The following is a 56,220-nucleotide window of genomic DNA, read 5'->3' as shown; positions in this document are numbered from 1 at the left end:
TGTTCGGGCGGATGGCGGAGCGCCATCCGGTCGAGGTGGTGCCGGGCGTCTCCTCGCTCACCGCCTGCTCGGCGGTGCTCGGCGCGCCGCTGGCCGCGCGCAATGACGTGCTGTCGGTGATCCCGGCGCCGTTGGCGGCCGAGGAGCTGAAGCGCCAGTTGGCGACCACCGACGCCGCCGCGCTGATCAAGCTCGGCCGGCACTTCGCCAAGGTGCGCCAGGTGCTGGACGAACTGGGCCTGACCCAGCACGCCCGCTACGTCGAGCGCGCGACCATGGACGCCCAGCGGATCCTGCCGCTCGCGGAGGTCGACGACACGGCCGTGCCGTACTTCTCGATGATTCTGCTGCACGCGCGCGGGGAGGCTTGGCGTGTTTGAGGCGACGCAGGCGGGCCGGCCCGCCATCCTGGCGCTGACCCGCCGCGGCCTGGGCACCGCGCGCTGGATCGCCGAGGGCCTGCCGGGGGCCGAAGTCCTGGGCCGCGCCGGCCGGGCCGACGACGCCGATGCCACGTTCTCCGACACGATCGCCACGCTGCGCAGCCTGTTCGCCGCGGGCCGGCCGATCGTCGGCGTGTGCGCCGCCGGCATCCTGGTGCGCGCGTTGGGTCCCGTGCTGGGCGACAAGCGCGCCGAGCCGCCGGTCCTGGCGGTCGGGGAGGACGGCGCCAGCGTCGTCCCGCTGCTCGGCGGGCACCGCGGGGCCAATGCGCTGGCGCGCGAGATCGCGGACACGCTGGAGAGCCTGCCGGCGGTCACGACCGCCAGCGACCTTGCCTTCGGGGTCGCGCTGGACGAGCCGCCGGCGGGCTGGACGCTCGCCAACCCGGCGCGGGCCAAGCAGGTCGCCGCCGGCCTGCTGTCCGGGGAGCGGGTGCGGATCGACCCGGCGCTGCACTGGCTGCAGGGCCTGCCGCAGGCGGCGGAGGCGCCCTGGCACCTCGCGGCCAGCGTCGAGACGCCTGGCGACCGGACGGCGGCGCTGGTGTATCACCCGCGCGCGCTTGCCGTCGGGGTCGGCTGCGAGCGCGGCTGCGATCCTGAGGAGCTGACCCAGCTGGTGCGCGACACGCTGGCCGAGGCCGGCCTGGCGGAGGCCGCGGTCGCGGCGGTCGTGTCGCTCGACGTCAAGATGGACGAGCCGGCGGTGCACGACGCGGCCGTCATGCTGGGCGCGCCCGCGCGCTTTTTCGACGCCGCGCGCCTGCAGGCGGAGACGCCGCGCCTGGCGACGCCGTCGGAGGCGGTCTTCCGCGAGGTCGGCTGCCACGGCGTCGCCGAGGGCGCGGCGCTCGCCGCCGTCGGGGCCGACGGCCGGCTGCGGCTTGCCAAGCGGAAGAGCCGGCGCGCGACCTGCGCGGTCGCCGAGGCGCCGGGCCCGCTGGACGCGGGCGCGATCGGGCGCAAGCGCGGCTCGATGACGCTGGTCGGTCTGGGCCCGGGCGACCCGGTGATGGGCACCGCGGAAGCCGCGCATGCGGTCGACCGGGCGAGCGACCTGGTCGGCTACAGCCTGTACCTCGACCTGCTGGGCGACCGGGCGGGCGGCAAGACGCGCCATGACTTCCAGCTGGGCGAGGAGGAGGCGCGGGCCGGCCACGCCCTCGACCTCGCCGCGCAGGGGCGGGACGTGGCGCTGATCTGCTCCGGCGATCCCGGCATCTACGCCATGGCGAGCCCGCTGTTCGAGCTGCTGGCGCGGGAAAACCGCGCCGACTGGAACCGGGTGGCGGTGCGCGTCGTGCCCGGCATCTCCGCCCTGCAGGCGGCGGCCGCGCGGATCGGCGCGCCGATCGGCCACGACTTCTGCACCATCTCGCTGTCCGACCTGCTGACGCCGTGGGACCAGATCCAGCGGCGGCTGCAGGCCGCGGCCGCGGGCGACTTCGTGGTCGCGCTCTACAACCCGGTCTCCCGCCGGCGCACCTGGCAGCTGGGCGAAGCGCAGGCGATCCTGTCGGCGCATCGCCTGGGCGATACGCCGGTCGTGATCGCCCGCCAGCTGGGCCGGCCGGAGGAGCGGGTCACTGTCACCACGCTGGCCGAGCTGGACCCGGCCCGGATCGACATGCTGACCGTGCTGCTGATCGGCGCGTCGACCAGCCGCGCGATCCAGCGCGGCGACGGGGGCCAGTGGGTTTACACGCCGCGCGGCTACGCCGCGAAGCACACGGAAAGCGGTGGCCATGCCGCGAAGCAGACATCCAACAACCAGTCGGGAGACGCCGCGTGACCGTCTACTTCGTCGGCGCCGGACCGGGCGCGCCGGACCTGATCACCGTGCGCGGCCAGCGCCGTATCGAGCACTGCCCGGTATGTCTCTACGCGGGCTCGCTGGTCCCGGCGGAGGTGATCGCGTGCGCGCCCGAGGGCGCGCGCGTGCTCGACACCGCCTCGATGCACCTGGACGAGATCATGGCGGAGATCGAGCGCGCGCACGCCGAGGGCCAGGACGTCGCGCGCGTGCACTCCGGCGATCCCTCGCTCTACGGCGCGATCGCCGAGCAGATCCGCCGGCTGGAAGCCGCCGGCATCGCGTATGAGATCGTGCCCGGCGTGCCGGCCTATGCCGCGGCCTCCGCCTCGCTCGGCAAGGAGTTGACGCTGCCCGACATCTCGCAAACGGTGATCCTGACCCGCACGGCGATGAAGTCCTCCGGGATGCCCAGCGGGGAGGAGCTGGAGACGCTGGGGCAGAGCGGGGCCACGCTCGCCATCCACCTGTCGGTGCGCAACCTGCGCTACGTCGAGGCGGCGCTGACGCCGTACTACGGCGCCGACTGCCCGGTGGCGGTGATCTACCGCGCCTCCTGGCCGGACGAGCAGGTGATCCGCGGCACCCTGTCGGACATCCGGGAAAAGGTGCGCGCGGCCAAGATCACCCGCACCGCGCTGGTCATGGTCGGGCGCGTCCTGGGCGACAACGACTTCGCCGACAGCCACCTGTACGACCCCGAAAGCGTCCACCTGCTGCGGCCGAAGCGCAAGAGCGAGTAGGGGCGTTTGTGCTCGGTGGGCGCCCGTGAGGGCTCCTTCGACACGGCCGCCTCCGGCGGCCTACTCAGGATGAAGTCGTAACTGTTTCAGATACTTAAAATCCGGTTTCTGCTGAGTAGCCAGCCGCAGGCTGGCGTGTCGAAGCACCCCACACGGGCGTTACACGGGCGTTTCGGGGATCTATGCGCCCGCGGGCGCCAAACCTACCGATCCGCCAGCACCGCGAGCGTGGTCTCCGCGCCCTTGGCGCAGTCTTCCAGGTAGCGCCAGACGTACCCGGTGAACGACCGGCGGCAATACAGGTCCAGGGTCGGCTGATCGTCCTTCAGGTGCAGGCTGACCCCGGTGTGGCGGCCAAACAGCGTGTGCTTGACCTGGCCCGGCTGGAAGCTGCGCGGGTGCATGTCGAGCGGCACCGCCCGCTCCAGCACCTCGCGGGCGTCCGGCCCGGTCACGCCGATCGCGGCCTGCGCGCCGGAGACGTCGACCACCTGGGCGAACACGCCCTCGAGCAGGCCGGTCAGCTTGGTCTGCAGGTCCGCTCCGGCGTCGGGGGCTGGATCGTCGACCACGAACAGCCACTCGTCCGGACCCAGCCAGAGCACGCTCAGCCGGTCCTGGCTGGCGGCGGTGTTGGGCGCCGTCGGCAGGTCCAGGCCGGTCGCGTCCGTGACCGCCTGGCGGGCCGTGGGCTCGCGGTCCAGGTCGACGCGCAGGGTGACCAGGCCCCGGAAGTCGCGCGGGATCAGGCCGATGCCGGCGCCCTGCAGGCCGTCCTGCGTGCGCACGGCGAGGTGGAGCGGATCGAACGGGCTGTGCCGCAGGCTGGCCGCGGTGGTCATCATGCTGTCAGGCACGGAGGCGCTCCCCTTCCGGATCGAAGAACACCGGGTTCGTGATGGTGCAGGCGATCGTCTTGCCGCCCGGCATGGGCGCGAAGACCTTCTGGCCGTGCTTGTGAAGACCGCCCTCGACCAGCGCGAGCGCGAACGACCGGCCGAGGTTCGGGCTCATGTAGCTGGAGGAGACGTGGCCGACCATGTCCATCGGCGGCGCGTCCTTCAGCACTTCGACCAGCTGGGCGCCTTCCTCAAGCACCTCTTCGGGGTCGTCCGGCAGCAGGCCGACGAACTGCTTGCGCTGCGGGTCCAGCATGTCGGGCCGGGCGAGCGAGCGCTTGCCGATGAAGTCCTTCTTCGACGAGCACAGCTTGTCCATGCCGAGATCGATCGGCGTCACCGTGCCGTCGGTCTCCTGGCCGACGATGATGAACCCCTTCTCGGCGCGCAGGACGTGCATGGTCTCGGTGCCGTAGGGGGTGATGTCGTACTTCTCGCCCACGCTCATCAGCGTCTGCCACATGTGCAGGCCGTGGTCCGCGTGGACGTTGATCTCGAAGGAGAGGTCGCCGGAAAAGGAGATCCGGAACACCCGCGCCGGCACGCCCGCGACCGTGCCCTCCCGGAAGGTCATGAACGGGAAGGCTTCCGGCGACAGGTCGATGTCGGTGACCTCCTGCAACAGCTTGCGCGCGTTCGGGCCGGCGAGCGCGGCGGTGGCGTACTGCTCGGTCACGGTCGTCAGGTAGACCCGCAGCTCCGGCCACTCGGTCTGCAGGTACTCCTCCAGGTGCGCCAGCACGTCGCCCGCGCCGCCGGAGGTGGTGTGCATCAGGTAGTGGTTCTCCCGCAGGCAGGCGGTGACGCCGTCGTCCATCACCATGCCGTCCTCGCCCAGCATCAGGCCGTAGCGGGCCATGCCGGGCTTCAGGGTCTTCCAGCCGTTGGTGTAGACCCGGTTCAGGAACTCCACGGCGTCCGGCCCCTGGACGTCGATCCGGCCCAGCGTGGTGGCGTCCAGGATGCCGACGCTGTCGCGGGTCGCCTTGCTCTCCCGCTGCACGGCGTCGTGCATGCTCTCGTTGCCTATCGGGTAGTACCAGGGCCGCTTCCACAGGCCGACGTTCTCGAACGCCGCACCCGCGCGGACGTGCCAGGCGTGCATCGGGCTGTGCCGCTCGGCGTCGAACAGGTCGCCGACGTCGCGGCCGCCCCAGGCCCCGAAGGTGACCGGGGTATAGGGCGGGCGGAAGGTGGTCGTGCCGATCTCCGGGATCGGCAGGCCGCGGGCCTGCGAGACGATGCCGAGCGCGTTGACGTTGGACGTCTTGCCCTGGTCGGTCGCCATGCCGGTGGTGGTGTAGCGCTTGACGTGCTCGATCGAGGTGTAGCCCTCGCGGATCGCCAGCAGCAGGTCGGCGGCGGTGACGTCGTTCTGGTAGTCGACGAAGTGCTTGCCTTTATGGCCGACCGGCTGCTCCCCCGGCACGGTCCACAGCCAGCGCGCCGGCAGGAAGCCGTCGTCGGAGGCCTTGGGCGTGCTGCCCGCCTTCGTATCCGGGAAGCCGGCGGCCTTGGCGGCCTCGGCGCCGGCGGCGAGGCCGTCCTTCAGGCAGCCCATGAGGCCCCAGGTGCCCTGGCAGCAGCCGGCCGAGCGCGCCCGCTGCACCGAGCGGTCGGGGACGAACGCGGCCGTTTCCGCGTCGAAGCGCAACTTGCCGCGGGACTGGCTGAACAGGTGCACCGTCGGGTTCCAGCCGCCGGAGGACGCGACGAAGTCGCAGGCGATCTTCCGGGACGCGCCGGTCAGGCGCTCGCCGTCGGCGGCGAGCGGCTGTGCCTTGATCGCGCGCACGCGCTTTGCGCCGTCAACCGCCGCGACGCCGTGGTTGGGCAGGATCCGGATGCCGGCCTGCTTGGCCCGCTCGGTGAACGGGCCGGTGGCCTCCGCGCGCACGTCGATCGCAGCCGCGATCTCGATGCCCGCGTCCTGCATGTCCAGGGCGGCCTGGTAGGCGCCGTCGTTGTTGGTGACCAGCACGCAGCGGTTGCCGGGCTTGACGCCGTAGCGGTTGACGTAGCTGCGCGCGGCGCTCGCCAGCATGATGCCGGGGCGGTCGTTGTCGACGAACACCAGCGGCCGCTCGATCGCGCCGGTCGCCAGCACGACTTCCTGCGCGCGCACCTTCCACATCCGCTGGCGCGGACGGTCGTCCGGCTTCCGGCTCAGGTGGTCGGTGCGGCTTTCCAGCAGATCGATCCAGTTGTGGTCGTAGTAGCCGAACACGATGGTGCGCGGCAGGATCCGAACCTCCGGATGCCCGCGTAGCTCGTCCAGCGTCGCCTGCACCCAGTCGATCGCCGGCTTGCCGTCGATCGTCTCGCGTGCGGACAGCAGCGAGCCGCCGAATTCCGGGTTCTCGTCGGCCAGGACGACGCGCGCGCCGCTGCGCGCGGCGGTCAGCGCCGCCGCCAGGCCGGCCGGGCCGCCGCCGGCGACCAGTACGTCGCAATGGGCGTAGCGCTTGTCGTAAAAGTCGGGATCGGGGTCTGTCGGCGCCTTGCCCAGACCGGCGGCGTGGCGGATCACCTTCTCGTAATACGGCCAGGCCTTCCCCGGCCACATGAAGGTCTTATAGTAGAAGCCGGCCGGGAACAGCTTGGCGAACAGCTGGTTGACCGCGCCCACGTCGGTGTCCGGCCCCGGCCAGGCGTTGACGCTCGTCACCGCCATGCCGTCGTACAGTTCGGCTTGGGTCGCGCGGACGTTGGGCAGGGTGCGCGGACCGCTTTCGACCTGCAGCAGGGCGTTCGGCTCCTCCGCGCCGGCACCCAGGATGCCGCGCGGGCGGTGGTACTTGAACGACCGGCCGACCAGGTGGATGCCGTTGGCGAGCAGCGCGGAGGCGACCGTGTCGCCGGCGTAGCCGCGGTAGCGCTTGCCGTTGAAGGTGAAGTCGATCGGCCGCTCCAGGTCGACCCGGCCCCGGTCTTGCAAGCGGTAGGTCTGCGCCATCCCCGGCGTATCCTTAAAACAGCGTGTCTGTGCGGTCGTGCGGGTCGCGGTCTAGAACAAGATCAAGGTCGGCTCGACCTTCATCGATTTTGCTCTAGACGTAGGTCGTCTCGTCCACCTTCGGCGGTTCCTCTTCGATCTTGTAGGCGCCGTGGACCTGGTTGGTCAGGGTGTCGCGCACCAGGTTGAACCAGCGCCGGCAGCCGTGGGCGTGGACCCAGCGCTCGTAGTACGTGCCGTTGGTGTTCTTCTGCAGGAACAGGTAGTCCGCCCAGGCCTCGTCGGAGACCTCCTCGGGGTGCTCGGGGCGCACCTTGTGCGCCTCGCCGCCGTAGGCGAACTCGTTCTCGGTGCGCGCGCCGCAGTAGGGGCAGGGGATCAGCAGCATCTTACGTCTCGGCTCCCAAGGGGTCGCGAAGGCGGGGGAAGCAGGGGCGGGCGGCCGTCAGCCGGCTAGAGCAAGATGCTGAAATGTGAACCCACCTTTCAGCTGAATCTTGCTCTCTCTCCAAGCAGTTAGAGTAAAATTCACGATGAAGGTCGAGTCGACCTTCATCGATTTCGCTCTAGTGCGCCACGCCCGCGGCGGCGTGCTCGTCGATCAGGAAGCCGGTCCGGAACCGGTCGAGCGCGAACGGCGCCGCGATCGGATGCGGCCGGTTGTTCGCCACCGTGTCGGCGAAGATGTGGCCCGAGCCGGGCGTCGCCTTGAACCCGCCGGTGCCCCAGCCGCAGTTCAGGTAGATGCCCTTGACCGGGGACAGACCGATGATCGGGCTGGCGTCCGGGCAGGTGTCGACCACGCCGCCCCACTGGCGCAGCATGCGCATCCGCCGGAACAGCGGGTAGAGTTCGCAGATCGCCGCCAGCGTGTCCTCGGTGACCGGGTTGGAGCCCCACTGCGAGTAGCCGTTGTAGGCGTCGGTGCCGGCGCCGATCACCAGTTCGCCCTTGTCGGACTGGCTGATGTAGGCGTGCACCGCGCCCGCCATCACCACGTTGTGGATGATCGGCTTGACCGGCTCGCTGACCAAGGCCTGCAGCGGGCGGGAGTTCACCGGCAGCTTGAAGCCGGCCATGTTGGCCAGCACGCCGCAGTGACCGGCAACCACCAGGCCGACCTTGTTGGTCTTGATCTGGCCCTTGGAGGTACGCACCCCGGTCACCTGGCCGCCCTCGATGTCGAAGCCCTCGACCGCGCACTGCTGGATGATGTCGACGCCCATTTCGGAGCACGCCCGGGCGTAGCCCCAGGCGACCGCGTCGTGCCGGGCGGTGCCGGCGCGGCGCTGGATCGAGCCGCCCAGGACCGGATAGCGGCCGCCGCCGCGCAGGTCGATGATCGGCACCTCGCGCTTGACGTCTTCCGGGTCCAGCCACGTGCTGTCGATGCCGTTCAGGCGGTTGGAATGGATCCGGCGCTTGGTGATCCGGACCTCGTTCTGGGTGTGCGCGAGGTTGAGCACGCTGCGCTGGGAGAACATCACGTTGAAGTTCAGCTCCCGGGTCATGTTTTCCCAGAGCTTCAGCGCGTGTTCGTAGAGCGCGGCGGACTGGTCCCACATGTAGTTGGAGCGGACGATCGTGGTGTTGCGCCCGGTGTTGCCGCCGCCGAGCCAGCCCCGCTCGATCACGGCGATGTTGCGCATGCCGTGTTCCTTGGCGAGATAGTAGGCGGTCACCAGCCCGTGGCCGCCGCCGCCGACGATCACGGCGTCGTAGCTTTTCTTGGGCTCCGGCGAATGCCAGGCCTGCTGCCAGTTCTCGTGATAGGACAGCGCGTTTCTGGCCAGCGAGAAGATCGAATAGCGAGCTTTCATGCCCTTGCCGCGCGCTCCCAGCCAAGCGGTGAACCGGACCCCAGGCCCCGCAACGCTGCCCGCCCGAACGGTGCGGAATAACGGGATCTCTGTAACCTTAAGAACACGCGCGCGACGCTTGAGGGGCTAGCCGATCTCCGGCAGAAAACTTTCAGATCGCGACACCCGGTCTGATGTGCTTGAATCGATTCACATGAGTGAAACAGTCTAAGGGCGCCGTTGGGTCAAAGCATGCTGGGGACCGTACCGCGGGAGCTACCGCAGAAGATCGGCTTCGTGGTTGTACCGCGCTTCTCGATGATCGGGTTGATGAGCGCAATCGAGACGCTCCGGCTGGCCAACCGGTTGTCCGGCAAGACGCTGTACCGGTGGCCGCTGCTGACCATCACGGGTCACCCGCTGCCCGCCTCGAACGGCTTCCACCTGACCCCGGACGGCGATCTGGAAGCGGGCAACGACCTGCAGACGGTGGCGGTGTGCGCGGGCATCGACGCGCACAAGGTGACCGACAAGACGCTGATCAACTGGCTGCGCAAGCTCGACCGCAAGGGCGCGGACCTGGGCGCGATCGGCACCGGCAGCTACATCCTGGCGCGCGCCGGCCTGCTGGAAGGCTACAACTGCACGATCCACTGGGAGGCGCTCGCCGCGTTCGCGGAGGATTTTCCGGAACTCGAGGTCACCACCGAACTGTTCGAGATCGACCGCCACCGCTTCACCTGCGCCGGCGGCACGTCGGGAATCGACATGATGCTGAACATGATCGCCATGCAGCACGGCCACGAGCTGGCCGCACGCGTGGCCGACCAGTTCATGCACGAGCGGATCCGCGACCGGCACGACCATCAGCGGATCTCGCTGCCGGCCCGCCTGGGGGTGCGCCATCCCAAGCTGCTGAGCGTGATCGACCTGATGGAAAAGCACCTGGAGGACCCGCTGTCGCGCGCCGACCTCGCGCGCACCTCCGGGCTGTCGACCCGCCAGCTGGAGCGGCTGTTCCGCAAGTACCTCGGCCGTTCGCCGGCGCGCTACTACCTGGAGCTGCGGCTGAACAAGGCCCGGCTCCTGCTGCTGCAGACCAACATGTCGGTGATCGACGTCGCGCTCGCCTGCGGCTTCGTCTCCGCCAGCCACTTCTCCAAGTGCTACCGGGACTTCTTCGGCCGCACGCCGCGCAAGGAGCGCGGGCTTCCGAGCGAGGACGAGGGCGGCGGCTCCGAACTCGACGAGCTGGACGCCACCCAGGCGCGCGAGCAGGCCGACCAGGACGTCCGCAAGCAGACCGGCAAGCAGAGCCGCCGCGGCACCACGGTGGCCGGTAAGTAGCCGGCGCCGGACGGCCGCGCGCCCGGACCTACGACACAGCCAAAGCCTTTCGAGGAGGGGTGGATGTTCCGGTCGGATCTCCTGCAGGACAAGCGCGTGCTGATCACCGGCGGCGGCAGCGGGCTCGGCAAGTCGCTCGGCCGTCGGGTCCTGGAGCTCGGCGCGCGGCTGGTGATCTGCGGCCGTCGGGCGGACAAGCTGGACGCCACGCGCGCCGAGTTCGACGCCGAGTTCCCGGGCCGCACGGCGACGCATGTCTGCGACATCCGCGATTCCGAGGCGGTGGAGGCCATGCTCGAGGCGATCTGGCAGGACGGTCCGCTGGACGCGCTGGTCAACAACGCCGCCGGCAACTTCCTGGCGAAGTCGGAAGAGCTGAGCCCGCGGGCGTTCGACGCGGTGACCTCGATCGTCCTCAACGGCACCGCCTACGTCACGCTCGGTTGCGGCCGCCGCTGGATCGCCGAGGCGCGGGGCGGCACGGTGCTGTCGATCGTCGCCACCTACGCCTGGACCGGCAGCGCCTACGTCACCCCCAGTGCCTGCGCCAAGGCCGGGGTGCGCGCGCTGACCCAGTCGCTGGCGGTGGAATGGGGCGACCGCGGCATCCGCCTGAACGCGGTCGCGCCGGGGCCGTTCCCGACCGAAGGCGCCTGGGACCGGCTGGTGCCGACCCAGGAGCTGGAGGATACCTGGCGCAACCGGATCCCGCCCAAGCGGTTCGGCGAGCACGGCGAACTGGCCGACCTGGCGGTGTTCCTGCTGGCTGACCAGTCCAGCTACGTCAACGGCGAGGTGGTCGCGATCGACGGCGGCGAATGGCTGAAGGGCGCCGGCCAGTTCAACTTCATGGAAGCGCTCACCGAAGACCAGTGGGACGCCATCAACCCCAAGCGCAAGAAGGGCTAGGGCGGGGTCAGCCTCTGTATCACGCCAACTGATTCCCCTCCTCCAAGTGGGAGGAGGGGCTAGGGGAGGAGGGTGCAGCGCCGCTTATGCCGTGCAATCCTCCTCTCCCTGTCCCTCTCCTCCCACTTGGAGGCGAGGGGACCCGCCGCGACGCTCGAACCCGCCTTCGACCAAATCGTCTAACCACCCACACCTCACACGATGCTGAAAACCCTCGCCCCAGTCCTCGCCCTGCTCGCTTCGGTCGCGCTGTTGCTGATGGGCAACGGGCTGCAGGGGACGCTGCTGCCGCTGCGCGCGCAGCTGGAAGCGTTCGGCGCGCTTGAGATCGGCTGGCTGGGCTCGGCCTACTTCGCCGGCTTCGCGCTGGGCAGCCTGGTGGCGCCGCGGTTCGTCCGCCGGGTCGGGCACATCCGGGCGTTCACCGCGCTGGCGGCGATCGCCTCGGCGACCGTGCTGGGGCATGCGCTGGCGGTCAGTGCCGACGTCTGGCTGCCGCTGCGCGCGTTGACCGGCTTCTGCCTCGCCGGGCTCTACGTCGTGATGGAGAGCTGGCTGAACGCGCAGGCGACCAACGCCACGCGCGGGGCGATCCTGGCGGTCTACACCACGGTTAACCTGACGGTGATCACGCTGGGCCAGCTGCTGGTCGCGGTGCTGGAGCCGCAGACCTTCGTGCCGTTCGCGGTCGCCGCGATGCTGATCGCGCTCGCCGGCGTGCCGCTGGCGCTGACTACCTCGAAGCCGCCCGCGCCGCCGGACAGGATCGGCGTCGACCCGCGCTGGCTCTACCGGATCTCCCCGGTCGGGCTGGTCGGCTGCTTCGCCGTCGGGCTCGCCAACGGGCCGTTCTGGACGCTGGCGCCCGCGTTCGCCGTGGCGAACGGACTGGACAGCGGCGGGGTCGGCCTGTTCATGGCGCTGGTCGTCCTCGGCGGTGCGGTCGGGCAGTGGCCGGCCGGGCGGCTGTCCGACAAGCTGGACCGGCGCGGGGTGATCCTGGGCGTCTGCCTGCTCGCGGCGGCCGCCGGGGCGGCGCTGGTTCTGGCCGCGCTCGGCCGGCCGGAGCTGCTGGCCTATGCGGCGGTGGCGTTCGGTGCCAGCGCCATCCCGCTGTACGCCCTGTGCGTGGCGCACGCCAACGACTTCGTGCAGCCCGGCGAATTCGTGCAGGCGTCCGCCGGGCTCTTGCTGGCGAGCGCGCTCGGTTCCGCGCTCGGGCCGCTCTTGGCCTCGGTGGTGATGGCGCGGGCAGGCAGCGCCAGCCTGTTCGGCTTCACCGCCGCGGTGCATCTGCTGCTGGCCGCGTTCGTGGTCTACCGCACGTGCCGGCGCGCCGCGCCGGAGGCGAAGGCCCCGTTCGTCGCCGTGCCGCGCACCTCGACGGGTTTGGGCACGCTCGACCCGCGGGCGGGCAAGCGGCGCTGACGCCCCTTGTGCCGCGACCTGCCAGAGCCATAGAGCAAAATCGATGAAGGTCTGGTCGACCTTCATCGTGAATTTTGCTCTAACTGCTCCAAGAGAGAGCAAGATTCAGCTGAAAGGTGGCTTCGCCTTTTAGCATCTTGCTCTAGCTTCTCGCCCGTTTGATACCTGACCCGAAGGTTCCCGATGACCCAGTCCGCCGCGGACGCGGGCGCGCCGCCGACGCGCGTGACGCTGCGCGCGATCCTGACCGTGTTCCTGCCGTTCGCCGGCGGGTACTACCTGAGCTACCTGTACCGCCAGGTGAACGCGGTGATCGCCGAGGACCTGACGGCCGACGTCGGGCTGAGCGCGAGCGATCTGGGTCTGCTGACCAGCGCCTACTTCGTCGCCTTCGCCGCGTTCCAGATCCCCCTCGGCCTGCTGCTCGACCGCTACGGCGCGCGCAGGGTGCATGGCCTGCTGCTGATGCTGGCGGCGGCGGGCGCGCTCGGTTTCGCGCTCGGCGACGGTCTGCTGCAGCTGTGGCTGGCGCGCGCGCTGATCGGGCTGGGGGTCGCCGGCGGGCTGATGGCGGCGTTCAAGGCGATCACCCAGTGGTTCCCGGAAAGCCGCTGGCCGGTGGTCAACGGCTGCTTCCTGGCGATGGGCGGGCTGGGCGCGATGAGCGCCACCGCGCCGGTGGAGGCGCTGCTGCAGGTGACCGATTGGCGCGGCATCTTCGCCGGCCTGGCGGCCGCCACGCTGGCGGTCGCGGTGCTGATCCTGCTCGTGGTGCCGGAGCGCCGGGACACCCGCCATCCCCAATCGCTGTCCGAGCAGCTGGCGGGCGTGCGCCAGGTATTCGCCGACCGCTTTTTCTGGCGGCTGGCGCCGATGGCGTTCCTGTGCATGGCGACCAGCCTGTCGATCCAGGGCCTGTGGGCCGGCCCGTGGCTGCGCGACGTCGCCGGGCTGGACCGCTCGGGCGTGGCGCGGACACTGTTCCTGATGGCGGCGGCGGTCACGGTCGGCTTCGTCGTCTGGGGCTGGGCCGCGGACTGGCTGACCCGGCGCGGGGTGCCGCTGACCCGCACGCTCGGTCTCGGGGTGGCGCTGTTCCTGAGCGCGCTCGCCTGCATCACCTTCGAAATCGACCGCACGGCGCTATGGCCGTGGCTGTTCCTGGGGCTGATGGGGAACGTGACCGCGCTCAGCTACACCGTGCTGTCGCGCCACTTCCCGCTCGCGCTGTCCGGCCGGGCCACCACCGCGCTGAACCTGCTGGTCTTCCTGGGCGCGTTCGCGGTGCAGTCGGCGATGGGCGCGCTCGTCGATCTGGTCGCGGCCGGCCAGACCCAGCCGTACCCGTCCGCCGCCTACCAGACCGCCTTCGCCACCTTCCTGGCGCTCTGCTTGCTGGCCTGGGTGTGGTTTCTGGTGGCGGGGCGGCGACAAAACTATTCCTCGCCTCCACCCAAAGACTAATCCCCCTCCTCCAGTGGGAGGAGGGGCGAGGGCCAAAAACCAGGTGGAGGAGAGGGGGAAAGTTGGTGGAGGAGTAGGGGCAGGCGCCTCACGCCTCCTCGGCGAGCAGGTGGTACTGGTAGAGCCAGGTCTCGCTCAGCACCTGGTCGCCGGTGCGCAGGTAGCAGCGCAGGTCGATCGGGTCGGCGCCGTCGATCGTCAGGTCGAACATCGTGCGCCAGTGCCCGGGCACGCCGTTCGGCACGGCCTCGGTGCGCTGGTTGGAGAAGCGGCCGCGCGAGGCCGTGAGCACCGGTTCCGGGAGGGTGCCCTTGGGCAGGCCGGTGAGCGGGCCGCCCTTGAACTCGACGACGAACTTGCGCGTGTCCTCCGGGTTCGCACGGCCGGCCTGGCCGCCGCGGCCCAGGCGCGTGGCGACGCAGCGCGCCAGCCCGCTGGGGTACGGGCAGTCGTTCCGCCAGTGCAGGCGGTAGCTCAGGTGGTACGCGCTGCCCGCCGGGTGATCGCCGTCGGGGACCCAGATGGCGTTGATGTTGTCGTGGATCTCGTCGTCGGTCGGGATCTCGACCAGCTGGACCGCGCCCGGGCCCCAGTCCTCCAGCGGCTCCACCCAGGTCGACGGGCGGCGGTGGTAGCGCACGCCGTCCAGGTAGTTGTGGAACGCGCGGTCGCGCTGCATCAGGCCGAAGCCGCGTGGATTGCGGTCCTGGAAGCTGGAGATCGCGACCCGGTCCGGGTTGTTGAGCGGCCGCCAGATCCGCTCGCCCGCGCCGGTCCACATGTACAGGCCGTCGGAATCGTGCACTTCCGGCCGCCAGTCCGCCATCGGCGCCTTGCGGGTCTCGGAGAACCAGTACATCGAGGTCAGCGGCGCCAGGCCCAGGCGGGTGACCTGCTTGCGCAAGTGGACGTGCGCCTCGATGTCCATCACCACGCCCGCGTTGCGGTGGAGCAGGAACTTGTAGGCGCCCGCGACCGACGGTCCATCGAGCAGGGCGTATACCGTTACCGGTTGATCTTGCGTCGCCGCCGGCTCGAACCAGAACGCGCGGAAGTCCGGGAACTCCTCCGGCCCCGCGCCGCCGGGGTCGAGCGCGATGCCGCGGGCGGACATGCCGACCTGGCCCTCCTCGCCGATGCCGCGGAAATACGACGCGCCCAGGAAGGTCGCCCACGGCTCGACCTTCGACAGCGGGCCCTTGCTGCGCGGCTGGTGCACCCAGAAGCCGGCAAAGGCCGACGGCTCCGCCGGCAGCTCGGACGCCACATGGCCCGGGCCGGCGTCGAAATAGCCGGGGTCGTACAGCACTTCGCGCGCCGTGCCGCCGCCGGTCAGCTTGTGCATCCGAACCGTCTTGGGGAAGTACATCCCGACGTGCTGGAACGAGATCGGATAGGCGCTGTCCGGAAACAGCGCGTAGTCCATCCGGTAGTCGAGCTTGCCGTGCGCATCGTAGTCGATCCGCTGCACGATCTCCGGGTCGGGCCGCGGCGGCGCCTGATAGGCCCGGCCGGCCAGCTCGCGCGCATGGCGCTGCAGCCAGTCCCAGGAGAATCGCTCCGCTTTCCCCAGCTTCAAACCCTCGGGCGCGTCGGCGCGCGCGCGGCCGGCGAACAGCCCCGCCACCCCGGCCGCGGCGGACAACTGCAGCATCGTACGACGGGTCAAACCGGTCATGGGCTCCTCCCTGCTGGGCGGCGTGGAGCGCGGTCGGTCAACGCCGCGACGCGGGGCAGACTATCCGTGCGCGCGGCGGAATGGGGAGTGTTCGTCCTGTGCAACGGCGGTCGGCCGGTGTCACAGACCGCGCTCCAGCCGGCACCGCCGGTCCGCTAACAAGCCGTCCGGCCCAAGGCGGGCCATCGATCGCAGGCCTTGGGACCGGGAACCGGGGCCATGGTCCTCCGGACTCTCTCGTTCGCGCGGCGGACCTGTCGATGACGGCAGCTATCTGATTGCGGTCCGCGATCACGGGGTTGGTATTGCCCCGGATGTCATGGACACGGTCATGCAGCCGTTCGTTCGAGCGGACGACAGTCTAAACCGTCGGCCCGATGGGATCGGGCTCGGCCTGTATCTGGTGAAGGCTTTCGCCGATTTGCACGGCGCACGGGTCCAGCTGGAAAGCGTGCCGGATCGCGGCACCACGGCAAGCGTCGTCCTGCCGGCCTGGCGGGTTCGAAGCGGTCCGTCGTTGAAGCTTGTCGCGTCCGGCGACGCTTAGAGCTACATGCTTGAAGGCCGAAACGGCCTTCGAGCTGAATGTAGCTCTAACTTGTTGAAGAGAGGGCAAGATTCAGCTGAAAGGTGATTCCACCGTTCAGCATCTTGCTAGTGAATGTGCGTCGAACGCGTGTAGGGACTCGAAAACACGCGTCACTGGCTCATCGACGGACGTGCGAACTTCGGGCGCATGAAGTGTTGGCCTCCAAAATACTTTCGACTTTTAACTACGCGCTAACGAATTTGTGGTTGGCTGCCGCAGTCTCGAATCAGCGGTCCGGCGGGAACGCCAAATAAAGGAGTAGCGACAGTGGCTGTGACACGACGCTCTGGCGGGTGGAAACGAGGGCTGTTGCGGGTCGGCCTCCTGGGCACCTTCGCAGCAGTCTCAATCGCCCAAGTCCCTAGTGCTCACGCGCAGGAGATCCCCCAGCGCCTGATTGAAGAGGTTCGAAGCTGGACCGAGCAACCCACCGTTCTGATCACGTTGCGGGACCGGAAGGGACGGGTGTCCGCGATCAGCCAGTCCGACGTCGAAGCGCTCGACGCCGAATGGCGCCAGCAGCGCGAATCGCAAAAGCGCCCGCTGATCGCCCAGGTCGTGGGCGCGCCGCTGTCGACCTTCCTGCTGCGCCAGCAGGTCGACGCCGGCGGCCAGTTCATCGAGGTGTTCGTGATGGACGTGCGCGGCCTCAACGCCGGCATCAGCTCCGTCACCTCCGACTATTGGCAGGGCGACGAAGCGAAGTTCCAGAAGACCTTCGGCGTCGGACCGGAGGCCGTCCATTTCAGCGAGGTCGAGACCAAGGATGCGACCGGCCACCGGGCACAGCAGATCAGTGTAACCGTGACCGACCCCGAGACTGGGGAAAAGCTCGGGGCGATCACCGCCGAGGTCAATCTCGACATCGCGGCCCTCTACGCCCGCTCCGCCCAGCGCTAAAGCCTGGGTTTCATCTCCCTTCGATTGGTGTGAGCAAAAACAATGCTCGGAAAGCTCAAAGACCTTGGCGTCGCCAAGAAGATCCTGCTCGCGTTCGGTCTGACCTCGGTCGTCACGGCGTTGTGCCTTGCCTTCATCGTCATCCAGATCAACCGCGCCGACCGGATGCAGAGCGAGACCGCCGTCACAATGGAGCGTCTCGATAGCCTGAATACCATCGGGGCGGCCGTGACCGACCAGCAGAACGGCGTGCGCGGGTTCGTTGCCAGCGGCGATCCGGCCGAACTCCAGCCCTACCGCGACGGGCGGAAAGTCTACGACACCGAGATGGCGGATCTGCGTGGCATGGTTCCGGCCGACGATCCGATGCGCCCGCGCCTCGACGAGCTTAACCGGGCAATCACCGCCTGGCGGACGAAGGCCGCCGAGCCGCAGATCGCCCAGATGCAGCATCCCGATACCGTGTCCGAGGCCCGTACGCTCGCCGCGACCGGTGCCGGCACGGCCGACATGAACGCCTTCACCGGCCTGCTGGCAGATTTGACCGATGCCGCGGCGCAGGCCGTCGAGGCGCGCAGCGCGGCGCAGCATACCGCGTTCAAATGGACCTATGTCGCGGCGGCGGGCGGCGGCCTGCTGGCGCTTGCGATCGCCGGGATGATGGGCGTGTGGCTGTACCGCGGGCTGGGCGGCCCGGTGGTGCGGATGACCGGCACCATGCGCGAGCTCGCCGACGGCAACAACGCGGCGGTGATCCCGGACACCGACCGCCGCGACGAGATCGGCCTGATGGCCCAGGCCGTCGATGTCTTCAAGCAGGCGATGGAGCGCAACGCCGAGATGGCGCGCGAGGCTGCCGAGGCGCAGGAGAAGCAGGCGGCGCGCGGGCGCAAGGTCGAGGAGCTGACGCGCAAGTTCGACGCGGCGATCGGCGATCTGCTGGCCAGGCTCGACAGCTCGACCGGCGAACTCTCGACCAGCGCCGACAACATGTCGTCGGTCGCCGAGGAAACCACCCGGCAGTCGACCTCCGCCGCCTCCGCCGCGGACCAGGCTTCGGCCAACGTCAACGCGGTGGCGAGCGCGACCGAAGAGCTGTCCTCCTCGATCGCGGAGATCAGCCGTCAGGTCGCGCAGTCGGCCCGGCTGGCCGACGACACCAGCCAGGAGGCGGGCGAGGCCAACGACGTGGTGTCCAAGCTGGATACCAACGCCCGCGAGATCGGCGACGTCGTCCAGCTGATCAACGACATCGCGGAGCAGACCAACCTGCTGGCCCTGAACGCCACGATCGAGGCCGCCCGGGCGGGCGACGCCGGCAAGGGCTTCGCGGTCGTGGCGCAGGAGGTGAAGTCGCTGGCGAACCAAACCTCCAAGGCGACCGAGGAGATCCGCCGCCAGATCGGCGGCATGCAGACCTCGACCTCCTCGACCGTATCGGCGCTGCAGAAGATCATCGAGCGGATCAACGAAATGCACGAGATCACCAGCACCGTCGCCTCGGCCGTGGAAGAGCAGGAGAGCGCCACCGGCGAGATCGCCCGCAACGTCGAGCAGGCCGCCGAGGGCGCGCAAGAAGTCTCCCGCAACGTCGCCGGCGTGAACGAGGCGGCGGCGACCGGCGGCTCGTCGGCCAACCACGTGCTGAAGGCATCGAACGAGATGAAGGCCGAAGCCGAGCGCCTGCGCTCGGAAGTCGACACCTTCCTGACGGAAGTCCGGGCGGCCTGACCGCGACCCCCTCCAGCGACCGGCTCCCCAGGCCTGGCGCCGCCACCCGTGCGGCGCCAGGCTTTTTTACCTCTCAGGTGACGCTTGGGGATGCCGGCGCGGCGGCAGCTAGAGCAAAATCGATGAAGGTCCAGTCGACCTTCATCGTGAATTTTGCTCTAACTGCTTGAAGAGAGAGCAAGATTCAGCTGAAAGGTGGCTTCACCTTTCAGCATCTTGCTCTAGTTTACCGCGCCCGAGCGGGCATAGCGGCCGCCGACGAAAGTGTCGAAGAACTGCCCCAGCTCCGGATGGTTGATCTGCTCGCCGGAGTCGTCGGGTTCCAGGTGGCGTTCGGCGACGTAGGTCCGGTGCGTGGCGTCGTGGACCAGGACGTGGTACCAGGGCTTGTCCTTGGGCGGCTGGCTGCGGGCCATCACCTGATACCACTGCTCGCTGCCGCGGAACTCGGGATCGACGTCGACGATCACCCCGCGGTAGCCGAACTTCTTGTGGTGGATCACTTGGCCCACGCTGAATTTCGCCTGCTGCTCGCTCATGCCGCCTGCCTTGTCGCTTGCCCGTTCGCCGCTCTGGCTGGGCGCGGATCTCAGGGTTTCGGTCTCGGGCCCGGGTCCGGCCCGCGCCGCCGGTCGAACACCTAGGCGCCGTACGGCCGATCGACCAGGGCGCATAGCCGGTTCCGGGCCCGGGCCGCAACCCCTGGACCCGGCTGCCGGGTCGAGCGGCGCATCGAAACCAAAAGGAGCCGTTCAACCGTGCCCGCGCTGTCCGACCACGCCAAGGGATTGGCGATCACCGGCCTGGGCGTCCTGGTGCTGTCGCCGGACGCCCTGCTGCTGCGCCTGCTCACGCTCGACCCGTTCACCACGGTGTTCTGGCGCGCGCTGCTGATGGGGCTGACACTGGCGGGCGTGCTGGCGGTCGTCTACCGCGGCCGGGCGGACCGGGCGCTGCGCGCGGTCGGGCGCTGGGGGCTGGTGTCCGCGCACATCTACGCGCTCAACATGATCAGCTTCGTCTACTCGATCCACCACACAGCCGTCGCGAACACGCTGGTGATCATCGCTGCCGGCGCCGCTGTTCGCCGCGATCCTGAGCTGGGTGTTCCTGGGCGAGCGCGTGCGGGTCGAGACCTGGGCGGCCACGCTGGTCGTGCTGGGCGGGATCGCGATCGTGTTCTGGGACGGCCTAGCGCGGGGCACCTGGGACGGCGACCTCGCGGGGCTGGTGACCGCGCTGTGCCTGGCCGGCAACTTCACCATCCTGCGCCACCGCAAGCACATCGACATGGTGCCCGCCACCGCGCTGGGCGGTTTCATCGCCGCCGGCTTCCTGCTGGTGATCGGCGCGGCGGCCCCGCTGGCGCCCGACGGGCGCGACTGGCTGGTGCTGGCGGTGCTGGGCTTTTTCGTCGTGCCGGTCGCGTTCGGGCTGATCACGATCGGCCCGCGCTACATCACCGCGCCCGAGGTCGGGCTGCTGATGCTGGTGGAGACGGTGCTGGGCCCGCTCTGGGTCTGGCTGGCCCTGGGCGAGCGGGCGAGTGCGCTGTCGCTCACCGGCGGGGCGGTCGTGCTGGTCACGCTGGCGGTCTACTTTACCTGGCGGCTGCGCGGACCGCGCGGCGTTGCAGCCGCGCAATCTTCCGGCTAATCTACGACATCTGGGGGCGCAGCACGGGGAAATCACTAAATGACGGCAATTACGCCACTGCCGCGCACCGGCGGCCCGCACGTCATCGTGCTCGGCAACGAGAAGGGCGGCTCCGGCAAGTCGACCACCGCGATGCACCTGATCGTGGCCTTGTTGAAGGCGGGCCACCAGGTCGGCGCGATCGATCTGGACGCGCGGCAGGGCACGCTCTCCCGGCAGGTGGAGAACCGCCGCACTTTCGCCCAGCGCAACGACCTCCGCCTGGACCTCCCGGAGATGCGCACGATCGACCGCGCGCGCGACGCCGACACCCGCGCCGACGCGGAACGCCAGGAGCGCGACGCGCTGTCGGCGGCGATGGACGATCTCGGGTCCTGCGCCTTCGTGGTGATCGATACGCCGGGCAGCGACAGTCACCTCTCGCGCCTGGGCCACACGCTGGCGGACACGCTGGTCACCCCGCTCAACGACTCCTTCCTCGACCTCGATCTGCTGGCGCGGATCGACCACGACGCCAAGAAGATCCTGTCGCCCAGCGTCTATTCCCAGATGGTCTGGGAGCAGCGCCAGGCACGCGCCCAGGCCGGCGGCCGGCCGATCGACTGGATCGTCATGCGCAACCGCCTGAGCCACCTGGACGCGCGCAACAAGCGCGACGTCGGCCGCCTGCTGGACCAGCTCGCCAAGCGGATCTCGTTCCGCGTCGCCCCCGGCTTCGGCGAGCGGGTGATCTTCCGCGAGCTGTTCCCCAAGGGCCTGACCCTGCTCGACCTGCGCGAGTCGGGAACGGGGGTGAACATGACCATGTCCCACATGGCCGCCCGCCAGGAGGTCCGCGCGCTCCTCTCCGAGATCGGCCACGGCAGCGAGGCGGCGTTGAGCGCGGCGGAGTAGGGGCAGGTCCGCTGGACGGGTCCTGCGGCCGAGCCTACCTTCCCTGGATAGGTGAGATCGGCAGCGAAGGGGCCCACGCCATGGCGCGGGATCAGAACAACCGGCCGGCGACGCGGCCCGGGGCGGAGACGTCCCATAAGACGCCGGCGCAGGGCGGCTCCGGCGCGGGCGAGGTACAGGCGTTCCTGAACCAGGTGCGCAGCACGCCCACGGTGCGCAAGCCGGGCGAGGTCGGCCGGCTGATCTTCGCCATGGACGCGACCGCCTCGCGCGAGCCGACCTGGGACCAGGCGATGCACACCCAGGCGGAGATGTTCCAGGAGACCAAGGCGCTGGGCGGGCTGCGGGTGCAGCTGGCCTACTACCGCGGGTTCGGCGAGTTCGAGGCGAGCGACTGGTATGCCGACGCGGACGCGCTGCTGAAGCGGATGACCGGCGTGCGCTGCCTGGGCGGGCGCACCCAGATCGCCAAGGTGCTGAAGCACGCCCGCAAGGAAGCCAAGGCGCGGCGGATCAACGCGGTCGTGTTCGTGGGCGACTGCATGGAGGAGGACGTCGACGAGCTGTGCCATCTGGCGGGCGAGTTGGGCCTGCTCAAGGTGCCGGTGTTCGCCTTCCACGAGGGCCGCGACCAGGGCGCGCGCCGCGCGTTCGAGCAGATCGCGCGCTTGAGCGGCGGCGCCTGCTGCGCGTTCGACGCCAGCGCCGCGAAGCAACTGCGCGAACTGCTGGCCGCGGTCGCGGTGTTCGCCGCCGGCGGGCGGCGCGCGCTCGCCGCCTACTCGGAAAAGCGCGGCGGCATGACCCAGCTGCTCACCCACCAGATGAAATGACGCGGCCCGGATGACATGACGCGGCTTGGCGCCCGCATCCATCGGCGCCAGCTGTAACCCCCATGGCCGGTCGACGCCCAAGGTTCTCCCCGTGATCGCGTATTTCCTGCTCGGCCTCGGCCTTCTGGTCGGCATCCTGCTGCTGCTCAAGTGGGCGAGCGAGGCCGAGCCGCGGCAGGTCCTGAAGGCGCTCGCCTGGGTCGGCGGGATCGTCGGCGTGATCCTGGGCCTGTTCCTGCTCTGGGCCGGGCGCTATCAGCTGGCCTGGATCGCCCTGCCGGCGCTGTTCGCGCTTGCGAGCCGCTGGCGCCAGATCAAGCGCGCGCTGCGCAATGCCCGCGGCCCCCGTGAAAGCCAGTCCAGCCAGGTCGAAACCCGCTTCGTGCGCATGACCCTGGAGCACGACACGGGCGTGATGTCGGGCGAGGTTCTGGAAGGGGCCTACGCTGGCCGGCGCGTCGAGGAGCTGACGCTCGACCAGCTGGTCGAGCTTTGGCGTGCGGCCCAGGGCGCGGACGCGCAGTCCGCCGCCGTGATCGAGGCGTACCTCGACAAGATGCACGGCGAGGACTGGCGCGACGCCGCCGAGGCCAGCGCCGGGGCCAGCGCCAGGGGCGGCGGCGCCCGGGCGGGCGAGAGCGGCGCCACCGGGCGCGGCGGCGGCGCCATGAGCCGGGCGGAGGCGCTGGAAATCCTGGGGCTGCCGGAGGGCGCCAGCCGGGAGGAGGTTCAGCGCGCCTACCGCAGCCTGATCAAGAAGCTGCACCCCGACACCGGGGGGTCCGACTGGTTCGCGGCCAAGCTGAACGAGGCCAAGCGCGTCCTGATCGGCGATTAGGGCAGCGGCGCCAGCGCGCCCGGCTTGGGTTCCGGCGGAGTACCGCGGCAGTCCCGTGGCCGTTGCGTGGCCAGCCTTGCGAGGGTGGGGGGCGTGTGGCATCAACCGGTCAGGCGCGGGGACCGGCGGGGGCATTCTGGTCCGGCATCGGCCATCCGGGGACCGGACGGGCGGCGCCGAGCCACACCAGGGGGAAGCAGATCAGGCCATGACAGGTGTTCGTAAAGCGGTATTTCCGGTCGCGGGGCTGGGCACCCGGGTACTGCCGGCGGTCAAGGCGGTGCCCAAGGAGATGCTGCCGGTGGTCGACCGGCCGCTGATCGAGTACGCGGTCGAGGAAGCGCGCCAGGCGGGGATCGAGGAATTCATCTTCGTCACCGGCCGCGGCAAGGACGCGCTGGAAGACCATTTCGACCGCGCGATCGAGCTTGAGGACACGCTGCAGCAGCGCGGCAAGACCCGCGAACTCGAATCCGTCCGCCACACCAACCTGCCGGCGGGCTCGGTGCAGTCGCTGCGCCAGCTGGACCCGCTCGGCCTCGGCCATGCGGTCTGGGTGGCGCGCCGGGCGGTCGGCGACGAACCGTTCGCCGTCGTGCTGCCGGACGACCTGATCAAGTCGGACACACCCTGCCTGAAGCAGCTGGTCGACGTGCACGCCCGGGTCGGCGGCAACGTCGCGGCCGTGATCGACGTGCCGCGCGAACAGACCGCGCGCTACGGCATTCTGGACGTGACAAGCGACGATGGCCGCCTCGCGGCCGCCAAGGGCCTGGTCGAAAAGCCCGATCCGACCGAGGCGCCGTCGACCCTGTCGATCATCGGGCGCTACATCCTCGACCCGCGGGTGATGCGCGAACTCGACAAGCAGCAGACCGGCAAGGGCGGCGAGATCCAGCTGACCGACGCCATGGCGGCGACGATCGGCGAGGTGCCGTTCCACGGCCTGCGCTTCGAGGGCACCCGCTACGACTGCGGCAACAAGGCGGGCTACGTCGCGGCCACGCTCGCCTTCGCCCTGGACCATCCGGAGACCAAGGACGCCACCGCGGACCTGATCCGCCAGTTCGCCCGCGACCTCTAGAGCAAAATCGATGAAGGTCGAGTCGACCTTCATCTGCATTTTGCTCTAACTGCTTGAAGAGAGAGCGAGTTTCAGCTGAAAGGTGGCTTTACCTTTCAGCATCTTGCTCTAGACCCGTTCAGTCCGGCGCACCGGTCTTCCGGGCGTCCGGCCCCGTCAGGTAAGGATCCCACCGCGCCATGCGCATCGCCATGATCGGCACCGGCTATGTCGGCCTCGTCTCCGGGGCCTGCTTTTCCGAATTCGGGACAGAGGTCGTCTGCGTCGACCGCGACGCGCAGAAGATCGACCGTCTGAACGACGGCCAGATTCCGATCTTCGAGCCCGGCCTGGAAGACCTGGTCGCCCGCAACGAGACCGCCGAACGCCTGAGCTTCACGACCGATCTCAAGGCGGCGGTGCGGGGCTGCGATGCGGTCTTCATCGCGGTCGGCACGCCCTCGCGCCGCGGCGACGGGCACGCCGACCTGACCTACGTCTACGACGCTGCGCGCGAGATCGCCGAGGCGGCCGACCAGGACACCGTCGTGGTCACCAAGTCCACCGTGCCGGTCGGCACCGGCCGCGAGGTCGAGGCGATCCTGAAGCAGACGGCCCCGAACAAGCGCCTGCATGTCGCCTCCAACCCGGAGTTCCTGCGCGAGGGCTCGGCGATCGGCGACTTCATGCGCCCGGACCGGGTGATCATCGGCGCGGAGAGCGCGCGCGCGCAGAGCGTGCTGCGGGCGCTCTACCGGCCGCTCTACCTGATCGAGACGCCGATCATCTTCACCTCGCTGGAGACCTCCGAACTCACCAAGTACGCCGCCAATGCGTTCCTGGCGACCAAGATCACCTTCATCAACGAGATCGCCGATTTGTGCGAGGCGGTCGGCGCGGACGTCCATGACGTCGCCCGGGGCATGGGGCTGGACGGCCGGATCGGGCGCAAGTTCCTGCACCCCGGGCCGGGCTACGGCGGCTCCTGCTTCCCCAAGGATACGGTGGCGCTGACGCGGACCGCCCAGCAGGCCGGCGCGCCGGCCCGGATCGTCGAGACGGTGGTCGACGTCAACGACCGCCGGAAGGCGGCGATGGCGGACAAGATCGTCGCCCATATGGGCGGCGACGTCGCCGGCAAGACGATCGCGCTGCTGGGCGTGACCTTCAAGCCGAACACCGACGACATGCGCGAATCGCCCAGCCTGGCGATCGTGCCGGCGCTGCAGCAGGCCGGCGCCCGGGTGCGCGCGCACGATCCCGAAGGCATGCAGGCCGCGGCCAAGCTGCTCTCCGAGGTTACCTGGTGCGAGAGCCCGTACGACGCGATGCAGGGCGCGGACGCGCTGGTGATCCTGACCGAGTGGAACCAGTTCCGGAACCTAGACCTGGACCGGATCAAGGAAAGCCTGACCCAGCCGGCGGTGGTCGACCTGCGCAACATCTACGATCCGACCGAAATGCGCGAGCGGGGCTTTCACTACACCTGCGTCGGGCGCGCGTTCGGCCGCGACAAGCCGGGCGCCCTGATCGGTGACGGCACGACGGTGGAGAACCTGTCATGAGCGCAGCCGCAGCGCACCGCTTCGATCCCACGATCCTGCGCGAATACGACGTCCGCGGCATCGTCGGCGAGACCCTGCACGCGGCCGACGCGCGCGCGCTCGGCCAGGCGTTCGCGACCATCGTGCGCCAGGACGGCGGCCAGCGCGTGGCGCTCGGCTACGACGGCCGGCTGTCGTCGCCGGAACTGGCCGAGGCGGTCGAACACGGCCTGCGCGCGGGCGGCTGCGAGGTGGTCCGGATCGGCCGCGGGCCGACGCCGATGCTCTACTACGCCGTCAACGAACTCGACACCGACGGCGGCATCCAGGTCACCGGCTCGCACAACCCGCCGGACCACAACGGCTTCAAGATCATGCTGGGCAAGCGGTCGTTTTTCGGCGCGGACATCCAGAAGCTCGGCCGGATCGCGGCGGACGGCGCGTTCGCGCAAGGCGACGGCGCGGTCGAGGACGTGGATCTGATGGACCGCTACGTCGCCCGCCTGCAGCGCGGGCTGAGCGTCGGTGCGGGCTTCCAGATCGCCTGGGACGCCGGCAACGGCGCGGTCGGCGACGCGCTGGTCAAGCTGACCGATCGCCTGGCCGGCCAGCACCATCTGCTGAACGCGACCGTCGACGGCAATTTCCCGGCGCACCATCCAGACCCGACGGTGCCGGAAAACCTCGAACAGCTGCAGGAGGCCGTGCGCACGCGCGGCTGCGACCTCGGCTTCGCGTTCGACGGCGACGGCGACCGGATCGGCCTGGTCGACGGCCAGGGCCGGATCCTGTGGGGCGATCAGATGCTGGCGCTGATCGCCCGCGACGTCCTGCAGCGCAACCCGGGGGCGCCGATCATCGCCGACGTCAAGGCGAGCCAGGTGCTGTTCGACGAGATCGCGCGGCTGGGCGGCCGGCCGGTGATGTGGAAGACCGGCCATTCCTTGATCAAGGCGAAGATGCTGGAGGAAGCAGCCCCGGTGGCGGGCGAGATGAGCGCCCATATCTTCTTCAAGGAGGACTGGTACGGCTTCGACGACGCGCTCTACGCCGCCCTGCGCATCCTCGACATCCTGACCCGGACCGGCCAGCGCCTGAGCGACTTCATGGACAGCCTGCCGGCGGTGGTGAACACGCCGGAGATCCGCTTCCCCTGCCCGGAAGCGCGCAAGTTCAAGGTCGCCGAGGAGGTCAAGCAGCGCCTGTCCGACAGCAACGCCGAGGTGATCGACATCGACGGCGTTCGGGTCAACACCGAGGACGGCTGGTGGCTGCTGCGCGCCTCCAACACCCAGGACGTGCTGGTCGCCCGCTGCGAGGCGCGCGACGCGGCCGGGCTCCAGCGCCTCAAGGACCTGCTGCGCGACCAGCTGAAGCAGTCTGGCATCGACGTGCCGGACGACCTTTAGGGCGAGCCCGCCAGCCTCGGCCGACCGGCCGCCGGCAACCTGGCGGATCATCCGAGCCTTTTGGATGCGCGTCTCAGGCGTGTTCACCTCGGCTTAACCTTGATCGCGCAGACTGCCCCTCAGCCTAATCGGGCGGACCGGGTGGCGCGCGCGCCGGCTCGGCCGCGGTGTGTTGAAGGGGCGGGTGAATGACTGAGCAGACGGCACGCGACGCGGCGCGCGACCTGGAGATTCTGCAGAAGCTCGCGGAGGAGAGTGGCGGACTTGGCATCGAAGTCGCCGATGTCGCCGGCGGGATCGACGATCTCAGCAAGGCGCTCGCGACCCAGTCCGAAGAGCTGCACGCCCTGCGCGACAGCGTCGACCAGGTGTCCCAGGCGAACGCCAAGATCGCCGAAAGCGCGCGCGCCAGCCGCGGCACCGCCGAACAGGCGGCCGGCGAGGTCGAGAACTCGCGCGGTACCGTGGAAAGTTCGCTCAGCGACATCCACGACCTGGTCGAGGCGGTCACGGTTATCCAGCAGCAGTTGAACGGTCTGCAGGATGCGCTCGCCAAGGTCGGCGAGGTCGCCGAGGGCATCAACGCGATCGCCAAGCAGACCAATCTGCTGGCGCTGAACGCGACGATCGAGGCGGCCCGCGCGGGGGAGGCCGGCAAGGGCTTCGCCGTGGTCGCGCAGGAGGTCAAGCAGCTGGCCGGCCAGACCAGCCGCGCGACCGGGCAGATCGACGAGACGCTGAAGGATCTGACCGACCAGGCCACCCGGCTGATCGGGCAGGGCGAGGAATCCACCAAACGCGCCGAGGCCGTGCGCTCCGGCACGCAGACGATCGGTCAGGTGATCGACACGGTCGCGGGCGCGATGTCGACGATGCAGGGCGGCGTCGGCGAGATCGCGGAGGCGGCGGAGACGATCGAAACCCGCTGCGGCGGCCTGCTGGAGAGCGCCACCACCCTGTCCGACCAGGTCGACGCCACCTCCAAGACGATGCGCCAGTCGCGCGACCGGACCCAGAACCTGACCTTGGCGAGCCAGCGCGTGGTCGCCTTGACCGCGCAGACCGACGTCGAAACGGTCGACACCAAGTTCATCAACCAGGTGAAGGAGCTGGCCGGGCGCGTCGGCGATCTGTTCGAGGCCGCCGTGCGCGACGGCAAGCTCACCCAGGGGCAGTTGTTCGACCGGGACTACAAGCCGATCCCGGGCACCGACCCGCAGCAGGTCATGACCGGCTTTACCGAGTTCTGCGACCGGGTGCTGCCCGAGATCCAGGAGCCGATGTTGCAGTTCGATCCCAAGGTCGTGTTCTGCGCCTGCGTCGACACCAACGGCTACCTGCCGACCCACAACAAGAAGTTCGCCAAGCCGCAGGGCAAGGACCCGGTGTGGAACGCCGCGAACAGCCGCAACCGCCGGATCTTCGACGACCGCGTCGGCCTGTCCGCGGGCCGCAACACCGAGCCGTTCCTGCTGCAGGCCTACCGCCGCGACATGGGCGACAGCTACGTCATGATGAAGGACGTCTCCGCCCCGATCTTCGTCAATGGCCGGCACTGGGGCGGGGTCCGGCTCGCCTACAAGGTCTAGGGCAATACGCGGCGAGGTCGAACCGCCTTTCGGCTGGATCTTGCTCTCTCTTCAAGCAGTTAGAGCGGAATTCAGCGTGTCCGTCCTATCCGATGCGTGACGCCGGCCGGCCGCGGACCCGATGCCCGCCGGGCCGGCGGCAGCGCTTTACGCCGGCCGCCCGGCGCCCTACATCTGGACGCCCGAGCCGGGCCCCGCTTGACCCAGTTCCACGCACGGCTCGATTTTGGGCGCTTCAGCTTTTGGGGGTCTGCGCGGCATGCTGTTCTTCTTCTACGGCACCCTGATGGATCGCGAGTTGCGCCGGAAGCTGCTGGGCGCGCGCGCGGCCGGGCTGCGGGTCACCCCCGGGGTGCTGATCCATCACCGGCGCTTCACCGCGCGCTACGGCGACTATCCGGTGCTGGTCCCGGAGCTGAACGGCCGCGTGTCGGGCGTGTTCGTGGAGGGGATGGACGCCCACGCCCTGCTCTGGATCGCCCACTTCGAGGGCCCCTGGTACCTGCCGGAACGGGTCACCGCGTTCGACGAGCGCCGCCGGCATCTGCGCCCCTGGGCGTTCCGGCCGACCCACCGCGGGGCGGCTGGCGATCAGCCCTGGAACTTCCGGCGCTGGCAGCGCACCGGCAAGCCCGAGGTTCGGGAGATGCTGAACACCTGGCTCCTGCACCGCGCCGACGGCGTGCCGATCGCGCTCGACACGCCCTGGCTGGCGCGCCGACGGATGCAGGACGTGGTGCGTCAGGGCATCGACCAGCCCAGGCCCAACCCGCACTTGGACCGCCGCACGATCGCCGAGGCCGGGCTGGACGAGGGCGACGACCGGATAACCACGGCGGCGGCCTGACCGGCGGCTACGCGTCGAACCGGTCGACCACCGTCACGCCGGGACTGGTGTGGTCGTCCATCGCCTTGAGCGCCTCGCCGACGCCGGACAGCGGGATCGTCCGCGCGACCAGCCGGGCCGGGTCGAAGCGCCCGCCGGCGATCATCCCGAACAGCGCATCGAACCGGCCGGCGGCCATGCCGCGGGTGCCGAGGATCGCGATCTGCCGGGCATAGACCAGCTCCAGAAGCGGCACCGGCGGTTCGGCGTGCCGGTCGAGCGGCATGCCGATCTGCACGTGCCGGCCGAGCTTGGCCAAGCCGTAGAGCGAGTTTCGGAAGGTCTGCGTGATCCCGAGCGCGTCGAGCGAGACCTGCGCCCCGCCGCTGGTCAGCTCGCGCACCGCCGCGCCGACATCGGCCGTGTGCGCGGCATCCAGCGTCTGCGTGGCCCCCAGGACCGTGGCCCGGTCCAGCGCGGCCGGATCGACGTCGACGGCCAGCACGCGCGCGCCCATCGCCGCGCCCAGCGCCACGGCCGACAGGCCGACGCCGCCGCAGCCGTGCACCGCCAGCCACTCCCCGGGCGCGAGCCGGGCGCGGTCGGCGAGCGCGCGGAACGCCGTCGTCACCCGGCAGCCCATGCCCGCTGCCGCGACCGCCGACAGCCGGTCGGGCAGGGCGACGACGTTGAAGTCCGCGCGCGGTACGGCGACCCGTTCGGCGAAACTGCCCCAGCGGGTAAAGCCGATCACGTCCTGCCGGTCGCAGGCGGTCGGATCGCCGCCGCGGCAGGTCGGGCAGGCGCCGCAGGATAGGATGAACGGCGCGGTCACGCGGTCGCTCGGACGGACCCGCTGGACGTGCCGGCCGACCCGCTCGACCACGCCGGCGAACTCGTGGCCGCCGACGTGCGGGACGACCACGTCCGGGTCGCTGCCGCTCCAGGCGTGCCAGTCGGACCGGCAGACGCCGCAGGCGTGCACGCGCACCAGCGCGCCGTCGGACGGGCAGTCGGGGTCGGGGATGTCCCGCACCTCCGGCGGCGCGCGGAAGCTCTCGAAGATCGCGGCTTTCATGCCCACTGGCTTAGCACGCCGGGCCGGAAAGCAAAACGCCCCGGCGGTGGGGTGCGCCGGGGCGTCTTCTGGCCGTCGTTTTCGGGTGCGGCGGCCGCTATTTCGCGTTGAACGCGACCTCGACGCCGCCGCGCGGCTGGATCACCAGGCAGTCGGTCCCGCGGGCGAGCAGGGCGCGGCAGGCACGCTCGGCGTGGCTCCGGCGGAGGCCGGTCAGGCGGGCGCGATAGAGCGGGCCGCGGTCGCCGCGCACGCGGCTGACCGACACTTCGCTGGTGCCCAGCATCTTCGGCAGCGCGTTGCCCGCGCGCACGGCGGCGACATGCGCCGGCGCGGCGGCGCGGTAGGCGCCCACCTGGACGGCATAGCTGCCGTCGGCGCGCGCGGCCTGACGCGCGGCCAGTTGCACCGCCTTGGGCTTGCCGGCGCCCGGCACGGGCAGGCCGTCGACGACGCGCGCGACCTTGGCGGTCAGGGCGGCGCGGTCGGCGTCCGCCACCCCACCGCGGGAGGCTGGAACCGGGACGACATGCGATTCGCTACCGGCGGTGGCCACTTTGACCTCGTTCGCCTGGTTGGCGACGCGCAGGATCTCGACCGGCTTGGGCGCCGGCGGACTGACCACGGGAATCGCGCGCAAGCGCCGGGCCTGGGCGAAGCCGTCGTCGAGCAGCGCCATGATGTGCCGGTCGCGCGAGCGCGCGGTGCGCCCGCCGAACACCACGGCGATCAGCCGCCGGCCGTCGCGCACCACCGAGGCGGCCAGGTTGAAGCCGGACGCGCGGATATAGCCGGTCTTGATCCCGTCGGTGCCGCGGTAGTCATCCAGCAGGTTGTTGTGGCTGCCGTAGGTGCGGCCCTGGTAGCGGAAGCGGGTGGTGGAGAAGTAGTGATAGTAGTGCGGGTAGTCGTAGATCAGCGCCCGCGACAGGGTCGCCATGTCCCGCGCGGTCGACAGCTGATGGCGGTTGGGCAAGCCGGAGGCATTGCGGAAGGTGGTGCGGCGCATGCCGAGCTCGCGCGCGCGCTTGGTCATCATCCGGGCGAACTTCCATTCCTCCTCGCCCAGCGCCTCCGCCAGCACGACCGCGGCATCGTTCGCCGACTTGGTGACCAGCGCGAGCACGGCGTCCTCGACCCGGATGGTGTCGCCGACCCGCAGGTACAGCTTCGACGGGGTTATGCCCTGGGCGCGCCGGCTGACCGGGAGGCGCTGATGCAGCGTCAGGCGGCCCTGGTCGAGCGCCTCGAACGTCATGTACAGCGTCATCATCTTGGTCAGCGACGCGGGGTAGTTACGCGTGTCGGCGTTGGCCGCGTGCAGGACCGTCCCGGTCTCCGCGTCGATCACGATCGACGCGTAGCGCGCCACGGCCTCGCCCGGCTGAACCAGCACCCCCGTGGCACAGGCGACAACGCCGAACGCCACGACGCCGCGGCGCACGCGCTTGGCCGCCTGCCGGATAAGGTTCCAGATCACCGTTCGCCCCCCTTTTTACGTCGCCATCCACGCCCGCGCGCGAATCCGCGAAAGCTTAAGTATACTTCGAATCGCTGTCCAGAATAATGACGTAAGGGTTTCCGAGGCGTTAACCTCGTTTAACTTCCCGCAGGGCCGCCCACGACCGATCAACGCAGCGAGAACACCGGAATGCATCGAACAAAACCCCCCCGCCGGCACCCGTCGCGTCAAGTCGCCGCGATCTGTGCGATTTGCTTTACCGCGCTGGCCGCCGCCGGATGCAGCTATTCGGGCGGGATCGAGAACCCGCTGATCCGCAAGGCGACCTGGTTCAGCTACCTGAACGGCGACGACATCCGCGATCGCTGCGAAAGCCTCCCCGACCGTTTCGAGGTGCGGTTGGTCTACAACGGCAAGTTCACCGAGCAGGTGCGCAGCTACGAGATCAAAAGCGACGGCGCCGGCGGGGCGCGCGTGACCGCCCGGGCGATGCCGCAGGATGCCGGCAACCTGCTGAAGTTCAGGCTGTCGGACCCGCTGGCGACCGGGCGGTGGGAGCAATCCACCGTGACCCTGAGCCCGGCGGAGCGGGAGCAGTTGGTGGCCCGGCTGGCGGACAGCGGCGTGTTCCGGCGCGCGCCAAGCGGTATCGACCTGAAGTCCTGGGGCAGCTATTGGGTGTCGATCGCCTGCCGCGACGGCGAGGTCTTCTTCAACGCCTGGAAGGCCGGCAGCGAGCGTTGGGACCAGCAGCAACTGTGGCAGATCGTCCGGCCGCTGGATAACACCGGCGTCCCGTTCTACGAGCCGCACCCCGCCCGGTTCGCGGACAGTCCCACGATCACCCGCTCCAGCGGCGACCGCCAGGCGGCGGACATCCACTTCCTGATGACCACCGGCGACAACGGGCTGATCGGTCTGCCGTAACCGGGGCCGTCAGTCGTCGTTCCGGCCGACCACGCTGATCCGGCCGCTGCCGGCGGTCGGCGGCAGCACGTCCTGCCACGGCTGGTCGGGCAGCTTGGCGGTGAGTTCGGTCAGGTGGCGGTTCCACCAGTCGCGCTGTTCGCGCAGGTCGTCGTGCCGGAAATGCCGGGTCCGCCACGTCGGCTCGCCGGTGGCGAGCGTCATCAGGTCCATCGGAAAGCCGACGTCGGCCGACGATACGCGGGTGGAATCGAACGACAGGTAGGCCGCCTTCAACGCGATCGCCATCGGCGTGGTGTCCGAGAGCGTGCGGTCCAGGATCGGCTTGCCGTAGGCGACCGCGCCGATCGACAGGTAAGGCGTGCGCTCGTTGACCTCGATCCAGTTGCCCTCCGGATAGACCAGGAAGGCGGTCGGGCGCGGATCGTCCGGCATCTGGCCGGCGATGATTGCGTGCAGGTTGAACCGGAGATTGGAGCTTTCCAGCGCGCCGCGGTCCTCCTCGGCGGTGCGGCGCAGGCAGCGGGCGTAGACGTCGACCGCGTCCAGCAGCTGCGGGAAGCCGTCGGCGTGCTGGCGGCGCACTTCCCGGTCCAGGTAGGCGAGCGTCTTGTCCCGGAGCGAGCGCAGGCCCGAGGTCATGACGATGAACGCGTTGTCGTCGGGCCCGTGGAAGCTGGCCTTGGGCGCGGCCGAGACCTGGTTGCCGCTGGTGATGCGTCCGTCGGCCAGACAGACCAGCCCCTCTTGGACGCGGATCGCGAGGCAATAGGTCATGCGGGCTTCCCTGGCATCCGGTCGGGGATCGGGGCGCGGCGACGGAAGTCGTCGCTCAGCGGTACCACGATAACGTCCCACGCGCGCCCCGGGGGCGGCAAGCCGGGCCTTGCGGCGGGATCGCCTCACGGTCGTTCGACGGGTTTATTGTGCACTGCACAAAAAGGCCTTGACGCCAGGGCCAGCCTGCCCATATTACTAGGCGTGTTGCAGCGCAACATCGCAGGCGCAGCACGAGAACAGGCCGCGGACCGCAGCGAAGCGGCAGCGCGGAAACGGCAGCAGAGATCGTGACCGGCGCCAGCGCGCGCCGCCAGCGACATGAGAAGGAGGCGAAAGCCATGACCACCCAGAAGAAGACCCAGGCTCAGGCCGCTCAGGACGTGTTCAAGCCCGTCGAGGACGCGGTCAACGCCGGTAAGGAGCAGATCGAGAGCGTCGTGAAGGCCAGCAACGAGGCCGCCACGAAGCAGTACGAGCAGGTCGTCTCGATGGCCAAGGAGCAGGCCGAGAAGGCGTCCAGCGCGGCGTTCAAGAACTACGACGAGGCCAGCCAGATGAACAAGGCGAACGTCGACGCGGTCGTCCAGGCATCCTCGATCGCCGCCAAGGGCGTCGAGCAGATGAACCGCGAGTTCATGAACTTCGCGCAAGCGCGCCTCGAGGCCAACATGGATCTGGCCAAGAAGATGTTCGGCGCGAAGACCCTGCGCGAGTTCTTCGACGCGCAGACCGACTTCGCCCGCCAGAACTTCGACACCGTGATGGCCGAGAGCGCCAAGATGACCGAGCTGTCGGTCAAGGTGTCGAACGAGGCGATGGAGCCGATCCAGACCCAGACCAACAAGACGGTCGAGAAGGTCATGAAGTCCGCCGCGTAACGCGTGCGACATCGGGCTCCCCGGCCAGCCCGGGGGCCGACCTCTCAAGTGGTCTGCCAAGACAGCGGGGCCCGGGAACAGCCTGGGCCCCGTTTTTCGTGTGCGCGGGGTTCAAGTGTCCGGCTAGAGCTACATGCTTGAAGGCCGAAACGGCCTTCGAGCTGAATGTAACTCTAACTTGTTGAAGATGGGGCAAGATTCAGCTGACGGGTGATTCCACCTCTCAGCATCTTGCCCTAGCGGCGACGCTGCGATTCCCCTCGCCCTTGAGGGGAGAGGGCGGGGCCCGCGCCCAATAGGGCGTGGGAGGGTGAGGGTGGGACTCCTCGGCAACATCTGAGGAGTCCCACCCTCACCTATCCTCTCCCCTCAAGGGAGAGGGACCCGCCTATGCTGCCGTCGTTCGGCACAAAACCCGGAGCAGCGGCGCCTCACCCGACCTCGTCGACCGCCTCGGCGAACGCCTGCTCGAAGATCGCGCGTTCGGTCTCGGGGCCGACGGTGACCCGGATGCAGCGGTCGAGCGGCGGGACGCCGGGCTTGCGGATGAAGACCCGGCGGTCCTGCAGCGCGGTCAGCAGCTTTTCGCCGCGCTCGGCGGTGCCGACATCGATCGTCACGAAGTTGGTGTAGGACGGGATCGCGGTGAAGCCGTGGCGCCGGGCGATCTCGGCGTAGAGCTGCTTGCCGGTCTCGATCTCGCGCGCCCGGGCGTCGATGTACGCCTGGTCCTGGAGGGCGGCGCGGGCGGCCTGCTGGGCCATGTGGTTGACGCCGAAGTGGTTGCGGATCTTGTTCAGGGCCGTGATCGCGTCCGGATGCGCGATTGCGTAGCCCACGCGCAGGCCCGCAAGGCCGTAGATCTTGGAAAAGGTGCGCAGGCGGATCACGCCCGGGTCCGACGGGTCCATCGGCGGGTTGGTCCCCGCCGGCGCGAACTCGGTATAGGCCTCGTCCAGGGCGAGCAGCGTGCCCTCGGGCAGGCGCCGGCGGAACTCCGCGATCGCTTCGGCCGGGTGGCGGGTGCCCATCGGGTTGTCCGGGTTGGACAGGTAGACCAGCCGCGCCCCGACCGCCCGGGCCGTGTCGGCGAGCGCCGTCAGATCCTCGTGGTCGTCGCGGTAGTCGACCGCGTGGAGCACTCCGCCGAAGCCGTTCACGTGGTAGTTGAAGGTCGGGTAGGCGCCGTTGGAGGTCACCACCGGCCCGCCCGGCGGCACGGTCATGCGCACGACGTTGCCCAACAGCTCGTCGATGCCCGCGCCGACCAACACGCTGTCGACCGGAACGTCCCAGAAGCTGGCGACCGCCTCGCGCAGCCCGAACGCCGTCGCGTCCGGGTAGTTCCAGCTGTCGCCGGCGGCGGCCCGGATCGCCTCGATCGCCTTGGGACTCGGGCCGAACGGGCTTTCGTTGGCGCCCAGCTTGGCGCGGAAGGTGAAGCCGCGTTCGCGCTCGATCTGCTCCGGGCCGACGAAGGGCACGCTGGCCGGCAGCTTGGCGACGATGTCGGTGAACGGGATCTGACTCATTGTTGTCTCCGGCCCTCCCCAGCCTGTCGTGAACCGCGCGGAAGGGTCGGGCAGCCGGGCGATAAAGTCAAAGCGACCGCTTTCACCCGTCCACCTTCGAGCCGCAACGTGGCAGGGTAGGGACCATGACCGACCCCGACCGATCCGATCGATACCGCCCCCGTCTCGCCGGCGTCCTGGCGAGCGCCGCCGGGCTGCTGCTGGCCGCCTGCGCGGCGTCCGAGCCGGCGCCGGCGCCGACGCCTGCCGCCAAGCCCCCGGCCTTGGCGGCAGAGCGCCCGGCCGGTGGGCCCGGCGGGACCGAGCCAGATGCGCTGCCCGAGCCCGCGGAGCGTGCGGCCGCGCCGGACGCCCGCGTGCAGCCGGCCCGCCTGGGCCCGCCGTTGACGCCGGAAGACCCGCAAGCCGCCCGCCGGCTGATCCGCCGGCACGGCTTCGAGCCGCAGGACGTCGGCTTGCTGGTGACCGACTTGGCGGGCCGGGAGCTTGCCGCGCATAACGCGACGCAGGCGTTCATCCCGGCGTCGGTCGCGAAGCTGCCCACGGCCGTCGCCGCGCTGGAGCTGCTGGGCGGCGATCACCGCTTCACCACGCGCATGGCCGCCACCGCCGCGCCGCGGGGCGGCCGGCTGGACGGCGACCTGGTGCTGGTTGGCGGGGGCGATCCGCTGTTGGGCGCCGACGGGCTGGTTCACCTGTGCCGCGACCTGCGCCGGGCGGGCGTGCGCAAGGTCGCCGGCCGGTTCCTGTACGACGCCAGCCTGTACCAGGAACGCCCGGCGATCCGGGACGACCAGCCGATGACCGCCGGCTACAACCCGGGCGTCTCCGCGCTGTCGGTCAACTTCAACCGGCTGCGCGTGCGCTGGGGCACCGGCCAGCCCAGCGATCCGCGCGCCTGGACCGTGCCCCCGGTGCCGTCGGTCGACCTGTCGCTGGACCGCCGGCGGCCGCGGGGCCGGGAATCCGGCGCCTGGCTGCCAGCCGGCGCGGACGGGCGCTGGCAGCTGTCGACCGGCGCGCGCGGTTACGGCCAGGACTGGCTGCCGCTGAAGGACCCCGCCCGCGTGGCGGCGGAGGCGACGCGCCAGGTCTGTCAGCGACTCGGCGTCGAGCTGCCCGCGCCCGAGCCGGGCCGGGCTCCGGACGGCGCGGCGACCCTGGCCGCGCATCCGGGTCCGCCGCTGCACGAGACGGTCCGGGCGATGCTGCGTTATTCCAACAATCTGGTCGCCGAGCTGACCGGGCTCGCCGCCGGGCGCGCGCTGACCGGCCAACGGATCGGCCTGAGCCAGTCGGCGATCGCGGTTTCACAGTGGTACGAACGGACCCTGCCGAAGACCGACTGGGCCCGCTTCGACCCGGGCAACCACTCCGGCCTGAACGCGGATGCGCGGATGACCCCGGCGCAGCTGGCCGCGATCCTGCGGTTCGCCCATGATGCGCGCTACGGCCGCGCTGGGCGCACGCTGATCGAACTGCTGCCGACCGTCGGGCTGGACGGCGGCCTGGGACGCCGGCTGCAGACGCCGGACACCGCGTTCGCCGTGTTCGCCAAGACCGGGACGATGAACTTCGTCAGCGGGCTCGCCGGCTACCTGCCGACCGAAAGCGGCCGGGGCCGCGTGTTCGCGATCTTCGTCAACGACAAGCGGCTGCGCCGGGCTTACGACGCCGATCCGGGCCGCACGGGCTGGCACCGGCAGGCGGCCAGCTGGGGCAGCCGGGCGAAGGACCTGGAAGCGGCCCTGGTGCGCCTGTGGACCGACCCGGGGCGGATCCGGGAGCCGGCACCAACCGCCATGCTGCAGCGCAGCGAATAAGCTTGAACCGCGGCCGCCCGCTGGGACAGGATCGCGCCCGCGCGCAGCCGGGTTGCAACGGCGTGCGCGCGCCCCGACATCCGGGCCGAGGACGCGCGGGCCGATCCCGTCAGCTCGAAAATTTCAGGCACGGCCGCGAGACGGCCGAAGGGAGGTAGCAGTGGACATCGACAAGGTCAGCGCCGGCAAGAATCCGCCGTGGCAGGTCAACGCCATCATCGAGGTGCCGATGAACTCGGACCCGGTGAAGTACGAGTTGGACAAGGATTCCGGCGCGCTGGTGGTCGACCGGTTCCTGCACACGGCGATGTACTACCCGTGCAACTACGGGTTCATCCCGCATACCCTGTCGGACGACGGCGATCCGATCGACGTGCTGGTGGTCAACCGCCAGCCGGTCCAGCCGGGCTGCGTCATGGCGGTCCGGCCGATCGGCGTCCTGGTGATGTCCGACGAGGAGGGCGAGGACGAGAAGCTGCTGGCCGCCCCGGTCGACAAGCTCGATCCCTATTTCGCCGGGGTCAAGTCGTACAAGGACATGCCGAAGCCCTACCTCGACCAGATCGCGCACTTCTTCCAGCACTACAAGGATCTGGAGAAGGAGAAGTGGGTCAAGATCGAGCGCTGGGGCGAGGCCGACGAGGCCGCCCAGATGATCGACGCCGCGATCCAGCGCGCGCAGTCCAAGGCGGCGGAGTAGCGCCGTCTTCCGGCGTGACCGGACGACGCGCGACAGGCCATGGGCCGGCGGGCTTCCGCCGGCCCTTTTCGCATGCACCGTTCGACCCGGACCCACGGCCGGCGTATACTGCAAGGCCGGCCGCCCGCGGTCCCGCGCGCCCGGGGTGCGCCTTTGAACCGCGACCAGCAGTACAAGCGAACACCCGCCTCGATGACCCACGATTCCGACGACAACGGCGCGGACACCGGCTTCCGCAAGCCCGTCAAGGCCTACGCCAACCTCGACTTCCTGCAGAGCAAGGACGCCCGCCAGCTGCGCATCCTGGCGGAATACCTGGAGCCGGCCAGCCGGTTCGAGCGCTACAAGGTCGACGACACCATCGTCTTCATGGGCTCCGCCCGCCTGAAGCCGCGCGACCTCGCCGAGGAGAACCTGCGCAAGGCGGAGGCCGGCCAGGGCGAGATCGACCTCGCCAAGGCGCGCCACGACCTGTGGATGTCGGAGCACTACGAGAGCGCGCGCGAGCTTGCCCGGCGCCTGACCGAATGGTCGAAGGATCTAGGCGAGACCGACCGCCGGTTCGTCGTCTGCACCGGCGGCGGGCCCGGCGTGATGGAGGCCGCCAACCGCGGCGCCAGCGAGGCCAAGGGGTTGAACGTCGGGTTGTCGATCACCCTGCCGCTGGAGCAGCACGAGAACCCGTACGTCACCCGCGAACTCGGCTTCGAGTTCCACTACTTCTTCATGCGGAAGTTCTGGTTCACCTATCTCGCCAAGGCTATCATCTTCTTCCCCGGCGGGTTCGGGACGCTGGACGAACTGTTCGAGACCCTGACCCTGCTGCAGACCCGCAAGGTCAAGAAGCGCATGCCGATCGTCCTGTTCGGCTCCGACTTCTGGCGCGAGACGATCAACTTCGACGCATTGGTGAAATACGGGACGATCAACGAAGACGACAAGAACCTCTTCACGATCACCGACGACCTGGACGAGGCGTACGACATCATCACCCGCGAACTCGCCGAGTACGGCCTCCGCGAACCGGGCGCGCATCTGTAAGGGGGCGCCGGGCCATGCCCGAAATCCAGCCGACCGACACCGACCGCCGGTTGATGGCGGAAGCGATCGCCGAGGCGCGGGCCGGCTACCACGAAGGCGGCGTGCCGGTCGGCGCGGTCTTGGTGCGCGACGGCCATATCCTGGCGCGCGGGCACAACCGCCTGCAGCAGGAGGGCAACCCCGTGCTGCACGGGGAGACCGACTGCATCCGCCAGTTCGGCCGCGGCGGCGACTTCGCCGGGACGACGCTCTACACCACGCTCAGCCCGTGCGCGATGTGCGCCGGCGCGATCATCCTGTTCGGCATCCCCCGGGTGATCGTGGGCGAGAACCGCAACTTCGCGGGCGAGATGGCCTGGCTGCTCGAGCGCGGCGTCGAGGTCGGCCTGCTCGACGACGCCGATCTCGCCAACTTCTTCGCCCGCTTCATGGCCGAGCGCCCGCATCTCTGGGGCGAGGACATCAAGGGCTACGAACGCGGGTCGGACGCGCATCTATAGCCGTCAGTCGTCCTTCGACACGGTCGCAAGCGCGACCTGCTCAGGATGAAGTCAATTTTATTGTCCAAAAACAATAACTTCGTGCTGAGCAGGCGCCTGTAGGGCGCCGTGTCGAAGCACGCCTGACGGGTTTCCCGTGCACCTAACCGCCAATACCTGATGGCTTAAGACACCACCCGGAGCCGGGCCTTCTTCTCGAACACCTCGAGCGCGCCCCTGAGCGTGCCGGCGCGCTTCAGGCGCTGCGGGCCCTGCCAGACCTCGTAGATCTGGCCCTGCGGCTTCTTGGCGATCGAGAACTGCGGGCGTTCCATCGTGTGCCGGAACACCGAGAAGACGGCCAACCCCTTCTTGTGGTCGATCGCGTAGTCGCGCCAGTCGCCGTTGGCCACGCGGGTGGAATAGAGGTTCAGGAGCTGCTGCAGCTCGGCCCGCGTCCAGAACACCTGCTGGGCATTCTTGCCGCCGCTTCCCTGGCTCATGCGCGCGCTTCCCTCGTTTCGCGGGCGTCGTCGGGCGTTGCGTCAGGCGCGGGGCCTGTCACGAAAGTGTCGTCCGAAACCGCCCGCCGCGTCCAGGGCAAGATGTCCGAGGCGCCCCGACCGTCCGCATAAATGGCGCCCGGTCCGCAAGCCCCCGCGGCGCGGCGATCGACGGGGTGTCTTGATTAGCCGTCGCCACACGCGCATCTAACAGCCGGAACCTGGAGACGCGATCAACAGCTCGGGAGGCATGCAACATGGCGGCGATGGAGACACCGGTCTGCGAGTTCGGCTGGACGCCGGCCGACTTCGCGCTCGAGGGCACGGACGGCAAGACCTACACGCTGGCCGACGTGGCCGGGCCGAACGGCCTTCTGGTGATGTTCATCTGCAACCACTGCCCCTATGTGCGCGCGGTGGTCGACCGGCTGGTCGACGACGTCAGGCAATTGCAGGACGCGGGCGTGGGCGCGATCGCGATCATGTCGAACGACACCGAGACCTATCCGGACGACTCGTTTGAGAACATGCAGGCGTTCGCCCGGCAGCACGGCTTCACCTTCCCCTATGTGATCGACGAGACGCAGCAGGTCGCCAAGGCCTACGGCGCCGTCTGCACGCCCGACTTCTTCGGCTTCAACAAGGATCTGGAGCTGCAGTACCGCGGCCGGCTGGACGAATCCAGGAAGCAGGCCGCGCCCAACGCCAAGCGCGAACTGCTCGAAGCGATGACCCAGGTCGCCCGGACCGGCCAGGGCCCGCGCGACCAGATCCCGTCGATGGGCTGCTCGATCAAGTGGAAGCAGGCCGCATAGCGCCGGCAGGCATGCCGGTGGCACGTATCGGCGGGTCCGCTCTCCGCCCGCGGGAGGAGCGCGGACCCGCCGCCGCGCCATGCCAGCGCGCGGGCTTTGCAAGGGCGCGCGGGCTTTGCAAGGGCGCGCGGGCTTGGCTAGGGTGGCGCGCGCTTCCGGCCCGCCGCTCACGACGCGCGGCGGGCTGCTTTATGACGCAACAGACCGACGCGCATCCGCGCGCCCCAAGGGCTGCCATCAGGCGCCCTGCGCGCCAGACCGGGTACGAGGGCCGAACCTGCCGTGAGCGACATCTTCCGCGAGGTCGACGAGGAAATCCGCAAGGAACGCTACGCGACCCTGTGGAAGAAGTACGGGGCGTACGTGATCGCGCTGGCGGTCGTGATCGTGCTCGCGGTCGCGGGCTACCAGGGCTGGCAGCAGTGGCAGCGCAGCCAGGCGCTCGAGGCGGCCGACAGCTACAACGCCGCCGTCGCGCAGCTGCAGCAGGGCAACACCGAGCAGGGCCTGCAGCGGCTGGCCGAGATGGCCGATCCGTCGGGCGACGGCTACGCCCTGCTGGCGTCGTTCCGCCAGGCGGACCTGCTGGCCGAACAGGGTGAGACGCAGCAGGCGGTCCAGATCTGGAACGAGATCGCCGGCAGCGGCGACGGTCCGCTGCGCCAGTTGGCCGATATCTTCGCGGTGATGCACCAGGTCGACAGCGGCGATCCGGACCAGCTGGCCAGCCGGCTGCAGCCGCTGGCGGACGAGGGCAGTCCTTACCGCTGGACCGCGATGGAGTTGCAGGCGACGCTCGCCTACAAGCAGGGCGACGACGACCGGGCGATCGATCTGTTCAAGCAGATCGCCGACGGCGGCGACGTGCCGCCGGCCCAGCGCCGTCGCGCCACCCAGATGCTGGAGTTGCTGCAGGAATGATCCGCGCGGTTTTACGTCACGGCGCGCTCGCCGGGCTTGTATTCACCCTCGCGGCCTGCAGCTGGTTCGAGGCCGATCCCGAGCGTCTGGAAGGCGAGCGGATCGACGTGCTCGGCCCGGAACGCCAGCTGAGTGCGGCCGAGTCGATTCAGGGCCGTGAGATCGAGCTGCCACCGCCCTACATCAATGCCGCCTGGCCGCAGCCGGGCGGGAACCCGCCGCACGCCATGTTCCACCTCAAGCTGGGCGACGATCCCAGCCAGGTCTGGTCGGTCGACGTGGGGGAAGCCTCGGGCGACCGGCAGCAGATCATGAGCCAGCCGGTCGTGGCCGGCGGGCGTGTCTACGCCATGGACGCCGCGGCTACGGTGAGCGCCTATACCGCCGACAACGGCCAACGGATCTGGCGGCGCCAGCTGATCGAGGACACCGAAGGTATCTTTGGCGGCGGACCCGGCTACGCCGACGGCCGGCTGTTCGTCACCACGGGCGCCGGGCGCCTGTTCGCGCTCGACGCCGCGACCGGCGAGACGGTCTGGACCTACGACGCCGGCGTCCCGATGCGCGCGGGCCCGACGGTGCGCGACGGCCAGGTCTACGCCGTCACCATCGTGAACGAGACGGTCGCGCTGTCCGCCGAGGACGGCTCCGAGCTCTGGACCCACCAGGGGATCGAGGAACAGGCCGGCCTGCTCGGCTCCGCGAGCCCGGCGGTCACCTCGGCGGCCGTGTACGTCGCCTACTCCTCCGGCGAACTGTTCGCGCTACTGCCCGAAAACGGTCGGGCGTTATGGAGCGACAGCCTGGCCGGAATCGCGCGGACCGGGTCGGTCGCCAACCTGACCGACGTGCGGGCCAAGCCGGTGGCCGAGGGCAACCGCGTCTACGCGATCTCCAACGCCAACCGCATGACCGCGATCGACACCCGCCGCGGCGCACGCGTCTGGGACGAGCGGCTGTCCGGGATCGAGATGCCCTGGATCGCCGGCGACTGGCTGTTCGTGGTGACGGCGCAGAGCGAGCTGCTGGCGCTCGAGCGCGAGACCGGACGGATCCGCTGGGTGACCCAGCTCGCCCGCTGGGAGGACTCGGAAGACAAGGACGGGCCGATCGTCTGGCAGGGACCCGTGCTGGCAGGCGACCGGCTGCTCCTGCTCGGCTCCCAGGGCAAGGCGGTTTCGGTGTCGCCCTACAACGGCGAGGTGATGGGCGCGATCGACATCCCAGGCGCGCCCGCCGCCCCGCCAGTGGTGGCCGACCAAACGCTTTACATCCTGACCGACGGCGCCACCCTGGCGGCTTACCGCTAGCCGTCTTGACGCCCGCCGCGGCCGCAACGTCGAGCCAACCTCCGTGACCCTGACCGTCGCCATCGTCGGCCGGCCGAACGTCGGCAAGTCGACCCTGTTCAATCGCTTGACCGGGCGGCGCACCGCGCTGGTCGACGACACCCCCGGCGTGACCCGCGACCGGCGGGAGGGCGAGGGCGCGCTGTTCGACCTGACGTTCCGTCTGTTCGACACGGCCGGGCTGGAGGACGTCGACGACGACAGCCTGGAAGCCCGGATGCGCCGGCAAAGCGAGATCGCGATCCAGGAGGCGGACGTCGTTCTGATGATGCTGGACGCGCGCGCCGGCGTGACCGCGACCGACGAGATCTTTGCCGACAAGCTGCGCCGCGGCGACAAGCCGGTCCTGGTGCTCGCCAACAAGTGCGAGGGCCAGGCCGGCCAGGCCGGCCTGGCGGAGGCGTTCACGCTGGGCCTAGGCGATCCGGTTGCCTTCTCCGCCGAGCACGGCATCGGCCTGGAGGAGGTGCACGAGCTGCTGAGCGAGGTCGCTCAGGCGACCGGGCAGGCCGAGGAACCCGCCGCCGACGTTGGCGCACACGGCCAGGGCGCGGACGGCGAGGGCGCACAGGCAGAGGCGGACGGCGAGGACGCACAGCCAGCGGTGGACGTTGGCCCGCTGCGGCTGGCGATCGTCGGCCGGCCGAACGCCGGCAAGTCGACCCTGGTCAATCGCCTGCTGGGCGAGGAGCGGCTGCTGACCGGACCGGAGGCCGGGATCACCCGCGATTCGATCGCCGTCGACTGGGTCTACAAGGACCGCGCGATCAAGCTGGTGGACACCGCCGGCCTGCGCCGCAAGTCCCGGGTCGACGCGAAGCTGGAGAAGCTCGCGGTCGCCGACGCGCTGCGCGCGGTGCAGTTCGCCCACGTGGTGGTGCTGGTGATCGACGGCGAGCAGGGCCTGGACAAGCAGGACCTGACGATCGCCAACCAAACGATACAAGAGGGCCGCGGCCTCGTCCTCGCGCTCAACAAGTGGGACGCGATCGGCGACAGGGACGCCGCCCGCAAGGCTGTCTCCGACCGCCTGACCCGCTCCCTGCCGCAGGTGAAGGGGGTGCCGGTCGTCCCCGTCTCCGGCCTCAAGGGCACGGGCATGGAAAACCTGCTGGACCAGGTGATGCGGGTCTACGACCTGTGGAACCGCAAGTTCGCCACGCCCGACCTGAACCATTGGCTGTCCGAGGTCGAGGCCGCCAACCCGCCGCCCAGCGTGGGCGGCAAGCGCTGCCGGCTGAAGTACATCTCCCAGCCCAAGGCCCGGCCGCCGACCTTCGTGCTGTTCTGTTCCCGCCCGAAGGACCTGTCGGACGCCTACCTGCGCTACCTGGAAAACGAACTGCGCCACGACTTCGACCTGCCGGCCGTGCCCGTGCGCTTCCAGCTGAAGAAGAGCAAGAACCCGTACGCGTAAGGCGGCTTAAATGCCGCGCGCCTGTGGGCGGCGTTCGCGAGCCGTCGCAGCGGGGCCTTCGTAATCGAAAAACCCCCGCCGCCGTGGGAGGGGCGCGGCGGCGGGGGCCGACGGACGCGCGGAGGGAGTCCGGAACGCGCGTCAGTCGGCGTCCTCGCGATCGAGAACCTTGCCGGTCATCGCGTCGACCTTCAATTCGACGCGCCGGCCGGCCGGGGAGCGGGCGTCGACCTCGTATCGATCGCCGTCCTCGCGCTCGACCTCGCGGATGTCGCTGTAGCCCTGCCGGTCGAGCCGGCGGATGACGTCTTCCAGCGGCAGCGCCTGTCGACGCGCCTGTCCGGAGGCGGTGTCGTCGCCTGCCGTGGCCGTCTGGCGGCCGGTTTGCGCGGCCGGCGTGCCGGCGACGTTGAGGTAGGCGCTGATGTCGCGTAACTCCGCACGGCTCAGCCGCAGTTCGCGGGCGTGCGGGTCGGTGGTCATGACCTCCGCCAGGCGATCGGGCGTGAAACTGCGTTGCCGGCTCAGCCGGTCGAGCGACGGGCCGTCACCGCCGCCCGCGTTCGCCGGCGTGCGGTGGCATTCGGCGCAGACGTCGCCGGTCAGCCGCCGCCCGGCGGCGGGATCGCCGGCCGCGCGGCTTTCCGGGATGTCGACAAGGGTGAGCGTGGCGGCGGCGCTGGCGAGCGCCAGGCCGCCAGCGAGCAGACGGGTGCGCATGGCTGTCCTCCCTTGCTCGGGTTTTCGGTGGGTTCGGGTAGGGCTGAAGGGGGCCTCGGGGGCTCAGTCGTCCTCGTGGTCCTCGTCTTCTGAGCCGCCTTCCTCGTGCTCCTCGGCCTCCTGTTCCCCGGCTTCCCGTTCGCCGTGTTCGCCGCCCTCGAACGCGGCCTCGGTCGGCGGCCAGGGGGTGGCGCCGGTGGAGACGCCGGCGAATCCGGCGATCACGACCGCCGCGAGCGAGGCCAGCACGCGTCCCGCGCCGGCCGGCTTGCTGTCGTGGGCGCCCTCGGCGTTTTCCGGCAGGGTCTTGCGGCCGTGGATCATCGCGGGCACCAGGTTTTCGCCGGTCAGCACGCTCTCCGCGACCACGCCCGCGACATGCAGGCCGGCGACGATCAGGATCAGGTTGGCGAAGGTCTCGTGCAGCTCCTCGCCACCGCCGAACAGCCCGGTGTAGAGCGTGGCGATCAGGATCGCGATCATGGCGAAGATGGCGATCCCGCCGACCGGGTTGTGTCCGGCGTAGTGCTTCGGCTTGCCGGCGAGCAGGCCCTGGACGTGTTCCTTGACCCGCGTTGGGGTGGGGATGAAGTCGCGGAAGCGGCTGTGCTCGCTGCCCAGGAAGCCCCAGACGATCCGGAAGACCAGCAGGGCGGCGATCAGGTAGCCGGCGCCGACGTGCAGCGTGAACTGCCCGCCGTCGTCCTCCCCGCCGGTCAGGTAGGCGAGCGCGACGGCGGCGAACAGCAGCCAGTGAAAGACCCGCGTGGGCAGGTCCCAGACGAAGAAGCTCTTGATCCGAGCCTGGGTCGACATGATCCGATTTACCTCCGTGTTGCGCGTTTCGGATGGCCCGTTGAGGTCGCCTCGGACCCTGCCGACAGGCGGCTGAACGCAGCTTGAACGCGCCGTTCAGTTCACGTTCATCGCCGCGCGGGTTAGAAGGGCGGTCGTCATGAAACGCCGCACGACCGTCCTGATCGTCCTTGCCGTGATGCTCGCCGGCCTGGCCGCCGCGCCGTCGGGGCACGGCGATCACGAGCGCGCGCGCGAGGCGGTGCGGCAGGGCGAGATCCGGCCGCTGCAGGACATCCTGGAGCGCGCGCGAAGCGCGTTCGACGGCGAGATGCTGGAGGTCGAGCTGGCGGAGCAGCGCCACGGGCCGTTCGACGGCCGGCAGGTCTACGAGGTGAAGATGCTGGCCGCCGACGGGACCGTGATGGAGCTGTACTACGACGCGCGCACGGGCGAGCTGTTGAAGGCGCGCGGCCACGGCCTGGAGGAGCACGAGCGCGGCCGCGCGGCTGACGAAGACGACGGCAAAGAACACGACGACCACGGCGACGCCGAAGACGACGACGGCTGGGGCTGGTTCTGGGACTGATGCGGGTTCTGGTGATCGAGGACGATGTCGACCTGCAGCGCCAGCTGAACGCCGCGCTCGACGCGGCGGGCTATGCCGTCGACCCCGCCTACGACGGCGAGCAGGGCGAGTTCCTGGGCCAGACCGAAAGCTACGACGCGGTCGTCCTCGACCTCGGCCTGCCCAAGCTGGACGGCCTGTCGGTGCTGCGGTCCTGGCGGGAGAGCGACAACAACGTGCCCGTCCTGATCCTGACCGCCCGCGGCAGCTGGACCGAGCGGGTGGAGGGCATCGACGCCGGGGCCGACGACTATCTGTCCAAGCCGTTCCAGATGGCGGAGCTGGTGGCGCGCGTGCGCGCCCTGATCCGCCGGGCGAGCGGCCACGGCTCGGCGGAGCTCAGCTGCGGGCCGGTGACGCTGGATACGCGCGCCAACCGCGTGACGGTGGACGGCGCGCCGGTCAGCCTGACCGCGCACGAGTACCGCGTGCTCGCCTACCTGATGCACCACCAGGGCCGCACCGTCTCCCGCAGCGAGCTCAGCGAGCACGTCTACGCCCAAGACCTGGACCGCGACAGCAACACGATCGAGGTGTTCGTCCGCCGCCTGCGCAAGAAGCTCGGCCGCGATCTGATCCGGACCGAACGCGGGCTGGGCTATCGGATCGACAGCCCTGGGGCCGCCCAAGGGGCGCCCGTGGCGGGCGGCCGATGAGGTTGCGCTGGCCGATCAGCCTGCGCCCCGGTTCGCTGTCGTTCCGGCTGCTCGCGGGTGCCGTGCTGTGGATCGCGCTGGCGCTGCTCGCCGCCGGCGTGCTGCTGACGCGGATCTTCGCCGCGCACCTGGAGGATCAGTTCGCAACCCGCCAGGTAGCGCTGCTGAACCAGCTGGCCGCCAACCTGGAGGTCGACCCGAAGGACGGCCTCACCCTGACCCGGGGGTTGAGCCCGCCGCAGTTCAAGACGCCCTATTCCGGCTATTACTGGCAGGTCCAGCAGCCGGGCGGGAAGGCGCTGCTGCGCTCGCGCTCGCTGTGGGACGGCGCGCTCGACCTGCCCAAGGACACACTGCTGGACGGGCAGGTCCACCGCCACCGCCTGACCGGGCCCGACGGCGCGCCGGTGATCGCGTTCGAGCGCGCGGTGCGCCTGCCTGGGCGCGAGGGCCGTCTGCGTCTGGCGGTGGCGCGCAACGCCGCGGTGCTGGACGACGCCGTGCAGGAGTTCGAGCGCGCGCTGGTATTGTCGCTCGGGGTGCTCGGCCTGGGTCTGATCGCGGCGGCGGTGGGGCAGGTCGCCGGCGGGCTCCGGCCACTCGCGCGCCTGCGCCGGGCACTGGCGGAGGTGCGCGCCGGCCGGGCGCAACGCCTCGACGGGAGCTATCCCGCGGAGATCCAGCCGCTGGTCGACGATCTGAACGCGGTCCTGCAGCGCAACGCCGCCGTGGTCGAGCGGGCGCGCACCCAGGCCGGCAACCTGGCCCACGGCCTGAAGACGCCGCTCAGCGTGCTGTCGAACGAGGCCGGGGCGCTGGCGCAGGCCGGCCAGAACGCGTTCGCCGAACGGATCGCCGAGCAGACCCGCGCGATGCAGCGTCAGGTCGACTACCACCTGGCGCGCGCCCGCGCCGCCGCGGCCGTCGACGTGCCGGGCAGCCGGGCCGACGTGCCGGCGGTCCTGCGGCGACTGGCGCGGACCCTGCCCAAGCTGCACGCCGATAAACACCTCGACGTGCGCGCCGCGGCCGAAGGCGCCCCGGCGTTCCGCGGCGACCGGCAGGACCTGGAGGAGATGCTGGGCAACCTCGCCGACAACGCCTGCAAATGGGCGCATCGCCGGGTCCGCCTGTCCGCGCGCACGGCCCCGGTCGCGGGATGGCTCGTTATCGCGGTCGAGGACGACGGCCCCGGGCTGCCCGCCGACCAGCGCGCGGCCGTGTTCGACCGCGGCCGGCGCCTGGACACCAGCGTCGCCGGCTCCGGCCTGGGCCTCGCGATCGTCGCGGAACTGGCCGCGCTCTACGGCGGGTCGGTGGACCTCGGCGACTCCGTCCTGGGCGGCCTGCGCGCGACGCTCACCCTGCCGGCGGCCGATGACGGGTAGGGCGCGCGCCTGGGCGGGCAGCCGAGGCGACCTCCTCACCGTGGCCCTCTCCTCCCACGGGATTTTTGCACAACTCGCTTGGCGCCCGTGTGGGGTCCTTCGACACGGACGCCTTCGGCGTCCTACTCAGGATGAAAAGTAAGGTGTGTCAGACACTTAACAATAGCTTCATCATGCTGAGTAGCCAGCCGCAGGCTGGCGTGTCGAAGCCCCCCACACGGCTGCTCATGCCCGCATGCAAAGGTCTCTCCCAGGGGAGGAGGGGGACCGCCGATCCGACGTGCAAACGCCGCTAGGTGGTGCTTAGACGTGCACGATCTCGCCGTGGGGCTTGCAGGCGGGTTCGGCGAGCTCGACGAAGCGCTCGGTGATCGCCGCCGGCTCGGGGTGCTGGGTCGGGTCCTCGCCGGGGAAGGCGTGGGCGCGCATGCGGGTGCGCACGATGCCGGGGTCGAGCAGGTTGGCCTTGATCCGGGTCTTGTGCAGTTCCGCCGCCCAGACCTTGACCATGTGTTCCAGCGCGGCCTTGGAGGCGGCGTAGGCGCCGAAGTAGGCGAACGGGCTGCGCGCCACGCCGCTGGTGGTGAAGATCGCCCGGCCGGCGTCGGACTGGCGCAGCAGCGGGTCGAGGCTGCGGATCAGCCGGTAGTTGGCGGTGACGTTGATGTCCATCACCTCGGCCCAGATGTCCGGCGGGATGTGGCTCATCGGGCTCAACTGGCCGAGCGCGCCGGCGTTGCCGACCAGGATGTCGAGCTTCTGATAGCGGTCGAACAGCGAGCCGCCGAGCCGGTCGAGCGCGTCGAAGTCGCGCAGGTCGAGCGGCACCAGCACCGGCGCCGGACCGCCGGCCTGATGGATCGCGTCGTCCAGCTCCTCGAGCGCGCCTTGGGTGCGCGCGACGGCGACGACGGTGGCGCCCTCCGCGGCGAAGCGTTCCGCCACCGCGCGGCCGATCCCGCGCGAAGCGCCGGTGACGACGGCGATGCGGTCCTGCAGACGGCCCGGTTGATCGGTCATGTCCGGCTTTTCTCCCGGCTGGCCGGCGCGCCGCTCGGTTCGGGACGGGCGTCGGCTTGCGTGGTCTGGGGCGTGGGCGTGATCTCATCTGCCCGGCTCGATGGGGCCGGGTCCAGGGCGCTTTCCGTCGCAGGCGTGCGCGCGGGCAGCAAGCGCGGCTCGCGCGGTACCGGCCGGCGCTGCGCCGTCGCCATCCGCGGCGCGACCCGCGCGGCGGCCCGCGCGGTCTGCCGGCGCAGCCGGCGGATCTGGCGGTGCCGGCGCAGGACGGCCGCCGGACGCTCCAGCGTCCAGACGGTCAGCAGCCCGAGCAGCAGGCCGGCCAGCGCGTAGCCGCCCCCCTCTGCCGTCAGCGGCAGACCGGGCGCGAAGCCTTCAAGCGTGCCCTCGGCGATCCGCATGTCCAGATGCCGGGCGAGCGCGATCGGCCGTTCCAGCGGACCCGCCCGGGTCAGCGCTTGATGGGCGGTCTGCAGCCGTTCGAACGCCTGATGGGTGGCCCGATAGCCCGCCACCAGCGTGCCGGTCAACTCGCCGCCTTCCGCCTGCGCACGGTCCAGATATTCGCCAAGCGTCAGGCCGCGCTGCCGGGCGTCTTGCAGCACCGGGGCCAGGTCGGCGCGCGCCTGCGCCAGCCGGCCGGACAGATGCTGCAGATACTGCCGGTAGAAAGCCGGGAACTGGGCCGCCCCGGCGGCACCCGCGGCGGCGAACAGGCCGTTGGCGAGGCGGGCCAGCACGGCCGTCAGACGGCGCGGCCGCGCGGTCGGCCGGGTCCGGTCGGGTGGCCGGCGATCATGGGCGCCCGCCGTCCGCGCCGGGTTCGCAGGCCGCCAGCAGGTCGCCGCACAGCTCCGGGCGGCCCTGGCAGCAGTCCTGGGTCAGGAAGCGCAGCAGCGCGCGCATGCCGCTGTAATCGGCGGCATAGATGATCCGGCGCTGCTGGCGCGTCGAGCTGATCAGGCCGGCCGATTCCAGATGGTTCAGGTGGAACGACAGGGTCGCCGGCGGTACCTCGAGGGTGCGCGCGATCTCGCCCGCCGCCAGGCCTTCAGGCCCGGTCTGGACCAGCAGCCGGAACACCTTCAGCCGGGTTTCCTGCGCCAGCGCCGCCAGCGCGTCGATCGCCGCTTTTGAATCCATGGCGGCGGAGTCCATGGCGGGGGAGTTGATGGCGGAGGAATCCATGCCGCGTCACGTCCTTCCCGCGGGGCGGAAGCCCGCGTTCAGCCTTCGGCCAGCAGGTTCAGTTGGCGCTGGCCGCTTTCGCCCTCGACCTTGTCGGTCAGGCGGATCGGATAGTCGCCGGTGAAACAGGCGTCGCAGAACTGCGGCTGCAAGGCGTTGCGCTGCGGGTAGCCCATCGCCCGGTATAGCCCGTCGTCGGAGATGAACGCCAGACTGTCGCAGCCGATTTCCCGGGCCATGCCGTCGACGTCGAAGCGGGCCGCCAGCAGTTCCGATTCGTCCGGGGTATCGATGCCGTAGAAGCAGGGATGCCGGGTCGGCGGCGCGGCGATGCGCATGTGCACCTCCGCCGCGCCCGCCTGGCGGACCATGTTCACGATCTTGGCGCTGGTGGTGCCGCGGACGATCGAATCGTCGACCAGCACGACCCGCTTGCCGCGCAGCAGCGCGCTGTTGGCGTTGTGCTTCAGCTTGACGCCCAGGTGGCGGATCGAATCGGTCGGCTCGATGAAGGTGCGGCCGACGTAGTGGTTGCGCACGATGCCGAGCTCGAAGGGGATGTTCGCCTGATTGGCGTAGCCGATCGCCGCCGGCACCCCGGAATCCGGCACCGGCACGACCAGATCCGCGTCGGTCTCGTTCTCGCGGGCCAGTTCCGCGCCGATGCGCTTGCGCGCCTCGTAGACGCTGATCCCTTCCAGCTGCGAATCCGGGCGGGAGAAGTAGATGTACTCGAATACGCACATCCGCTGGCGCTGGCGCGGGAACGGGCGGAGCGAACGCAGCCCTTCGCGGTCGATCACCACCATCTCGCCGGGCTCGATGTCGCGCACGAATTCCGCGCCGATGATGTCGAGCGCGCAGGTCTCCGAGGCCAGGATGTGGCTGTCGCCCAGTTTGCCCAGCACCAATGGCCTGACGCCCAGGGGATCGCGCACCCCGATCAGCTCGCTGTCGGTCAGGGCGGTGAACGAGTACGCGCCCTCGATCTGCTTGAGGGCGTGGATCAGCCGCTCGATCACCGTGTGCGCCGGGGCGGTCGCCATCAGGTGGATCACCACCTCGGTGTCGGTGGTCGACTGGAACAGCGAGCCCCGGCGGACCAGTTCCCGACGCAGCTTGCGCGCGTTGGTCAGGTTGCCGTTGTGGGCGACCGCGAAGCCGCCGAAATCCATCTCCGCGAACAGCGGCTGGACATTTCGGATCACCGTGTCGCCGCTGGTCGAATAGCGGTTGTGGCCGATCGCGCAGTGGCCTTCCAGCCGGCGCATCCGCTCCGGGCTGGAGAAGATGTCGCCGACGTGCCCGGCGTCGCGGTAGGCGTTGAACTGCTGCCCGCCGTAGCTGACGATGCCGGCGGCTTCCTGGCCGCGGTGCTGCAGCGCGTGCAGGCCGAGCGCAGTGTGCTTGGCGGCATCGGTGTTGTTGAAGATACCGAAGACGCCACACTCCTCGTGCAGCTTGTCGTCGTCGAACGGGTTCGTGGTGATCATTGGCCGCCGCTCCCGCTTTCGGGCGCCTGGTTCTCGATCAGGCGATCCAAGTCTTGCCGCTGCTCGTCGTTATAGCCCGGTTCGCCGTTCGGGTCTTGCGCTTCCGTCTTGGGCCGGCTCAGCGCGTCGTACGCGTCCTTCGCCCGCTGAGCATCCCGCGCGCCCTGCTTGGCCTGGCCGGCGGCCGACCGGCCCTGGCTGCGCAGCGCCGGCGGCAGCGCGTTCTCCAGCGCGCTCGCGGTCGCCGCGACCAGGCGCGCGCTCTTGGCCTCGCGCAGGTAGCTGGGCCGTTCGTCCGCATTGGGAAGGGCCCAGGTCATCAGCATCCAGGCGACCGCCACCAGCAGCACGCCCCGCGCCAGTCCGAACACCAGGCCGAGCGACCGGTCGAGCGCGCCCAGCGAACTCTCCCGCACGCGGTTGGAGAAGATCCGGGAGACGATCGACAGCACGATCAGCGTGACCACGAAGATCACCACCCCGGCCACGATGTCCGCCAGCAGGTCGATCGCGATCACCTGCCGGGCAAACGGCTGGGCGCTCTCGAAGCCGTACAGCGTGGCCAGGCCCGCGCCGACCCAGGCGCCGACCGACAGCACCTCGTGCACGCAGCCGCGCATGAACGCGAGCGCGGCGGACAGCAGCAGCACCGCGAGCACGGCGATGTCGATGAAATTGATCGGCAAGTCGGCCATCGGCGCGTCCTGTCAGGCGGGTCGGGCGCTGGGGCGTCGGGTTGGGCGGAGGCGGGCGATTGACACCGGCCGGTCGCCGGTGCTCACGGGCACGACCGGCGGTCCGGGGTGCTTCGCCATGCTGGCCTGCAGCCGGCTATTCAGCATGAAGGAGCAGCTAAATTTCTGACAATCCAACACCTTCGTTCTGAGTAGGCCCCCACACGCGCGTCCGTGTCGCAGGGTCCCACGGGGATGCTTCGCCCGGCCAACCGATCTCATCCCGCGGTCCGCGCCGGCGCGCCGCCGTCGGCGAAGCGCGCGACCAGTTCTTCCAGGTGGCCCAGTTCGTCCAGGCCGAGTCCGTCGGGCCCGGGCGGTGCCTTGGCTTTACCGCCCCGGCGCGGCGGCGTCCAGGCGCGCTCGAAGCCGAGCTTGGCGGCCTCTTTCAGGCGCTGCTCGCTCTGGCCGACCGCGCGGATCTCGCCCGACAACCCGATCTCGCCGAAAATCACCGTATCCTCCGGCACCGGCCGGTCATAGGCGGCCGAGACGAGCGCCGCGGCGACCGCAAGGTCGGCGGCCGGTTCGCCCACCCGCAGGCCGCCTGCGACGTTTAGGTAGATATCCTTACCGGCTAGTAAAAGCCCGCAGCGCGCTTCCAGCACGGCGAGCACCATCGACAGGCGGTTGCCGTCCCAGCCGACGACCGCCCGGCGCGGTGTGGCGAGCGGGGAGGCGGCGACCAGCGCCTGGATCTCCACCAGCACCGGGCGCGTGCCTTCCATGCCGGCGAACACGCTGGCGCCCGACACCTGGCCGTTGCGTTCGGCCAGGAACAGGGCCGAGGGGTTGGCGACCTCGACCAGCCCGCCGTCGGTCATCTCGAACACGCCGATCTCGTCGGTCGCACCGTAGCGGTTCTTGACCGCGCGCAGGATCCGGAACTGATGGCCGCGCTCGCCCTCGAAGTAGAGGACGGTGTCGACCATGTGCTCCAGCACCTTCGGGCCGGCGATCAGGCCTTCCTTGGTGACGTGGCCGACCAGCAGCAGAGTGAAGCCGCGCGCCTTGGCCAGCCGGATCAGCTCCTGCGAGGCGGCGCGCACCTGGCCGACCGTGCCGGGCGCGCTTTCCAGGTTGTCGACGTACATCGTCTGGATGGAATCGACCACCACCACGTTGGGCGCGTCGGCGCTGTCCAGGGCGGCGGCGATGTCGCGGACGTTGGTGGCGGCGGCCAGCTGCACCTGACTGTTCGCCAGGCCCAGACGGCGGGCGCGCAGGCGCACCTGGTCGATCGCCTCCTCGCCGGAGATGTAGGCGCAGCTGGTTCCCTCGCGCATCGACAGCGCGGCGGCGGCCTGCAGGGCCAGCGTGGACTTGCCGATCCCGGGATCGCCGCCGATCAGCACGGCGGATGCCTCGACCAGGCCGCCGCCGCAGACCCGGTCGAACTCCGCGATGCCGGAGACGCGCCGCGGCTCCCGGTCCGCCTGGCCGGCCAGGTCGACGAACTCCAGCCCGCGGCCGCGCTTGCCGCGCTTGGCCGACAAGCCGCCCGGGGCCGCGTCGGCAACCTGCTCCTCGGCCAGCGTGTTCCACGCCCCGCAGCCCTCGCAGCGCCCCTGCCACTTGGCATGCACGCTGCCGCAGGACTGACAGACGAACTGGGACTTCGGCTTGGGCATTACGATTGCGGTCCGGGACCGACATGCCCGTTGGCAGGGCGCATCGGCGCGTCCCCTCTCCCCCCAATGGCGGAGAGGGGACCCGCTACGATGGCCGACCTCCTCTCGTCGATCCCGCCCGCGTGCATCGCGGCTACTCCTGGCGGACCGGCATGCGGATCGGCCCCTCCGCGCGGCCGTGGACGAACTGCTGGACGTAGGGGTTGTCGGTCGTGTCGACCTCCGCGACCGGGCCCTGCCAGATGATCTTGCCCTCGAACAGCATCGCCACGCGGTGGGCGATCTTGCGCGCGCTCGCCATGTCGTGGGTGATCGACAGGGTGCTGGCGCCCAGTTCCTGGACGCAGGAGACGATCAGATCGTTGATCACGTCGCCCATGATCGGGTCGAGGCCGGTCGTCGGCTCGTCGAAAAAGATGATCTCCGGATCGGTCGCGATCGCGCGGGCGAGGCCGACGCGCTTTTTCATCCCGCCCGACAGTTCGGCCGGGAACAGGTCGGCGACGTTCTCGCGCAGGCCGACCTGGGCCAGCTTGTCGACCGCGGCCCGGCGGGCGCTTTGCTGGTCCATCTTGTCGCGCTGGATCAGCGCGAACGAGACGTTTTCCCAGACGCTGAGCGAGTCGAACAGCGCGGCGTTCTGGAACAGCATGCCGAACTTGCGCAGCAACTGGTCGCGCGCATCACCCTTCAGGCCGACGACGTTGCGGCCGTCGACCTCGATCGTACCGGCGTCGGGTTCCAGGATCCCCAGGATGCACTTCAACAACACCGACTTGCCGGTGCCGGAGCCGCCGATCACCACGACCGATTCCTGCTCGGCGACCTCCAGGTCCAGGCCGTCCAGGACCTTGTGCGTGCCGAACGCCTTGTGCAGGCCGCGCACGCGGATTTTCGGGGTGGGCCGCGGG

General features: G+C 70.1%; 51 protein-coding genes and 1 pseudogene (1 of these 52 only partly in view). 32 read left to right on the top strand and 20 right to left on the bottom strand.

Features of this window, described 5'->3' with window-relative positions; all coding sequences use genetic code 11:
- The 3 genes in view from CKO28_RS07420 to cobM are tightly spaced (each overlapping or abutting the next) and all read left to right on the top strand, a layout consistent with a single transcriptional unit that may run on beyond the window.
- Window positions 1–380, top strand: partial view of a precorrin-2 C(20)-methyltransferase gene (locus CKO28_RS07420; protein ID WP_200339994.1) — the 3' portion only. It extends 328 nt beyond the left edge of the window; 380 of the gene's 708 nt are visible here — the last part of the coding sequence; the start codon falls outside the window, past its left edge; it ends in the stop codon at window positions 378–380.
- Window positions 373–2,235 carry a precorrin-3B C(17)-methyltransferase gene (gene cobJ / locus CKO28_RS07415; RefSeq protein ID WP_200339993.1) on the top strand — a complete coding sequence of 621 codons (1,863 nt, stop codon included), beginning with the start codon at window positions 373–375 and terminating at the stop codon, window positions 2,233–2,235. Before CKO28_RS07420 ends, cobJ begins: the two co-directional genes overlap by 8 nt.
- On the top strand, window positions 2,232–2,999 hold the full coding sequence (gene cobM, locus CKO28_RS07410; protein ID WP_200339992.1) for a precorrin-4 C(11)-methyltransferase: 768 nt from the start codon (window positions 2,232–2,234) through the stop codon (window positions 2,997–2,999). The genes cobJ and cobM overlap by 4 nt, the downstream gene beginning before the upstream one ends.
- 203 nt (window positions 3,000–3,202) lie before the next feature.
- Here cobM and CKO28_RS07405 read toward each other — a convergent pair whose 3' ends face one another.
- The 4 genes from CKO28_RS07405 to CKO28_RS07390 form a co-directional block, all read right to left on the bottom strand.
- Window positions 3,203–3,856, bottom strand: coding sequence for a sarcosine oxidase subunit gamma family protein (locus tag CKO28_RS07405; protein WP_200339991.1), 654 nt, complete (start codon window positions 3,854–3,856; stop codon window positions 3,203–3,205).
- Entirely contained in the window at window positions 3,849–6,854 is a 3,006-nt protein-coding gene (locus CKO28_RS07400) for a sarcosine oxidase subunit alpha (RefSeq protein ID WP_200339990.1), read from the bottom strand. The genes CKO28_RS07405 and CKO28_RS07400 overlap by 8 nt, the downstream gene beginning before the upstream one ends.
- Before the next feature lie 94 nt (window positions 6,855–6,948).
- The gene (locus CKO28_RS07395) at window positions 6,949–7,242 is read right to left on the bottom strand and encodes a sarcosine oxidase subunit delta (protein WP_200339989.1); all 294 of its coding nucleotides are present in this window, start codon (window positions 7,240–7,242) and stop codon (window positions 6,949–6,951) included.
- Between the two features lie 178 nt (window positions 7,243–7,420).
- A complete protein-coding gene (locus tag CKO28_RS07390; RefSeq protein WP_200339988.1) occupies window positions 7,421–8,674 on the bottom strand; it encodes a sarcosine oxidase subunit beta family protein in 1,254 nt (417 codons plus the stop codon).
- Window positions 8,675–8,905: 231 nt separating this feature from the next.
- Between CKO28_RS07390 and CKO28_RS07385 the strand changes: the two genes are divergently transcribed.
- The 4 genes from CKO28_RS07385 to CKO28_RS07370 all read left to right on the top strand — a co-directional run bounded on the left by CKO28_RS07385 (window position 8,906) and on the right by CKO28_RS07370 (window position 13,801).
- A complete protein-coding gene (locus CKO28_RS07385; RefSeq protein WP_200339987.1) occupies window positions 8,906–10,000 on the top strand; it encodes a GlxA family transcriptional regulator in 1,095 nt (364 codons plus the stop codon).
- Between the two features lie 63 nt (window positions 10,001–10,063).
- A complete protein-coding gene (locus CKO28_RS07380) occupies window positions 10,064–10,909 on the top strand; it encodes an SDR family oxidoreductase (protein WP_200339986.1) in 846 nt (281 codons plus the stop codon).
- A gap of 201 nt (window positions 10,910–11,110) precedes the next feature.
- Window positions 11,111–12,337 (top strand): MFS transporter, encoded by a 1,227-nt coding sequence (locus tag CKO28_RS07375; protein ID WP_200339985.1) that lies wholly within the window; start codon window positions 11,111–11,113, stop codon window positions 12,335–12,337.
- Between the two features lie 183 nt (window positions 12,338–12,520).
- On the top strand, window positions 12,521–13,801 hold the full coding sequence (locus tag CKO28_RS07370; RefSeq protein ID WP_200339984.1) for an MFS transporter: 1,281 nt from the start codon (window positions 12,521–12,523) through the stop codon (window positions 13,799–13,801).
- A gap of 88 nt (window positions 13,802–13,889) precedes the next feature.
- Here CKO28_RS07370 and CKO28_RS07365 read toward each other — a convergent pair whose 3' ends face one another.
- The gene (locus CKO28_RS07365; RefSeq protein WP_242480398.1) at window positions 13,890–15,479 is read right to left on the bottom strand and encodes an OpgD/OpgG family glucan biosynthesis protein; all 1,590 of its coding nucleotides are present in this window, start codon (window positions 15,477–15,479) and stop codon (window positions 13,890–13,892) included.
- On the opposite strand from CKO28_RS07365, the gene CKO28_RS28835 reads away from it, so the two are divergent.
- The 3 genes and pseudogenes from CKO28_RS28835 to CKO28_RS07350 all read left to right on the top strand — a co-directional run.
- On the top strand, window positions 15,478–16,026 hold the full coding sequence (locus CKO28_RS28835) for an ATP-binding protein (RefSeq protein WP_200339983.1): 549 nt from the start codon (window positions 15,478–15,480) through the stop codon (window positions 16,024–16,026). The genes CKO28_RS07365 and CKO28_RS28835 overlap by 2 nt on opposite strands.
- Window positions 16,027–16,533: 507 nt before the next feature.
- Window positions 16,534–16,968: a hypothetical protein gene (locus tag CKO28_RS07355; RefSeq protein WP_200339982.1), complete on the top strand. Its 435-nt coding sequence runs from the start codon at window positions 16,534–16,536 to the stop codon at window positions 16,966–16,968.
- Between the two features lie 195 nt (window positions 16,969–17,163).
- A pseudogene (locus tag CKO28_RS07350) lies at window positions 17,164–18,699 on the top strand (HAMP domain-containing methyl-accepting chemotaxis protein); the annotation flags it as partial.
- A 221-nt stretch (window positions 18,700–18,920) separates the two neighbouring features.
- Here the strand turns inward: CKO28_RS07350 and hspQ are convergent.
- On the bottom strand, window positions 18,921–19,238 hold the full coding sequence (gene hspQ / locus CKO28_RS07345; protein ID WP_200339980.1) for a heat shock protein HspQ: 318 nt from the start codon (window positions 19,236–19,238) through the stop codon (window positions 18,921–18,923).
- A 565-nt stretch (window positions 19,239–19,803) separates the two neighbouring features.
- On the opposite strand from hspQ, the gene CKO28_RS07340 reads away from it, so the two are divergent.
- From CKO28_RS07340 to CKO28_RS07300, 9 genes are all read left to right on the top strand, one after another.
- Complete coding sequence (locus tag CKO28_RS07340; RefSeq protein ID WP_200339979.1) at window positions 19,804–20,355, top strand: EamA family transporter; 552 nt, start codon at window positions 19,804–19,806, stop codon at window positions 20,353–20,355.
- Between the two features lie 39 nt (window positions 20,356–20,394).
- On the top strand, window positions 20,395–21,249 hold the full coding sequence (locus CKO28_RS07335) for a division plane positioning ATPase MipZ (RefSeq protein ID WP_200339978.1): 855 nt from the start codon (window positions 20,395–20,397) through the stop codon (window positions 21,247–21,249).
- An 80-nt stretch (window positions 21,250–21,329) separates the two neighbouring features.
- Window positions 21,330–22,082 (top strand): vWA domain-containing protein, encoded by a 753-nt coding sequence (locus tag CKO28_RS07330; RefSeq protein WP_200339977.1) that lies wholly within the window; start codon window positions 21,330–21,332, stop codon window positions 22,080–22,082.
- Between the two features lie 91 nt (window positions 22,083–22,173).
- The gene (locus CKO28_RS29100) at window positions 22,174–22,920 is read left to right on the top strand and encodes a DnaJ domain-containing protein (protein ID WP_200339976.1); all 747 of its coding nucleotides are present in this window, start codon (window positions 22,174–22,176) and stop codon (window positions 22,918–22,920) included.
- Between the two features lie 208 nt (window positions 22,921–23,128).
- On the top strand, window positions 23,129–24,004 hold the full coding sequence (locus tag CKO28_RS07320; protein ID WP_200339975.1) for a UTP--glucose-1-phosphate uridylyltransferase: 876 nt from the start codon (window positions 23,129–23,131) through the stop codon (window positions 24,002–24,004).
- Between the two features lie 179 nt (window positions 24,005–24,183).
- On the top strand, window positions 24,184–25,548 hold the full coding sequence (locus tag CKO28_RS07315; protein WP_200339974.1) for a UDP-glucose dehydrogenase family protein: 1,365 nt from the start codon (window positions 24,184–24,186) through the stop codon (window positions 25,546–25,548).
- The gene (pgmG, locus tag CKO28_RS07310; protein ID WP_200339973.1) at window positions 25,545–26,936 is read left to right on the top strand and encodes a phosphoglucomutase/phosphomannomutase PgmG; all 1,392 of its coding nucleotides are present in this window, start codon (window positions 25,545–25,547) and stop codon (window positions 26,934–26,936) included. The genes CKO28_RS07315 and pgmG overlap by 4 nt, the downstream gene beginning before the upstream one ends.
- Window positions 26,937–27,124: 188 nt before the next feature.
- Window positions 27,125–28,525, top strand: coding sequence for a methyl-accepting chemotaxis protein (locus tag CKO28_RS07305; RefSeq protein WP_200339972.1), 1,401 nt, complete (start codon window positions 27,125–27,127; stop codon window positions 28,523–28,525).
- Window positions 28,526–28,784: 259 nt separating this feature from the next.
- A complete protein-coding gene (locus CKO28_RS07300; RefSeq protein ID WP_200339971.1) occupies window positions 28,785–29,372 on the top strand; it encodes a gamma-glutamylcyclotransferase family protein in 588 nt (195 codons plus the stop codon).
- A gap of 7 nt (window positions 29,373–29,379) precedes the next feature.
- Here CKO28_RS07300 and CKO28_RS07295 read toward each other — a convergent pair whose 3' ends face one another.
- Window positions 29,380–30,429, bottom strand: a complete 1,050-nt coding sequence (locus CKO28_RS07295) for a zinc-dependent alcohol dehydrogenase family protein (RefSeq protein WP_200339970.1) — start codon at window positions 30,427–30,429, stop codon at window positions 29,380–29,382.
- 97 nt (window positions 30,430–30,526) lie between these two features.
- A complete protein-coding gene (locus CKO28_RS07290; RefSeq protein ID WP_338050068.1) occupies window positions 30,527–31,909 on the bottom strand; it encodes a D-alanyl-D-alanine carboxypeptidase family protein in 1,383 nt (460 codons plus the stop codon).
- Window positions 31,910–32,080: 171 nt separating this feature from the next.
- Here CKO28_RS07290 and CKO28_RS07285 point away from each other — a divergent pair, with 171 nt between their 5' ends.
- On the top strand, window positions 32,081–32,818 hold the full coding sequence (locus CKO28_RS07285) for a hypothetical protein (RefSeq protein ID WP_200339969.1): 738 nt from the start codon (window positions 32,081–32,083) through the stop codon (window positions 32,816–32,818).
- 9 nt (window positions 32,819–32,827) lie between these two features.
- Here CKO28_RS07285 and CKO28_RS07280 read toward each other — a convergent pair whose 3' ends face one another.
- Window positions 32,828–33,595 carry a proteasome-type protease gene (locus tag CKO28_RS07280; protein WP_200339968.1) on the bottom strand — a complete coding sequence of 256 codons (768 nt, stop codon included), beginning with the start codon at window positions 33,593–33,595 and terminating at the stop codon, window positions 32,828–32,830.
- A 341-nt stretch (window positions 33,596–33,936) separates the two neighbouring features.
- Between CKO28_RS07280 and CKO28_RS07275 the strand changes: the two genes are divergently transcribed.
- A complete protein-coding gene (locus tag CKO28_RS07275; protein ID WP_200339967.1) occupies window positions 33,937–34,476 on the top strand; it encodes a phasin family protein in 540 nt (179 codons plus the stop codon).
- Between the two features lie 431 nt (window positions 34,477–34,907).
- On the opposite strand, the gene CKO28_RS07270 is transcribed toward CKO28_RS07275, so the two are convergent.
- Window positions 34,908–36,008: an aminotransferase class I/II-fold pyridoxal phosphate-dependent enzyme gene (locus tag CKO28_RS07270; protein WP_200339966.1), complete on the bottom strand. Its 1,101-nt coding sequence runs from the start codon at window positions 36,006–36,008 to the stop codon at window positions 34,908–34,910.
- Window positions 36,009–36,133: 125 nt separating this feature from the next.
- Between CKO28_RS07270 and dacB the strand changes: the two genes are divergently transcribed.
- The 4 genes from dacB to CKO28_RS07250 all read left to right on the top strand — a co-directional run bounded on the left by dacB (window position 36,134) and on the right by CKO28_RS07250 (window position 40,072).
- Complete coding sequence (dacB, locus tag CKO28_RS07265) at window positions 36,134–37,831, top strand: D-alanyl-D-alanine carboxypeptidase/D-alanyl-D-alanine endopeptidase (RefSeq protein ID WP_200339965.1); 1,698 nt, start codon at window positions 36,134–36,136, stop codon at window positions 37,829–37,831.
- Between the two features lie 160 nt (window positions 37,832–37,991).
- On the top strand, window positions 37,992–38,531 hold the full coding sequence (gene ppa, locus CKO28_RS07260; RefSeq protein ID WP_200339964.1) for an inorganic diphosphatase: 540 nt from the start codon (window positions 37,992–37,994) through the stop codon (window positions 38,529–38,531).
- A gap of 192 nt (window positions 38,532–38,723) precedes the next feature.
- Window positions 38,724–39,572, top strand: coding sequence for an LOG family protein (locus CKO28_RS07255; protein WP_200339963.1), 849 nt, complete (start codon window positions 38,724–38,726; stop codon window positions 39,570–39,572).
- 14 nt (window positions 39,573–39,586) lie between these two features.
- The gene (locus CKO28_RS07250; protein WP_200339962.1) at window positions 39,587–40,072 is read left to right on the top strand and encodes a nucleoside deaminase; all 486 of its coding nucleotides are present in this window, start codon (window positions 39,587–39,589) and stop codon (window positions 40,070–40,072) included.
- Between the two features lie 164 nt (window positions 40,073–40,236).
- On the opposite strand, the gene CKO28_RS07245 is transcribed toward CKO28_RS07250, so the two are convergent.
- The gene (locus CKO28_RS07245) at window positions 40,237–40,554 is read right to left on the bottom strand and encodes a DUF2794 domain-containing protein (protein WP_200339961.1); all 318 of its coding nucleotides are present in this window, start codon (window positions 40,552–40,554) and stop codon (window positions 40,237–40,239) included.
- A 257-nt stretch (window positions 40,555–40,811) separates the two neighbouring features.
- On the opposite strand from CKO28_RS07245, the gene CKO28_RS07240 reads away from it, so the two are divergent.
- The 4 genes from CKO28_RS07240 to der all read left to right on the top strand — a co-directional run bounded on the left by CKO28_RS07240 (window position 40,812) and on the right by der (window position 45,056).
- Window positions 40,812–41,369 carry a thioredoxin family protein gene (locus CKO28_RS07240; RefSeq protein WP_200339960.1) on the top strand — a complete coding sequence of 186 codons (558 nt, stop codon included), beginning with the start codon at window positions 40,812–40,814 and terminating at the stop codon, window positions 41,367–41,369.
- Between the two features lie 282 nt (window positions 41,370–41,651).
- A complete protein-coding gene (locus tag CKO28_RS07235; RefSeq protein ID WP_200339959.1) occupies window positions 41,652–42,290 on the top strand; it encodes a tetratricopeptide repeat protein in 639 nt (212 codons plus the stop codon).
- Entirely contained in the window at window positions 42,287–43,600 is a 1,314-nt protein-coding gene (locus tag CKO28_RS07230) for a PQQ-like beta-propeller repeat protein (RefSeq protein WP_200339958.1), read from the top strand. Before CKO28_RS07235 ends, CKO28_RS07230 begins: the two co-directional genes overlap by 4 nt.
- A gap of 43 nt (window positions 43,601–43,643) precedes the next feature.
- Window positions 43,644–45,056 carry a ribosome biogenesis GTPase Der gene (gene der / locus CKO28_RS07225; RefSeq protein ID WP_200339957.1) on the top strand — a complete coding sequence of 471 codons (1,413 nt, stop codon included), beginning with the start codon at window positions 43,644–43,646 and terminating at the stop codon, window positions 45,054–45,056.
- A gap of 141 nt (window positions 45,057–45,197) precedes the next feature.
- Here the strand turns inward: der and CKO28_RS07220 are convergent, their stop codons facing one another.
- Together CKO28_RS07220 and CKO28_RS07215 are read right to left on the bottom strand one after the other, a co-directional pair.
- Window positions 45,198–45,776 (bottom strand): PepSY domain-containing protein, encoded by a 579-nt coding sequence (locus CKO28_RS07220; protein ID WP_200339956.1) that lies wholly within the window; start codon window positions 45,774–45,776, stop codon window positions 45,198–45,200.
- Window positions 45,777–45,839: 63 nt separating this feature from the next.
- Window positions 45,840–46,592 carry a cytochrome b/b6 domain-containing protein gene (locus CKO28_RS07215; RefSeq protein ID WP_200339955.1) on the bottom strand — a complete coding sequence of 251 codons (753 nt, stop codon included), beginning with the start codon at window positions 46,590–46,592 and terminating at the stop codon, window positions 45,840–45,842.
- A 139-nt stretch (window positions 46,593–46,731) separates the two neighbouring features.
- Between CKO28_RS07215 and CKO28_RS07210 the strand changes: the two genes are divergently transcribed.
- From CKO28_RS07210 to CKO28_RS07200, 3 genes are read left to right on the top strand one after another with little or no spacing between them, the layout of a single operon-like run.
- On the top strand, window positions 46,732–47,160 hold the full coding sequence (locus tag CKO28_RS07210) for a PepSY domain-containing protein (protein WP_200339954.1): 429 nt from the start codon (window positions 46,732–46,734) through the stop codon (window positions 47,158–47,160).
- Entirely contained in the window at window positions 47,160–47,855 is a 696-nt protein-coding gene (locus CKO28_RS07205; RefSeq protein WP_200339953.1) for a response regulator transcription factor, read from the top strand. Before CKO28_RS07210 ends, CKO28_RS07205 begins: the two co-directional genes overlap by 1 nt.
- Window positions 47,852–49,243, top strand: coding sequence for a sensor histidine kinase (locus CKO28_RS07200; RefSeq protein WP_200339952.1), 1,392 nt, complete (start codon window positions 47,852–47,854; stop codon window positions 49,241–49,243). The genes CKO28_RS07205 and CKO28_RS07200 overlap by 4 nt, the downstream gene beginning before the upstream one ends.
- Before the next feature lie 303 nt (window positions 49,244–49,546).
- Here the strand turns inward: CKO28_RS07200 and CKO28_RS07195 are convergent, their stop codons facing one another.
- The 7 genes from CKO28_RS07195 to CKO28_RS07165 form a co-directional block, all read right to left on the bottom strand.
- The gene (locus tag CKO28_RS07195) at window positions 49,547–50,263 is read right to left on the bottom strand and encodes an SDR family NAD(P)-dependent oxidoreductase (protein WP_200339951.1); all 717 of its coding nucleotides are present in this window, start codon (window positions 50,261–50,263) and stop codon (window positions 49,547–49,549) included.
- Window positions 50,260–51,003, bottom strand: a complete 744-nt coding sequence (locus CKO28_RS07190; RefSeq protein WP_200339950.1) for a DUF2937 family protein — start codon at window positions 51,001–51,003, stop codon at window positions 50,260–50,262. Before CKO28_RS07190 ends, CKO28_RS07195 begins: the two co-directional genes overlap by 4 nt.
- 55 nt (window positions 51,004–51,058) lie before the next feature.
- A complete protein-coding gene (locus tag CKO28_RS07185; protein ID WP_242480396.1) occupies window positions 51,059–51,451 on the bottom strand; it encodes an ArsR/SmtB family transcription factor in 393 nt (130 codons plus the stop codon).
- 38 nt (window positions 51,452–51,489) lie between these two features.
- Window positions 51,490–52,944, bottom strand: a complete 1,455-nt coding sequence (gene purF / locus CKO28_RS07180; RefSeq protein ID WP_200339949.1) for an amidophosphoribosyltransferase — start codon at window positions 52,942–52,944, stop codon at window positions 51,490–51,492.
- Window positions 52,941–53,639 (bottom strand): CvpA family protein, encoded by a 699-nt coding sequence (locus CKO28_RS07175; RefSeq protein ID WP_200339948.1) that lies wholly within the window; start codon window positions 53,637–53,639, stop codon window positions 52,941–52,943. Before CKO28_RS07175 ends, purF begins: the two co-directional genes overlap by 4 nt.
- Window positions 53,640–53,896: 257 nt before the next feature.
- Window positions 53,897–55,309 (bottom strand): DNA repair protein RadA, encoded by a 1,413-nt coding sequence (gene radA, locus CKO28_RS07170; protein WP_200339947.1) that lies wholly within the window; start codon window positions 55,307–55,309, stop codon window positions 53,897–53,899.
- 133 nt (window positions 55,310–55,442) lie between these two features.
- The gene (locus CKO28_RS07165; RefSeq protein WP_200340006.1) at window positions 55,443–56,201 is read right to left on the bottom strand and encodes an ABC transporter ATP-binding protein; all 759 of its coding nucleotides are present in this window, start codon (window positions 56,199–56,201) and stop codon (window positions 55,443–55,445) included.
- Window positions 56,202–56,220: the final 19 nt, after the last annotated feature.

Source organism: Rhodovibrio sodomensis, from assembly GCF_016583645.1.
Lineage (GTDB): Bacteria > Pseudomonadota > Alphaproteobacteria > Kiloniellales > Rhodovibrionaceae > Rhodovibrio > Rhodovibrio sodomensis.
Note: the sequence above shows the minus strand (reverse complement) of the source record. Positions and strands in the feature narration are given on the sequence as shown.

Bases quoted from the DNA above. Each gene is read 5' to 3' on its own strand.
- CKO28_RS07400 (WP_200339990.1), bottom strand. From the start codon at position 6,854: ATGGCGCAGACCTACCGCTTGCAAGACCGGGGCCGGGTCGACCTGGAG.
- CKO28_RS07395 (WP_200339989.1), bottom strand. From the start codon at position 7,242: ATGCTGCTGATCCCCTGCCCCTACTGCGGCGCGCGCACCGAGAACGAG.
- CKO28_RS07390 (WP_200339988.1), bottom strand. From the start codon at position 8,674: ATGAAAGCTCGCTATTCGATCTTCTCGCTGGCCAGAAACGCGCTGTCC.
- CKO28_RS07385 (WP_200339987.1), top strand. From the start codon at position 8,906: ATGCTGGGGACCGTACCGCGGGAGCTACCGCAGAAGATCGGCTTCGTG.
- CKO28_RS07380 (WP_200339986.1), top strand. From the start codon at position 10,064: ATGTTCCGGTCGGATCTCCTGCAGGACAAGCGCGTGCTGATCACCGGC.
- CKO28_RS07375 (WP_200339985.1), top strand. From the start codon at position 11,111: ATGCTGAAAACCCTCGCCCCAGTCCTCGCCCTGCTCGCTTCGGTCGCG.
- CKO28_RS07370 (WP_200339984.1), top strand. From the start codon at position 12,521: ATGACCCAGTCCGCCGCGGACGCGGGCGCGCCGCCGACGCGCGTGACG.
- CKO28_RS28835 (WP_200339983.1), top strand. From the start codon at position 15,478: ATGGGCTCCTCCCTGCTGGGCGGCGTGGAGCGCGGTCGGTCAACGCCG.
- CKO28_RS07365 (WP_242480398.1), bottom strand. From the start codon at position 15,479: ATGACCGGTTTGACCCGTCGTACGATGCTGCAGTTGTCCGCCGCGGCC.
- hspQ (WP_200339980.1), bottom strand. From the start codon at position 19,238: ATGAGCGAGCAGCAGGCGAAATTCAGCGTGGGCCAAGTGATCCACCAC.
- CKO28_RS07335 (WP_200339978.1), top strand. From the start codon at position 20,395: ATGACGGCAATTACGCCACTGCCGCGCACCGGCGGCCCGCACGTCATC.
- CKO28_RS07330 (WP_200339977.1), top strand. From the start codon at position 21,330: ATGGCGCGGGATCAGAACAACCGGCCGGCGACGCGGCCCGGGGCGGAG.
- CKO28_RS07320 (WP_200339975.1), top strand. From the start codon at position 23,129: ATGACAGGTGTTCGTAAAGCGGTATTTCCGGTCGCGGGGCTGGGCACC.
- CKO28_RS07315 (WP_200339974.1), top strand. From the start codon at position 24,184: ATGCGCATCGCCATGATCGGCACCGGCTATGTCGGCCTCGTCTCCGGG.
- pgmG (WP_200339973.1), top strand. From the start codon at position 25,545: ATGAGCGCAGCCGCAGCGCACCGCTTCGATCCCACGATCCTGCGCGAA.
- CKO28_RS07305 (WP_200339972.1), top strand. From the start codon at position 27,125: ATGACTGAGCAGACGGCACGCGACGCGGCGCGCGACCTGGAGATTCTG.
- CKO28_RS07300 (WP_200339971.1), top strand. From the start codon at position 28,785: ATGCTGTTCTTCTTCTACGGCACCCTGATGGATCGCGAGTTGCGCCGG.
- CKO28_RS07295 (WP_200339970.1), bottom strand. From the start codon at position 30,429: ATGAAAGCCGCGATCTTCGAGAGCTTCCGCGCGCCGCCGGAGGTGCGG.
- CKO28_RS07285 (WP_200339969.1), top strand. From the start codon at position 32,081: ATGCATCGAACAAAACCCCCCCGCCGGCACCCGTCGCGTCAAGTCGCC.
- CKO28_RS07280 (WP_200339968.1), bottom strand. From the start codon at position 33,595: ATGACCTATTGCCTCGCGATCCGCGTCCAAGAGGGGCTGGTCTGTCTG.
- CKO28_RS07275 (WP_200339967.1), top strand. From the start codon at position 33,937: ATGACCACCCAGAAGAAGACCCAGGCTCAGGCCGCTCAGGACGTGTTC.
- CKO28_RS07270 (WP_200339966.1), bottom strand. From the start codon at position 36,008: ATGAGTCAGATCCCGTTCACCGACATCGTCGCCAAGCTGCCGGCCAGC.
- dacB (WP_200339965.1), top strand. From the start codon at position 36,134: ATGACCGACCCCGACCGATCCGATCGATACCGCCCCCGTCTCGCCGGC.
- CKO28_RS07255 (WP_200339963.1), top strand. From the start codon at position 38,724: ATGACCCACGATTCCGACGACAACGGCGCGGACACCGGCTTCCGCAAG.
- CKO28_RS07250 (WP_200339962.1), top strand. From the start codon at position 39,587: ATGCCCGAAATCCAGCCGACCGACACCGACCGCCGGTTGATGGCGGAA.
- CKO28_RS07245 (WP_200339961.1), bottom strand. From the start codon at position 40,554: ATGAGCCAGGGAAGCGGCGGCAAGAATGCCCAGCAGGTGTTCTGGACG.
- CKO28_RS07240 (WP_200339960.1), top strand. From the start codon at position 40,812: ATGGCGGCGATGGAGACACCGGTCTGCGAGTTCGGCTGGACGCCGGCC.
- CKO28_RS07230 (WP_200339958.1), top strand. From the start codon at position 42,287: ATGATCCGCGCGGTTTTACGTCACGGCGCGCTCGCCGGGCTTGTATTC.
- CKO28_RS07220 (WP_200339956.1), bottom strand. From the start codon at position 45,776: ATGCGCACCCGTCTGCTCGCTGGCGGCCTGGCGCTCGCCAGCGCCGCC.
- CKO28_RS07215 (WP_200339955.1), bottom strand. From the start codon at position 46,592: ATGTCGACCCAGGCTCGGATCAAGAGCTTCTTCGTCTGGGACCTGCCC.
- CKO28_RS07210 (WP_200339954.1), top strand. From the start codon at position 46,732: ATGAAACGCCGCACGACCGTCCTGATCGTCCTTGCCGTGATGCTCGCC.
- CKO28_RS07205 (WP_200339953.1), top strand. From the start codon at position 47,160: ATGCGGGTTCTGGTGATCGAGGACGATGTCGACCTGCAGCGCCAGCTG.
- CKO28_RS07200 (WP_200339952.1), top strand. From the start codon at position 47,852: ATGAGGTTGCGCTGGCCGATCAGCCTGCGCCCCGGTTCGCTGTCGTTC.
- CKO28_RS07195 (WP_200339951.1), bottom strand. From the start codon at position 50,263: ATGACCGATCAACCGGGCCGTCTGCAGGACCGCATCGCCGTCGTCACC.
- CKO28_RS07185 (WP_242480396.1), bottom strand. From the start codon at position 51,451: ATGGATTCCTCCGCCATCAACTCCCCCGCCATGGACTCCGCCGCCATG.
- purF (WP_200339949.1), bottom strand. From the start codon at position 52,944: ATGATCACCACGAACCCGTTCGACGACGACAAGCTGCACGAGGAGTGT.
- CKO28_RS07175 (WP_200339948.1), bottom strand. From the start codon at position 53,639: ATGGCCGACTTGCCGATCAATTTCATCGACATCGCCGTGCTCGCGGTG.
- radA (WP_200339947.1), bottom strand. From the start codon at position 55,309: ATGCCCAAGCCGAAGTCCCAGTTCGTCTGTCAGTCCTGCGGCAGCGTG.